Raw genomic sequence first — 57,671 nt, 5'->3', positions numbered from 1 at the left:
CGGGGGCTGATTTCACGACGACTTCGTCGTCGAACGCAGCCTCGCGCTGCTCGGCAGCTGCTACAGGCCGCATGAGTCGGTTCTACTTGGCCGCGCGTGTCGGTACAATCCGCCCCCTCTTTTGTCTCCCCCAAGGAACCTCCATGTCCGGGCTTGAACTGTTTGCCGCCACCCTCGGCGTGATTGCCGTCTGGTTGACGGTCAAACAGAACCCCTGGTGCTGGCCGATCGGCCTGGTCATGGTGCTGCTTTACAGCTGGATCTTTTTTGAAGTGAAGCTGTATTCGGACATGCTCCTGCAAGTGGTCTACGCCGGGCTGCAACTCTACGGCTGGTGGCAATGGACCCGTGCGGGCGAGGCGAATACCGGCCGACAGGTCAGCCGCCTCGATGGGAAATCGATTGCTTTGGGCCTTCTGGCCGGCGCCATTGGCAGTCTGTTGCTGGGTGCCGCCATGGCGCACTGGACGGATGCCGCCCAGCCATGGCTCGACGCTGCGCTGGCCGGGTTCAGCCTGGTGGCGCAATTATGGATGGCGCAAAAACGCGTGCAATGCTGGCCGCTGTGGATCGCCGTTGATGTGATTTTCGTCGGGCTGTTCATCTATAAGGACATGTACCTGACCGCTGCCCTCTATGCTCTGTTCCTGTTGCTGGCCGTGCAAGGCTGGCGCGAGTGGCGCGCCGACCCGGCATTGCGCGCATGAAGGTGCTGGTGCTCACAGGCCCGGAATCCAGTGGAAAAAGCTGGCTTTCGAGTGAGATTCACGCCAATTTTGGCGGCATATTGGTCGAAGAGTACGTTCGGTATTTTATCGACAGCGAAGCTCGAGAAACCCGCTACGATGACGTTACTTCCATAGCGAATGGCCAGCTGACTTGGGAAGATGAAGCACGCGCAAGACAACCATCCCTGTTGATTCTCGATACGCACCTCTTGAGCAACATCCTTTGGAGTCGCACCTTGTTTGGCGATTGCCCGACATGGATCGAGCAAGCATTGCTGGCACGGCAATACGACCTGCATTTGCTACTGAGCCCTGAAACCGTGGCCTGGCATGACGACGGGCAACGTTGCCAACCGAAACTGGCAGAACGCCAGGCGTTTTTCCAGGCCAACCGCCAATGGCTTGACCGGCACCACCAGCCTTGCCAGGTACTGCAAGGTGACTGGAAACTGCGCAAGGACGCGGCATTCGAGGCTGTGACTCGCTTGCTCAAGGCCTGACAGGGTTGCCCACCCTGCCAAAGATGTTCCATTTCTGAAACACCTTCACCTGTGCAGAGCCGCGAGCTAAAGCGGTCCGAGCGCTTCAGCACCAATTTGTAAAGCCACTGATACAACTTGCCTTCAACGCCCCTGACGAGCAATGCCGCCAGCATGGGCGGCGCTTTGGCGTGAGTCTGTCTCAGTGGCGTTACAAAATTTTTTTGACTACCTCGACAATTAAATCCAACCCACTGTTTATAAAAGAAAACCTGAAAGCGGCACACCTTCTGCTCTCTACCTCGCAACGCTGATAAGGGCCAGCGTTCCAACTACAGAAGGAATTGCCGCCGTGGGGAAATTTGATCAACGCATCTATAGCCTCCTGCTGATCGGATGCGCACTGGGCTCAAGTGTCTGCCTGCCTGTACAGGCTGAAAACGGCATCATTCTTATCAAACGTGATGTCCAACCGCGCAACGCAACGATTCCACCGTTGATTCCCGATCCTAACCCCACGACCGTCAATGCCAACCCGTCCAAACAAATCCTCCAGCAAACGAACGAGTTGAGCGACGGCGACTTTGCCAACGTCGCCAGTGGTGCAGGCATCAACAACCTGGTCACACAAAACACCAACAACCTGGGCGGCAATATCAGCAACCAGACCCAGCTTTCCAACCTCCCCGCTGGACGCTCGGGAAACTCGGGCAACGGTATTGCCAACATGGTCAATTCAAACGTCCAGCAGGGCCTGGGTGCTCTGAAAATCATAACGGGAGACCGTTAAGATGAATCGTACGCTGCTCTTTATCGCCATGTTTTGCAGTGCATCGATCTTTGCCCAACCTCCCGTCATCAATAACGCCGACATCGACGGTTCGGGCATGCAGTACCAGGGCAACCTCACGGTCAACCAGGCGGCGGGCGATTATCAGCAACAGGCCAATGCCCGGGCCATCGCCATTGGCACCAACGCCAGTGCAACCACACAGATTCGCCAACGGCTGCGTACGCAAGTCGACCCAAGGATCGATGCCCGATCCAGCATTCAAGGCGACTCATTCAGCCACGGCAATGGCGTACTGGGTGTCAACCAGAGCACGGGCGCGAGCAACCAGCAAGCCAATGCCCTGCGGATAAGCATCAGTACACAGCCGCAAAGTATCGACGACAGCGTCCTCATGCAACAGAACGTGGCGCTGCTCAACAACTCCGATCCGACTGACTCTGCACCAGGCTATCGCCAGGTCACTACCAGTGACCAGGCTTTCACCGGTAGCCGTGGGGTGATTCAGTTGAATCAGAGCGCCGGGGTGGGAAACCGAACGGCCAACACCCTGAGCGTACGGGTCGCGAATTGACCCAAAAAGGTAAGAAACAACACTTAACCTAAAATAAGTACGGAGAATCACCATGAAACCTTCGATGGCAATAAAGCCTCTGGTATTCGCAATTGCTGCGGTCATGGCTGTTGCTGTACAAGCTGGGGAGCGTGACAACCACCACAATGGGGGCCACCACAATGGGGGCCACCACAACGGTGGTCATCACACCCCTCCTCCAACAAAGATCCCTGTTTACGCGACTGCCAATGCCTGGGATAACCAGAGCAGCACCGGCAACCGCATCCGTAACGAAGGGACTGTCAACGAAGCCGAGATGACCAGCTCTGCCACAGGCACCAGTGGCAACGTTGGTGTCAACGTGGCTGCAGGCAATGGCAACCAACAAGACAACGCGGCCGCCATTGCAAACGCTGCTTCTGACTCCAGTCTCGACAACAGCTTCGTGTTCGGCACTGCCTCCGCTACCGCTAGCGTGCGGCAATACAGCAACAATAACCGGGTCGACAACTACGGCAGCACATCTTCTGCCGTTATGAGTGGATCGGGTAATAGCGGCAGCGGCAACATGGGTATCAACATTGCTGGCGGCGACCTGAACCAGCAGAAAAACACCATGGCCATTGCCAACACCAATGCCCCGCTCGGTAACGCAACAGCCACCGCCTCTGCCGATCAAAACGGTCCTGGCCTGGTTGTGAACAACAACGCCGATCGGACTTATCGCGTGGATACAATCACCGTTACCAATACGGCGAGCGGCAGTTTCTCTAAAGATAAGTCGTTTGAGGCGAGCGGCAGTCAAAGCGCTTCTTCGAGCTGGAATAAAGCCGGTTCCAAAAGCTATGACGCCAGCGGTTCAAAAAGCGTTGATATAAGCGGTTCCAGCAGCAGTAATGCAAGCGGTTCCAACAGCAGTAATGCCAGCGGTTCCAACAGCAGCAGTGCAAGCGGTTCTTCGAGCGCTTCTTTGAATGCTTCCTTGAGCGCTACGCTGGACGCTGCTGCGGCGGCTTCCCACTCCACTACCGTCAACAACGGCTGGGGCGACCGCACCCGCAGCAGTTCTTCCGACGCATCTTTGAACGCATCGCTCGATGCAACGCTTGATGTATCGATAGACAAATCGTATGACAGATCGCACGAGTCCTCGTACGACAAATCTCGCGACTCGTCGTATGACAAATCGCGCGATTCCTCGTTCGAAAAATCGTACGACAAGTCGTACACCAAGTCGCGTGACTCTTCGTACGAAAAATCGGGCAGCAAATCGTCCGAGTCTGAGTACGCAAAAGCGAAAGCCTACAGTGAAAGCAGCTCTTATGATTTGAGCAACACCTACTCTTATCAAGTGCTGACTCCAACTGGCTGGGCCAACCCTGTGACCAACACTGCAACCCTGAGTGGTTCGGTGAATGGCGGCAGCGGCAACCTGGGCGTCAACGTGGCTGCCGGTGTGGGCAACCAACAAAGCAACTCGCTGGCCATTTCCAACAACTCGTTCTAATGGCTGTCTTTGGAGGCCCCCTTACGGGGGCCTTTTTCAACACCTCCGGGGGCGTCCCATCATGCGCATTACTGCCTTGGCATTTTTGCTTTGCGTGGCCAGTGTGATCGAGGCTGCACAAATGCCGCTTTCCGTCCTGCCGGGTGGCGCGCTGGTGTACAAGCCGATCCAGAGCGTTCGTGAACGTAAATTTGAGGACCTGGTACAACAGAAAACCGACTTCAGTTGCGGCGCGGCTGCGCTGGCGACCCTCTTGCGCCAAGCCTATTGGCTGGACGTGGATGAAGAGCAGATCATCGAAGGCATGCTGGCTCACTCCGATCAAGATCTTGTCCGCGTACAGGGCTTCTCCATGCTCGACATGAAGCGATACGTGGAAAGTATCGGCATGCGGGCCCGTGGCTACCGGGTAGCGCCGGAAACGTTGAGCGACATCAGAATTCCGGTGGTGGTACTCATGGATATTCGTGGCTACAAACACTTTGTGGTCATGCAAAGAATCCATAACGGCTGGGTCTATATCGGAGATCCGGTACTCGGTCATAAACGTTACAAAATTGATGACTTCGTCAAAGGCTGGAACGGCATCATCTTTGCCGTCATCGGCCAGGGCTACGACAAAACCAATGCATTGCTCGACCCGCCCCTGCCACTGACCGCCAGGAACCGCATAAACGCCTTCAGCCCGGTGCAAGACGCAGAGTTGATGGATTTCGGATTCATCCAAAGCGACTTCTTCTAATAACAAAGGAGCACGACGCTCCGGGAGCATCCCATGAAGACTCCAATCTGGCTGGCCGTACTTTGCCTGGCCGCCAGCCTGCCGACCGAGGCACAGACATTCAAACCCATCGAACTGAAAGACCAGGAATTGGCAACCCTGCGTGGCCGCTATGTCATGCCGGGACGGATTGTCAGTTTCGGCATTGCGATGACCAGCACTTGGCGAAATGCCAACGGTGAAGTGATCGGCGCAACGTCCACGATGCAAATTCAACAATCGACCATCAAGCCACAGTTCTATGTGTCAATGATCGACGAAAAAGGTAATGGCTCAGCGCGCTCGCAAAACACGGGCACGGGCACCGTCACTGGCGGCAGCGGCCTCAACACCACCGAAGGCGTCACTCAAGTCGTGCGGGCTGCCGGCGATAATAATACGGCCTACAACAACGTTGATATCAACATTACAAAAGCTAACCAGGCGCCAACAACGCAACAGCAGGGCCAGGCACTGGCCGCAGGCACGACATTGGTCGGCGCCAATGGCGCGGGCTCGCTCAGCGTTTCCTCGACAGGTACGGGTGTGCAACTCAACATCATGGCCAACAACAATCAGGGCAGTACCGTACAACGCCTGGCCCAGGGTGGGCTGATGCAGAATACGACTTTGCTCGGCAGTAGCAATCAGGTCCGCAACCTCACTTCCTTCAATGTCGTGCTGCGTGACAACGTGCCGACAGCCGGATCGGTGAGCGGCAACCTGGACCAGCTCAAAGGTCTTCGCACTATCGGATTCTGATCTACGCTCAGTCTCATCAGATGTAGTCAGAAGGGACGGCTAACCCATGCACCGATCTTTAACGTTCAGAGCTTTCGTTTGTTTGAGTAGCCTGGCCCCGGCCACTTTGCTATACGCAGCACCGGACCCCCAGGTCGAAATCCTAAAACAAGAACTCATGGAGTTGAAACAGCGTTACGAAGCACAACAGAACGCGCTGATGGTCCTTGAGCAACGCGTTCGCCAAGTCGAAGAAACACCGGCGACACCCGCTCCCAAACGCCTGACCAAATCCCCCGCCGAACCGGCCAGGGGTGGTCAGGCGGTGGCCGCCGGTGCGCCGGGAACCACAGGCAGTTCCTATGGCCAATCGCTCAAGGATGATTCGGAGCCTGCGCAAAGCGTTTCCAACCTGTACGACGAAGCCAGCGGCTTCTTCGGTGGCGGCAAGTTCAGCGTCGAAACCGGCCTGACCTACACGCATTACGATACCCGTGCATTAACGCTCAACGGCTTTCTGGCACTGGACTCGATTTTTCTCGGCAACATCAACCTCGACCGCATCAAGGCCGACAACTGGACACTGGACCTGACCGCCCGCTACAACGTGGCGCAACGCTGGCAGTTCGACATTAACGTCCCCGTGGTTTATCGCGAATCGACGTATTCCTCCGGTGGCGCCGGAGGCGCAGGTCCGGTGACGTCAGACGCAACCGTTACGCGGGATCCGACCATCGGCGACGTGAACGTTGGCATTGCTTACAAGTTTCTGGACGAGTCGGCAAATCTGCCCGATGCGGTCGTTACACTGCGCGTCAAGGCACCAACCGGTGACGACCCTTACGGCATCAAGCTGATCGAAGACCCGAACAACGACAACCTCGCGGTACCCGAGGACTTGCCTACCGGCAATGGTATCTGGTCGATCACCCCGGGGATTTCGCTGGTCAAGACGTTCGACCCGGCCGTACTGTTCGGTAGCCTGTCCTACACCTACAACGTGCAGGACTCTTTCAGCGACATCAGCCCACAGGTCGGCTCCAAGGTGAAAGGGGACGTAAAACTGGGCGATTCCTGGCAGATCGGCGCCGGCATTGCATTCGCCTTGAACGAGAAGATGAGTATGTCGTTCTCGTTCACCGATCAGTTCGCCCGCAAGAGCAAGATCAGGCCGGACGGGGGCGACTGGCAATCGATCACCAACAGCGATTACAACTCTGCCAACTTCAACATCGGCATGACCCTGGCAGCCACCGATAACCTGACGATCGTGCCCAACCTGGCCATCGGCCTGACCGACGACTCGCCAGACTTTTCCTTCAGCCTGAAATTCCCGTACTACTTCTGATCCACAACGACAAAGCCCCGCTGCGACTTTAATCCCAGCGGGGCTTTTGTTTGTGTGTGGACCTAAAAAGCTCGCAGCCTCGTTTCACTCGACAGCTGCTACAGGATGAACGCATTCCAATGTAGCAGCTGTCGAGTGAAACGAGGCTGCGAGCTTTTGATCTTGCGTCTAACGGATCTGATGCTTGTGCAACAAACGGTAGAAAGTGGGCCTGGATATCCCCAGCACCTTGGCAGCGATGCTCAAATTATCGCTGTGGCGGTTAAGTACATCGCACAAGGCCTGGCGTTCAGCGCGGGTCTTGTAGTCTTCCAGCGTGCCCATCGGCGCGGCAATCGTATGCTGGCTGATCAGCCCCAGGTCTCGCGCTTCGATCTGCCGGCCTTCGGCCAATACCAATCCTCGACGGACCCGGTTGGCCAGCTCGCGAACATTGCCAGGCCAGTCATGCTTGCCCATGGCAATCAAGGCGTCGTCGCTGAAACTGCGAGGGCGGCGGCCGGTTTCATGGCTGTAGAAGTGGGAGAAATGGTTGGCCAGCATCGATAAGTCACCATGACGCTCACGCAGTGGCGCAGTGACGACTTGCAGCACGTTCAGGCGGTAGTACAAATCCTCACGAAAGCTTTTTTTCTCGACCGCCGCCTCAAGGTCGACGTGAGTCGCCGCCAGTACCCGCACATCCACCGGAATCGACTGGCTGCCGCCGACATGCTCGATGTGTTTTTCCTGCAGGAAGCGCAGTAGATTGGCTTGCAACTCCAGTGGCAGGTCACCGATCTCATCGAGAAACAGAGTGCCGCCATTCGCCGCCTCGATACGACCGACCTTGCGTTGGTGGGCGCCGGTAAAGGCGCCCTTCTCGTGGCCAAACAGTTCGGACTGGATCAAGTGTTCGGGAATGGCCCCGCAATTGATCGCTACGAAAGGTTTGCTGTGGCGCTGGGATTGTCGATGGAGCGTGCGGGCGACCAGTTCTTTACCGGTACCGCTTTCGCCCCGGATCAGGACCGGAGATTCGGTGGGCGCCAGTTTGCTGAGTAACTTACGCAGCTCACGAATCGGTTTGCTATCGCCCAACAGCTCGTGCTCTGGCTGATCAATGTGAACCGTGCCCTGACCACGCAGGCGCGCCATACCGAACGCTCGACCCAGCGTGACTTGTACCCGGGAAACGTCAAACGGCAAGGTATGGAAGTCAAAAAACCATTCGCATACAAAGTCCCCGACATTTTGCAGGCGCAGGACTTCCTGGTTGAGCACGGCGATCCACTCGGTGCCGCTGTGGCTGATCAATTCCTTGACGGCTTCCGGGCGTTCCAGATGAAAGGGTTGTAATCGCAACAGGCCAACGTCGCAGGTTCGGTCGGCGGCGTTTTCCAGGGAACAGCTGTCAACATCCCAGCCCACAGAGCGCAGACCCGGCAACAGGCGATGGCAGTCGTCGCAGGGGTCAACTACTAACAGACGTCGTAACGCAGGCGTTTCGATCATGACTGTTCCTTGACGCCAAACTTTAGGAAATATTATTAAAAACAGTCGTTTGGCGGATCTGGCTGTAACATTAGCAAGAATTTGACGCACCCTTGTACCGTTTGACTATAGGGACGTCGCGTTATTAGTTATAAGAACACGTTTGTTAGTTACCTAACGAGTTCCAGCCTTTCATTCAGCTTTCAAGCACCGCCCCTGCATTGAGTATATGAAAAAAAGTTGAAATTTCTTTTGATTGTGTGTGACCTGACCCCCGGTTGAGGGCATCAGTACAAGTAACCAGCCGAACGGTAAGCCCAACCGACGGCCTGTCACTTGATTGGGCATAATAGAGAGACGATCCCATGACCGCCCCGCTCCGTATCAACGAAGCTCTTTTGATTGCCAACCGCGCATTCCAACCTTTTCAATGCGTGGCCTGGGCCCCACAAGACGGCAATGGCGAACTCAGCCTGACCATTATCGACCGCACCAATACCCACATCGGCCGCACGCAAATCCCATGCAGTACGTATTCCGACCCGGCGCAACTTGCACACCTTCTGGAAGAAGCTCGCGCTGAACTGAGCGAAGAAGGTTATGCGTTGCAATCGTGGTCGATGCCGCATTAATAGATTCGCGTTTAAAGCGTAAAAAAGATCGCAGCCTCGTTTCACTCGTCAGCTCCTACATCGAATACGGATTTCTATGTAGGAGCTGACGAGTGAAACGAGGCTGCGATCTTTTTGCTTTATTACTTGGCAGGCTTGTCAGTGGTTCGAAAAGACACTGTTCTGGCACAATGCGACCCTCCACCTGTTAGTTGTGACAGTTGTGCAATCGATCATTCAGGGATTGAATGTTTTGCACACGCAGTTGCCCTCCCGGTACCCGGGTTTCGGTCAGCTCGCAAGGAGATGCGCGCATGCCAGACCAGACTGCTTTTGCCCGACCTGCAGCGCCGTACACGGCCGGTCATCTCGATAGAAGTTTTGCCTCCAACGGCAAAACCCAAGTGTATTTCGCCGGCAGTACGTCGAGCATCGCCAACAGCGTGGCGATCGACTCGAGTGGTCGCGTGCTGGTAGCAGCGAAAGTCGGCACTCGCGACGGTCATTGCTTTGGCTTGGCCCGCTTGCTTGAAGACGGCTCGGCGGACTTGGCATTCGGCACTCGCGGTAGCGTCATCGGGCAGTTTCAGCGCGGGTATGAGGCTATGGCGGGCAAAGTCCTTGTCTTGGCCGACGGCAACATTCTGGTTGCCGGCCTGCACTATGAAGACCCTCACCAGACGTTGCCGGCCCTGGCTCTGTTCGACTCGCAAGGTCACCCCGTCAGGGATTTTGGCGACAATGGGTGCTGCGTCATACGCCTGCCGGGGAATCTGTCACTGGGCATGCGCGACGCCTGGCTCCCTCCCGGTGTGCCGGGGGCCGAAGCCTGCGACGTCAAGGTTCAGGGTGACGGCCGAATCCTGCTGCTGGCCAATCACCATTTCGAACTGGCGGATCACGTTGGCCTGCTGATTCGCCTCACCCACGATGGCGAACTGGACACCACCTTCAATGGCCGCGGCTTTGTGATCGTCAGGCATTTGCTGATGAACTCCTGGCTCAGCTGCGTGATGGTGCAACGGGACGGTCGGATCATGGTCGGCGGTTCAATCAATTTCCCTGAAGAAGGCTTGCTGGCGCGCTACCTCCTCGACGGGAGCCTGGATGATAGCTTCGCCGTAGATGGTTTCATGACCTTCAGCGTTCAGGGACACAGCGCTCAGGTCAGTCAGATCGTCCAGCAGGACAATGGCGATTTGCAGTGTTTTGGCAGCAGCCGTGATCCGATGCATTGCATGGCGCTGAAGCTGCACAGCAACGGTCGCCCGGACACTCATTGCAACGGCGGCCAGCCACACCTGCTGAAAATCGGTCGCAGTGGCTGCCAGTGGACCGCCGCACAACTCCAGCCAGATGGCCGCGTGCTGACGGTTGGCGCCACGATTGGCGGAGTCGAAGCCGACTTCCTCCTGGCCCGGTATTTACCTGGCGGACAGCTGGATCCCGGCTTTGCCGAGGGCACCTGCTGGGTTCGTACCCGGCTGGGCCGCAGCCTGGACACCGCCACGTCAGTGGCCGTTCAGGCGGATGGAGGGATTGTCGTAGGTGGTTATTCGCTGGATGGCAACTATCGGGCGGTTGTGGTGCGCTATCTCGGTCAGGACAACAACTTTTCCCACACTTGATCTTCCCTTCGGCTTACGGCAAGTTGCGCGCTTCTTAATACAAGGAGTAGCCGATGCCCGGTTCAATGGCCCACGCCTTCGCGCACAACTTCCTCGGCAACTCACCCCGCTGGTACAAGGCGAGCATCGTCGGCTTCCTGATACTCAACGCCTTGGTGTTGTGGACGGTAGGCCCGGTGGCGGCCGGTTGGCTGCTGGTACTGGAATTCATTTTCACCCTGGCCATGGCCCTCAAGTGTTATCCGCTGATGCCCGGCGGGTTGCTGCTGATTGAAGCGCTGCTGCTGAAAATGACCACACCGCAGGCGCTCTATGACGAACTGGTGCACAACTTCCCGGTACTCCTGCTGTTGATGTTCATGGTGGCGGGCATCTACTTCATGAAGGACCTGCTGCTGTTTCTGTTCTCGCGTCTGTTACTGGGGGTTCGTTCCAAGGCCCTGCTCGCCTTGATGTTCTGCTTTCTCTCGGCGTTTCTGTCGGCGTTCCTCGATGCCTTGACGGTGACAGCGGTGATCATCAGTGCTGCCGTGGGGTTTTATTCGGTGTATCACCGCGTCGCCTCGGGCAATGATCCGCGCCAGGACAGTGAATTCAGCGATGACCAACACTTGCCCAAGTTGCATCATGACGACCTCGATCAATTTCGTGCGTTCCTGCGCAGCCTGCTGATGCACGGCGCCGTGGGCACAGCATTGGGCGGTGTTTGCACGCTGGTTGGCGAGCCGCAGAATCTGTTGATCGGCCATGAAATGGGTTGGCACTTTTCCGAGTTCTTTCTGAAAGTCGCGCCCGTTTCATTGCCGGTATTGGTCGCAGGTCTGGTGACCTGCTTCCTGCTGGAGAAACTGCGCTGGTTCGGATACGGCACGCTGCTGCCGGACAACGTGCGCACTGTACTGGCCAATTACGCGGCCGAAGACAACGTCGAACGCACCTCGCACCAACGCGCAGCCCTGATCGTTCAAGGGTTGGCGGCGCTGATTCTGATTGGCTGCCTGGCGTTTCACGTGGCTGAAGTGGGCCTGATCGGTTTGATGGTGATCGTGTTGATCACTGCCTTCACGGGCATCACCGATGAGCACCGTATCGGCAACGCGTTCAAGGACGCCATGCCGTTCACGGCATTGCTGGTGGTGTTCTTCGCGGTGGTCGCGGTGATCCACGATCAGCAGTTGTTCACGCCGCTGATCCAGTGGGTATTGGCGCTGCCACCGGATCAGCAGCCGGGCATGCTGTTCATTGCCAACGGTTTGCTGTCGGCCATCAGCGATAACGTGTTTGTAGCGACCATTTACATCACCGAAGTGAAACAGGCATTCATCTCCGGCCACATGAGCCGTGAGCACTTCGAAACGCTGGCGATTGCGATCAATACCGGCACTAACCTGCCGAGCGTGGCGACGCCTAATGGCCAGGCGGCGTTTCTGTTCTTGCTGACGTCGGCGATTGCGCCACTGATTCGTCTGTCGTATGGGAGGATGGTGTGGATGGCATTGCCGTATACGGTGGTGATGGGTGTGTTGGGTTGGTATGCCGTCAGTTACTGGCTGTAACGCAATCCTAAATGTGGGAGTGAGCCTGCTCGCGATAGCGGTGTGTCATTCAGCCTCAATGTCGACTGAAAGACCGCGATCGCGAGCAGGCTCACTCCTACAGGGTTTTGTGTTGTTATTGAGGGAGGATGTATTGCTCGATCGCCTGGGCCGCGCCGTCTTCGGTGTTGGCGCCTGTCACCACATCGGCCTGGCGCTTCACCGCTTCTTCCGCCTGCCCCATGGCAATCGACAAGCCGGCGCGATGAAACATCGCCGGGTCATTGCCGCCATCGCCCATCGCGGCGGTCTGCTCCAGCGGCACACCGAGAAACTCGGCCAGTGTCGCCAAAGCGGCACCCTTGTTCGCCTGCATCGCCGTCACGTCCAGATACACCGGCTGCGAACGCGAGACCTGTGCCTGGCCCTCCACTTTCGGCAACAGCTGCGCTTCCAGTTCGATCAACAGTTGTGTGTTGTTGCTGGTGGCAACGATCTTGTCGATGCGAGTCAGAAACGGCTCGAAACTCTCGACCACCACCGGTGGATAGCCGAGGCCGTGCTGCTCGCGCGGCACCATCGGCCCGCTCGGGTCTTTCAGCAACCAGTCACCGCCACTGAACACCCAGACTTCAACGTCCGGCTGATCGGCAAACAGTGCCAACGCCGTCAGCGCAGCCGTGGCCGGTAAATAATGCGCGACCAGCAAACTGCCGTCTGGATTGACGATCGTGCCGCCATTGAACGCCGCCGTTGGCAGGTCGACGCCGAGGGCTTCGATCTGCTGCAGCATGGCTTTCGGTGGGCGCCCGGTGGCCAGGCTGAACAGCACGCCAGCCTCGCGCAAGGATCGGACAGCCTCAATAGTGCGCTGGCTGAGCGTGTGATCGGGCAGCAGCAAGGTGCCGTCCATGTCGCTCAGCAGAAAACGGATGGGGTGTTGCGTGACGTCAATCATCCGAGGCTGTGCCAGACGCGACCGTCGCGAGCCAGCAGCTCATCAGCCGCCTTCGGGCCATTCTCGCCGGCCGGATAAGGTTGCACGCTCGCATCCTGCTGCCAGGCATCAAGGAATGGCTGCACGGCGCGCCAGCCGTTCTCGATGTTATCGGCTCGCTGGAACAGCGTCTGATCGCCGGTCAGGCAATCGTAGATCAGCGTTTCGTAGCCGGTAGACGGCTGCATTTCAAAGAAATCCTTGTAGGCAAAACCCAATTCGATATTGGCCATTTTCAGGGCCGGCCCGGGCCGCTTGGCCAACAGGTCGAACCACATGCCTTCGTTGGGTTGAATCTGGATCCGCAGGTAGGTCGGTTGCAACTCATCAACCTCGGTATCGCGGAACTGCGCGTATGGCGCAGGCTTGAAGCAAATGACGATCTCGGTGTCACGCACGCTCATGCGCTTGCCGGTGCGCAGGTAGAACGGCACGCCGACCCAACGCCAGTTGTCGATCATGACTTTCAGCGCGACGTAGGTTTCGGTATTGCTGTCCGGCGCTACGTTGCCTTCCTCGCGATAACCGGCCAAGGGTTTACTGTCGAGTTCGCCGGCTGCGTATTGGCCACGCACCGAGTTGGCCCGCGCCTCTTCCGTGGACCACGGACGTATCGCGCCGACCACTTTGGCTTTCTCGCCACGAACCGCATCGGCACCAAAGGCTGCCGGCGGTTCCATCGCCACCATCGCCAGCAACTGGAACAGGTGATTGGGCACCATGTCCCGCAAGGCGCCGGTGTGCTCATAAAAACTGCCACGGGTTTCCACGCCAACGGTTTCGGCGGCCGTGATCTGCACGTGGTCGATGTAATGGTTGTTCCAGAACGCTTCGAAGAGGCTGTTGGAGAACCGGCTGATCAGAATGTTCTGCACGGTTTCCTTGCCCAGGTAGTGATCGATCCGGTAGATCTGGTTTTCCGACATCACCTTGAGCAAACACGCGTTCAACGCTTCAGCGGTGTGCAGATCGGAGCCGAACGGTTTTTCGATCACCACCCTTCTGAAGGCTTCGGGTGTCTCTTGCAGCAAGCCGGCAGCACCGAGACGGCGCACCACTTCACTGAAGAAACGGGGCGCGGTGGCCAGGTAGAACACCGCGTTGCCCGTGCCGCTGGCGGCGATTTTTGCCGCCAGCGCTTGATAAGTGCTGTCGTCCAGGAAGTCGCCCTGGACGTAGCTGATGCCTTTGGCCAGCTTGGCCCACAGCGTCGGGTCAAGGGCTTCATCGCCCTTGCCGACCTTGGTGGCCGCTTCGGTCCGAATGAAATCTTCGAGCTTCTGCGCAAAGGCTTCGTCACTGATGGCGTTGTGGTCAACGCCGATGATCCGCAGTCCATCGCCAAGCAGACCGTCGCGACTCAGGTTGTACAGCGCCGGCATCAGCAAGCGCTTGACCAGGTCACCATGGGCACCGAACAGAAACAGCGTGGTCGGTGGTGCGGGTTCTGCCTTGGATTTATTGCGGATCAGACGGGTCATTTTTTCGCAGTCTCCACGTGGCCGCCGAAGCCGAAGCGCTGGGCCGAGAGAATCTTGTCACCAAAGGTGCCTTGGCCGCGCGAACGGTAGCGGGAGAACAGCGAGTTCGACAGCACCGGTACGGGCACTGATTGCTCCATGGCGGCTTCGATGGTCCAGCGACCTTCACCGCTGTCAGCCACCGAGCCGGAGTAACCGTCGAGTTTCGGATCGCTGGCCAGCGCGTCGGCGGTCAGGTCGAGCAACCAGGACGACACCACGCTGCCACGGCGCCAGACTTCGGCGATGTCGCCAACGTTCAGATCAAAACGCTGATCTTCCGGCAGGTTGGTGCTGGCCTTGGTCTTGAGGATGTCGAAGCCTTCGGCGAAGGCCTGCATCATTCCGTATTCGATGCCGTTATGGATCATCTTCACGAAATGGCCAGAGCCTGCGGGACCGGCGTGGATGTAACCGCGCTCGGCGCGATCGTCTTCCGACTTGCGGTCCTTGGTGCGAGGGATATCGCCCATGCCCGGTGCCAGGCTGTCGAACAGCGGATCAAGGCGTTTCACCACCTCGGCTTCGCCGCCGATCATCATGCAGTAACCGCGTTCCAGGCCCCAGACGCCGCCGGAGGTGCCGACGTCGATGTAGTGCAGGCCTTTCTCCGACAGGGTTTTCGCCCGGCGGATGTCGTCCTTATAGTAGGTGTTGCCGCCGTCGATGATGGTATCGCCGGCTTCGAGCAAGGTGCTCAGGGTGTCGATGGTGTCTTCGGTCGGCGCGCCGGCCGGCAGCATGACCCACACCGCACGTGGCTTGGCCAGGCCTGCGACCAGCGCCGGCAGGTCGATGACGCCCTTGGCGCCTTCTGCGGCCAGGGTGTCGACGAAGGCGGTATTACGGTCGTAAACAACGGTGGTATGCCCGTTGAGCATCAGGCGACGCGCAATATTTCCGCCCATGCGGCCCAGTCCAATAATCCCGAGTTGCATGTGCTGATGCTCCCTACTACAAATAAAGTGTGTCAAAGGTTATAGCCCAACGCGACTAATGTGGGTTAGTCCAGAGCGTTGGCGTGAAGTTTCCGGGCATTGTGCCCGATCCTGACTGATAACGTCAGAAATCGAACTGAAGACACAACGACCATGAAAAATAAAAAAGTTCCCTTCAGGGGCAAAAGAAATCAAAATCAGCGCCGATAGTAAATCAGCACCCGATTTCGGGGGCGGGCTTACAGTTGAGACAGCCATTTGCGAGGTGAGCAATGGGCACAGTACAAGCAGCACGGCCAGCACAAACCCTTTACGTCACGATCCGTCGTGATGAATTGCGCCAATTGAAAGAAGAGCGCGACCTGTTGAAGCAGGAGCTCGCGCAGCTGCGCTTACTCACACAAAGCTCTTCGGCTCAGCCCTTGCCCGTCACCCAGCGTGCTCCCCACGCCTGATCCCCTCGCTTGATTCGGAAACAGCCCTCTGCTGTTTCCGACACCGCTTCCCTGCCTTGCCGTTTGCGGCAACTCACAAAGTTTTCACACCGACCTGTTGATACTCCGGCTCATTATGGCCGCTCGGTATCCGCGCGGCCTCTGTTCGTCGGCAACATGGAAGGCTCCCGACGTGTCGACGTGATTTCCTGGCTGGAGCGCTGAATGACTGTGTTCAAACGCAGCACTACGACTGCGAAAGGTTTCGATTGGGCAGGATTTCTCTGGTTGTTCCTGTTCTTCTGGTATTTTTCCGGCATTACCCAACTGCTGATTCAACTGACGGGCACCTCGGGTTTCACCGGGTTCCGCCAGGCCTTTGTGATGAGCGCCATCTGGCTCGCGCCGATGCTGCTGTTCCCCAGGCAGACACGGGTGTTGGCCGCGCTGATCGGCGCGGTGCTGTGGGCCTGCTCGATGGCCAGCCTGGGTTATTTCTTCATCTATCAGCAGGAATTTTCCCAGAGCGTCATCTTCATCATGTTCGAATCGAACATCTCTGAAGCGGGCGAGTACATGACCCAGTATTTCGCCTGGTGGATGGTGGCGGCGTTCCTCGCCCACACGCTGTTCGCGTATTTCCTGTGGACTCGCTTGCGCCCGGTGTACATGCCCCGCGGTCGCGCGCTGGTGGCCGCGACCGCCATCCTGGTGGCTGTGGTCGGTTACCCGCTGATCAAACAAACCGCGCGCACCGGCAGCCTGGCCGGCGGCTTCGAGAAATTCGAAACCCGTATCGAGCCGGCGGTGCCTTGGCAGATGGCGGTGGCGTATCACCGTTACCTCGACACGCTGGCCGGCATGCAAGACATGCTCGACAGCGCAAGCAAGATTCCACCGCTCAAGAACCTCAAGGACACGATGGCCAACCAGCCAGCGACCCTGGTGCTGGTGATCGGCGAGTCCACCAACCGTCAGCGCATGAGCCTCTACGGCTACCCGCGTGAAACCACGCCGGAACTCGACAAGCTCAAGGATCAAATGGCGGTCTTCAACAACGTCATCACCCCGCGCCCCTACACCATCGAGGCGTTGCAGCAGGTACTGACCTTCGCCGACGAGGAAAACCCGGACCTATACCTGTCCACGCCGTCCCTGGTCAGCATGATGAAACAGGCGGGTTACAAGACCTTCTGGATCACCAATCAGCAGACCATGACCAAGCGCAACACCATGCTCACGACGTTCTCCGAACAGGCCGACGAGCAGGTGTACCTGAACAACAACCGCAATCAGAACGCCGCACAGTACGACGGCGACGTCATCGCGCCGTTCAACAAGGCACTGGCAGACGCCGCGCCGCGCAAGCTGATCGTTGTGCATTTGCTCGGTACGCACATGAGCTATCAGTACCGTTACCCGCCAACCTTCAACAAATTCACCGATCGCAAAGGTGTGCCGGACGGCGTGCGTGACGACCAGGTGCCAACGTACAACAGCTATGACAACGCGGTGCTGTACAACGACTTCGTGGTGTCGAGCCTGATCAAGGACTACGCCAAGTCGGATCCGAACGGGTTCCTGATGTACCTCTCGGACCACGGCGAAGACGTCTTCGATTCCCCGGGCCACAGCACGCTGGGGCGCAACGAGGCCAAGCCGACGGCGCCGATGTACACCATTCCGTTCATGGCCTGGGCTTCGCCGAAATGGCGTGAAACCCACGACTGGAGTTTTGCCGGTGACCTGGCGCGGCCGTACAGCAGCTCGCACCTGATCCACACCTGGGCGGATCTGGCGGGCCTGAGCTTTGACGAACTGGACCGCAGCAAGAGCGTGGTCAGTGACAGCTTCAAACCGCGTCCGTTGATGATTGGCAATCCGTATGAACGTCAATCGCGCCCGTTGATCGACTTCAGCCTGATGAAACCCAAGGCCAAGCCAGGCGATCCGGCAGTCGCGCATAATTAGGCCACAAGCGCACACCTTGTAATTGGATGGACTCGCCCAAGCCGAGGCGTCAATGCGCCACGATGGCAGTCTAAACAGCCAACGACAGCGAGGGCGAGTCCATGAAAAAGCATACTTCGATTGATCAATCCCTGTCTTCTTCCGATTTGTCGGCCTGCACAACCGTGGCGATCGATCTGGCCAAGCAGGTCTTTCAGGTCGCCGGTGAAGACGTCCTCGGCCAGGTGCACTACGAGCAACGGATCAAGTCGCGCGAGGCGTTTTATGAGTTTCTACGCCAGTTGCCGCCTCATGTCGTGGTTCTGATGGAGACCGGTCCGGGTGCTCAAGCCTGGGCCCGGCAGCTGCAAGACCAAGGCAATCTGGCGCGGATTCTTCCAGCCCGTTTGGTGGCCACACATCGTAGCGGGCCTAAAAATGATCGCAACGATGCGCTGGCGATTCTGCGGGCTGGTCGCGATGAAAAGATCTACGCAGTGCCGGTCAAAAGCGTTGCGGCGCTGGCAATGCAGGCGTTGCATCGCGCCCGCCAAGGCTATGTGCGTCGACGCACGGCGGTGAGCAATCAGATGCGCGGCCTGCTGCTCGAGCATGGCGTGGCCTTGGCGCAAGGTGACGTTGCGATCAGCCAGAAAATTCCGCGGGTCCTGGAAGATGCCACCCAGCCGGTGCCGGGCCTGCTGCGTGAACTGATCGACGAACTGTTGGCCGAGTGGCGCCATTTGGGCGAGCGCATCAGCGTGCTGACGGGGCGCCTGGAAGTGGCTGCCAACGCCGACATGACGGCGAAGCGACTGATGACTGTGCGCGGCATCGGCCCAGTTACTGCCACGGCACTGGTGGCCAAGGAAACCAAGCCTGAGCGATTTCCCAACGCCCGCAAGTTTGCCGCGTACTTTGGCATGGTGCCTGACCAGCACAGCAGCGGGCAGACGATCCGGCTGGGGGACATGACCAAGCGAGGTGATGTTTATTTACGCAGCCTGATGATCCAAGGAGCCCATGCAGTGCTGCAACAACTACGACCTGATTCCCAGCAACCCGATGACCGCCGCTTGTTGCGCTGGATGAGCCGGCTGGGCCGTAAGGAGGCTGCGATCAGGCTAGCCAACCGCAACCTGCGAATCGTCTGGGTGCTTCTACAGAATGACCAGACTTATCGTCGCCAGGCTGGTGATGGCCAGCAAGCGACGATGAGCCACTGAGCGACAGAGTTCTGCCACCGAGGTACTAACTGTCCGGCCCTTTGCTGAAAAAAAATTGACCCCAGGTAAGACCGGCGTGGATTGATGCCTTAGCTGCTACTGGCCTTCGAGGCCTGACTGTAATCGGCATACCACGAGCTCTTCCAATTTTGGCCAGAAGCCGAAGACGGCTTCCTCGAATAGGCCTAATACATAGATGCAACGGGGCGGCGGTTTTTCAAAAGCGGGTAGACAGTGGGGGCGAGTCCATACATAGCAGCTGGCGAAGCCTGCGTTCGGCTGCAAAGCAGTCGTAAAACCTGTGCATGCGGTGTTCCTGGAATACCGCATCGTCTGATTTCACGACTGCTTCGCAGCCGAACGCAGGCTTCGCCAGCTACAGGTCTCGTGTTTGCTGCTTTCTTCTGCATGAAAGCCACTTCCGAAACGTCTTAAAATAGTAATTATTCTCGTTTAGAACTAAATCCCCTCTCCCACCTTCGTCTTTGAACAAACGGAATTTTTCCCTCGAAGACAAGGAGTCGGCTGCGATGTTCGCGCCTATCACCCGTTCCATGACCTTTACCCTGGGCCTGTGCAGTGCTGCCCTGAGCCCCGACCTGTTGGCCGAAACCGTCCCCGATCAAGAACCGAGCCGCACCCTTGAACTGGGGGCCACCAACGTGACCGCCCAGGGTTTGGGCAGCACCACTGAAAACACCGAGTCGTACACCACGGGTGCCATGAGCACCGCCACGCGGCTGAACCTGTCGATCAAGGAAACGCCGCAATCGGTGTCCGTGGTCACGCGTCAGCAGATGGACGATTTCAAACTTGGCACGCTCTCCGAAGCCATGAGCCAGACCACCGGTGTGGTGGTCCAGCACAACGACTCGGATCGCATCAGCTATTCGTCCCGCGGTTACTCGATCAACAATTTCCAGATCGACGGGATGCTCAACACCTTCGGCTACATGAAGTCCGATTCCGACACCATCATCTACGACCGCATCGAAGTGGTTCGCGGCGCGACCGGCCTGACCACGGGCGCCGGCGATCCGTCTGCGACGATCAACATGGTGCGCAAACGGCCGACCGCACAATGGCAAGCCCAGACCGGTGTCAGCGGCGGCAGCTATGACGATTACTACAGCTATGTGGACGTTGGCGGACCGCTGGCTTTCGACGGGCGTCTGCGCGGTCGCAGTGTGCTGGCCTATCGCGACAGCGGTTCCTACCGTGACAAGTACGCGCTGCAACGGGAAGTCGGCTACGGGATTCTCGAAGCCGACCTGACCGACGACACCGTGCTCGCCGTGGGTTACGACTATCAGGACAAGCAGGTGCAAGGCACCTCCTGGGGCACCGTGCCGTACTGGAACGCTGACGGTAGCAAAGCCAACCTGGGACGATCCACCAACATGGCCACGCCGTGGAGTTCCTGGCCATTGAAGGACAAGACCGCGTTTGCCACGCTGGACCAGCAACTGGGCGCCGGTTGGCACCTCAAGGCTGCCTACACCCACCGCGAGAGTGACACCGACGGCAAGATTTACTACGGCGGTGGCGGCTTCCCCGAGGCGGATGGCAGCGGCATGTTCGCCAACGTCAGCCACATGGTCGGCACGGAAAAAATGAAGGCCTATGACTTCAACGTGTCCGGCCCTTATTCGCTGTTCGGGCGCGAGCACGAAATGATGATCGGCTATGGCGAATCCGAACGCAGCGAAGACAACCCTTACACCGTAGACGGCCCACGGTCGTCGGATTACGAGAAGGTACCCGACTGGAAGTACATGGGCGGCATTCCCAAATTCCCCGACACCGTCACCAGCCTTAAAGGCTCCGATGAAAACACCCGGCAAAAGGCCGGTTACCTGGCCACGCGCCTGGCCCTGACCGACGATCTGCACGCGGTACTCGGCAGTCGTTACGGCAGCTGGGAGATCTCGAAAAACACCTATAAATACGACAACAACCTGCAGCGGACCGGTGTCGAAGCCATCAGCCAGCAGCACAACGACATCTGGACCCCATACGCGGGGTTGCTCTACGACCTCACGCCTGAATACACGGTGTACGTCAGCTACACCGACATCTTCAAGCCGCAGGACGATCGCGACAGCAATCGCAAATACCTGGAACCGGTGGTCGGCAGCAACTATGAACTGGGCCTCAAGGGCAGCCTGCTGGAAGAGCGACTCAACCTCGCCACCGCGGTGTTCTGGAGCAAGCAGGACAACGTCGCCGAACGCGACGATTCGGTGCCGCCGGACCCGGTCACCGGTGAGGAATTCTTCAAATCAGGCGGCAAAGGCAACAAGGTCCAAGGCTTCGAAGCCGAAGTCTCCGGCGAGGTGATGGCGGGCTGGAACATGACGGCCGGCTACACCTACACCCACTCGGCCAATGGCGAGAAGCAGCGCAACAACACCGCTCAGCCATTGAACATGTTCCGCTTCTCCACGGCTTATCGCTTGCCCGGCGATTGGCAGGCACTGACCGTGGGTGGCGCGGTGAACTGGCAAAGCGACGTCTACCGTGCCGCCAGACGCCCGGTCGGCCGTGGCGCTGATGGCGAGATAATCACCGCCAGCACCAACATCCGCCAGGAGGCCTACGCCGTGGTCAAACTGATGTCGCGTTACGAAGTCGACAAGCACTTGTCGGCTTCGCTGAACGTCGACAACCTGTTCGACAAAAAGTATTACGACAACGTCGGGTTCTACAACGGCGTCTATTGGGGCGACCCGCGCACGGTCACCCTGAGCCTGGACTGGAAGCTCTGAGGCGGTTTAATTCCCAAATATCGGAATCGGCGGATAATGTCCCGGCAACATTGGTTCATGGATGAAAGGCACCCGATATCCGTAGTGGGAGGCAAACCATGAAACGTACCGCGTTGATCCTTGCCAGTCTGATGATGTTCGGCTCGACCGCTGCATTTGCCGAAGGCGGCGCCGAACGAATGAGGTATTACTTCGAAACCCTGCGACTCAAACAACAGCAGGCTAATGGCGTCGAAACCAGATCTATTGAACTAAGGGTTCCGAACGATCAAACCGCACAGGTGACCGAAACTTATCGGCCGAACTAAACGCTGACTAACGGGCGTCCTGATGGACGCCCTTTTTGATGCCCGTTCGACTGGTTTCAAGCGCCGAGCAGCACACCAAAAATCCCGCCCAGCAGCACCAGCAACCATGGCGGACATCGCCAGAACAGCAGCGCCATCAACCCCAACACCGCCAACAGCACATCCAGCGGGCCAAGGATCGAGGTGGTCCACAACGGCTGATACAACGCAGCCAGCAACAACCCGACCACCCCGGCATTCACCCCGGCCAGTGCCGCTTGCACCCGGGCATTGCCACGCAAGCGCTGCCAGAATGGCAGAACGCCAATCACCAACAGCAGTGACGGCAGGAAAATCGCCACTACGCACACAAGCGCACCACTCCAGCCGCTGATGGACGCGCCGAGAAACGCAGAAAACGTAAACAGCGGTCCCGGTACCGCTTGAGCGGCGGCGTAACCGGCGAGAAACACGTCATTGCTCAGCAATCCCGTGCCCACCACCTGACTTTGCAACAGCGGCAACACGACGTGGCCGCCGCCGAACACCAGCGCCCCCGTGCGAAAGAAACCGTCGAACAAGTTGATCAACGAGCCCGGCCAGCGGTGCGCAATCAGCGGCAACCCCAGAAGCAGAGCCACGAACAGACCGAGCGCCAGCCAGACGGCCACGCGACTGACCCGAATCGACAGGCCCTCCAGTTGCGCTCCATTTGCGTTATGTAGCAAGGCCAACCCGATCAACGCCGCCACCGCCATCACCGTCATCTGTCCAACAGACGTAGGCCAGAGCAACACCCCGACAGTCGCCACCAGCATGATGCCCACGCGCACCGGACCTCGGCATAACGTGCGGGCCATTCCCCATACGGCCTGGGCAACCACGGCGACGGCGACAATTTTAAGCCCGTGAATCAAACCGGCCGGTAAGGCCCAGCCACCGTGGGTGATGGCGAACGCCAACAGCGTCAGGATCAGCGCTGAAGGCAAGGTGAAACCTGCCCACGCCGCCAAAGCCCCCGAGTAGCCGCCACGGGACAAGCCCAGCGCCATGCCCACCTGACTGCTCGCCGGGCCCGGCAGAAACTGGCACAGGGCAATCAATTCGGCGTAGGCGGCTTCGCTTAGCCAGCGCCGACGCTGAACGAATTCACTGCGGAAATAGCTCAGATGCGCGACGGGGCCGCCAAACGAGGTCAGCCCCAGACGCAGGAAGATCAGGAAAATAATCCACGGCTTGTCTGCCACGGGTGCCCTCCCCTGTGCGCCATCGAGGCTGTTCATCTGCCGTTAAAGCTCCTTGGTCCAGAACAGCATGCGACCATGTGCCGGGTCGAACATGCCTGGCGCAAATCCGAACTTGCCATAAGACGCCTGTGCGACGGCATTGCCTTCGAGGACTTCCAGGGTGATCTTGCAGCAGCCGCGTTGCCGGGCGATGTCTTCAACTTTTTGAAGCATCTTCTGGCTCAACCCCAAGCCGCGAAACTTCGGCGCTACCGACACATCGTGGACATTGACCAGCGGCCTGCAGGCAAACGTCGAGAAACCTTCAAAACAATTGACCAACCCGGCCGGTTCGCCGCGGACAAACGCCAGTACGCTGAACGCATGAGGCCGCTTGGCCAATTCCCCCGGTAGTTGTTGCAGGAGGTCTTCGGGCAATGGCTGCCCGCCGCCCATCGGGTCTTTGGCGTAGGCATTGAGCACCACGCCGAAGGCTTCGGCATGCAGCGGATTGGTGTAGCTGGCCTGAAGTACCAGAATTTCTGCGGATTCCATTTCCATCGTCAACGTCCCGTCAAATTGTCCCGGCGCGTCTGTCGCACCGGGAGGTCGACGGACATTATCGCGAGGCGCCGTCGTCGACAACCCGAACCTGTCTCAAACGCCCCAGATCAGCGTTTCGGTCCAGCCCAATTCGGCAAAATCCTCGGCCCGCAGGCGTGATTCACCGGCACAGAAAAACTCGTCCAGTTGCGGCGGCTTGACCGAGGTGCCGCTGAGCATGGCGTGAACCTGACCGCGATGATGAAGCTGGTGCTCGAACAGGTGGGACAGCAGGCGCAAACGGCTGTCATGTTGCGGCGTGTCCCGGGCGATGGTCACGACTCGCCCCAGGTCGGTGTCGCGCAATTGTTCGCAGTAGGCAATCAGGCGGCGATCGACATGCGCTTGTTCGCGCTGCAGATCGGCGCCCGCCGTGAATGGTTCGTCCTCGGTAAAGAACACAAAGCAATCAGGGTGCGGATCGTCACCGCGCAACTCCCGCTCCAGCGCATCCACGTAAAACCAGTCGCAGGTGAGGATGTGGTTGAGGGTGGCAATGAGGCTTGGGAAGAAGCTGACGCGCGGTGCCGCCAGTTCGGCCGGGGTCAACTGGCTCCAGGCTTTGGCGAGTCTGTAATTGGCCCAGGCATTCTGATAAGCCATGGTCAGCAAATGATGAGAAAGTGGCTGATTCATCTTCGCGGCTCCCGGTCATTAGGCTTCGGCGAAACGTTGCAGCTGCATTTCCTGTAAACGGCTTAACGTGCGGCGGAACGGAAATTCCAGATAACCCTCGGTGTACAGCGCGGCCATCGGCACCTGCGCTTCAAGGTACAGCGGCACCTTGCGGTCGTAGCACTCGTCCACCAGGGCAATGAAACGCCGGACACCGTCGTCATGCACCGACAATTGCGGCAGCTCGCGATCACCGGCCACGACGCGCTCGGCACCGTCTTCGGTGCCTCGGGCGATGCGTCCTTCGCGTTTCTGCGCGCTGAGGTTGGGCACGTCACTCAACAGAATAGCGCTGAAGGTGTCGCACAGCGCCATGAAGTCCATGGCGGCAAACGGTTGTTCGCACAGATCGGCATAACGACACCAGAGCACGGTGGCACTGACCTGCACCACGTTGACTGAACGGTAACCGACCGTGATCGGCTCGTCGGACAGCGACTGCCCAACGGTCAGTGCCTTGAACACTTCACCGAGCGCGCTGGGCTGCCCGGGCGCCGTCGTCCAGTAACGTTGCAGAGCCGCGCCGGGATGCAGGCGATGGTCTTCGCCGCCGTCCACCGCGATCACCTGCATGTGCTTTTTAATGGCCTCGATGGCGGGTACGAAGCGGTCACGGTTGAAGCCGTCGGCGTACAGCTGGTCCGGCGGTTGGTTGGAGGTGCAGACCACCACCACGCCCTGCTCGAACATCACCTGAAACAAACGCCCGAGGATTATCGCGTCGCCAATGTCGTTGACGAACAGTTCATCGAAGCACAAAACCCGCACTTCTTCGCTCAACTCACGGGCCAGCGCCTTCAATGGGTCGGCGGTGCCGGTCAGCTGGAACGAGCGTTGATGCACCCAACCCATGAAGTGGTGAAAGTGCTGACGTCGGGCCGGGACTTTCAGGTTTTGGTAGAACTGATCCATCAACCAGGTCTTGCCCCGTCCGACGGGCCCCCAGAGGTAAACGCCAGTGATCGGCATGCGGCCTTCATGCAAGGCTTCGTGGCATTTTTGCAGCGCCCACACGGCATGTTCCTGGGCTTCGTCCTGGACGAAACCCTTCTGTTCGATGGCGTGTTGCCAGGCGCTTAACGGAGAGTTGACATTCATGCGCGGGAGTATACGTTCCTTGTGTAGCAGCTGCCGAAGGCTGCGTTCGATCGCGAAGCGGTCGCTTCGATATCCCTGTTCTCACCGATATACCGAGTCGCCAGGTTTTGCGCCTGCTGCGCAGGCGAACGCAGCCTTCGGCAGCTGCTACAAAGATCGCGCTCGGTTTAGAGGGAGATGTCTAGCCGGGCGATCTTGCCCTGTTCATTGAGGCGGAACATGTACCGCAGTTCCAGAGGACTGCCAGGAAACGTCCCGGAGATCAGGTTGTGCACCAGCACTTTGCCCGTGCGCAGCTGAACGTCGAGCACTTCGACCCGTGGTTCATAACGTTGCGCAGTGTCTTGCATCCACTGGGCGATGGCTTGCGTGCCGATCCGGTGCTGGCCCTCATCGAACACGTTGGCATCCTCAGCGAAAAAACTGCCGACCCGCGAGGTGTCGCGGGCATTGGCGGCGGCAATGTAGGCGGCGATGGCGGGTGCCAGTGAAGAGGCTGGATTGGACATGGTGCGGCTCCTTGTTTATTGATTCTGGAGCCATGCTAGATCAGGTCTGTGTCAGTTCTTGTCAGGAGTGAAACGCCCGGCTTCATCCAGTTGCATTTGCTTACGCCAGGTGCGCAACAGGTCGCTGCGCCGTCCCGGATAGCGCCCGCCCTGTTCATTGGCAGCCGAAATACGGTCGGTGCGAAACGTACGATAGGCACTGCGCAATTCACACCAGGCGACAATGATCCGCACTTCATTGAGAAAGCCCAGCGCCAGTGGCCAGATCAGTCGTTGACTGGGCACCTGATGGGCGTCTGCATAATCGATATTCAGTTTGGATTGATCGCGGATGGCCTGGCGAAACACGCTCAACGGCACGGCATTTTGCGGATAACCGTAACCGCGCGGGCCCGGCAGCACCGTCGGATTGCGCAATGCATCTTGAGCTTCCGGGGCCAACACGGCCGCAATCTTCGCCAGGGCGTCGGCCGCTGCCTTGCTTAACACCTCATCGCCACGCTGATCCACATAACGCAAACCCAGCACGATGGCTTCGGTTTCGTCGGCGTTGAGCATCAAGGGCGGCAGGAACAATCCGCTGCGCAACACATAACCGACTCCCGCTTCACCGAAGATCGGTGCGCCCAGGGCCGTCAGCTCGGCGATATCGCGGTACAGCGTGCGTTCGGAAATCTCCAATTCGCCGGCAAGTGTCGCGGCAGTGGCCGGACGACTTTTACCTCGCAGCACTTGCAGCAACGTGAGTAAACGAGTGGTACGCGACACGATCGGCAGGCTCTTTCCTGAAAAGTCGTCGGAGCTTAGCAGAGGCTGCTGTCAGAAACTGGCAGGAGCAAAGTCCCCGGGTGCCTACGTTGTGGCGAGGGGGCTTTTGTGGCGAGGGGATTTATCCCCGTTCGGCTGCGAAGCAGTCGTAATTCCGATAACTCGGTTTGTCTGGAAGGACGCCGGGGCCGCTTCGCAGCCCAACGGGGATAAATCCCCTCGCCACAAGTCTCTCGCTGACTGAAGGGTTTGGGTGAACAACATTACCCCGGTGGTCGGCCCTTTTGCCCTGAATGGAAAAGCGCCTTGACGGCCAATATTACTCGCATCATATTAAATACATGTTGCTAAACATTTAAATAAAGCCACAGCGCCATTTCTTCAGGAGTCACCTCATGCATTACAAAGTCTTCGGCCGCAAAACCGGCTTGCGGGTTTCGGAACTGGCGCTGGGCGCCGGTAACTTCGGCACCGGCTGGGGCCATGGCGCCGAGCGTGACGAAGCCAAGCGCATTTTCGATGGTTACCTGGAAGCCGGCGGCAACTTCATCGACACCGCCAACGGTTATCAGGCCGGCCAGTCGGAAGCCATGCTCAGCGAGTTCATCGCGCCGGAACGAGATCGCCTGGTCATCGCCACCAAATACACCATGGGTACGACGCCCGCCGCGGGCATTTCCCACACCGGTAACAGCCGCAAGAACATGGTTCGCGCCGTGGAAGAAAGCCTGAAACGGCTCAACATCGATCACATCGACCTGTTCTGGGCGCACATCAGCGACGGCGTGACGCCGATGGAAGAGATCCTGCGTGGCTTCGACGATCTGGTGCGTGCCGGCAAGATTCACTACGCCGGGCTGTCAAACTTCCCGGCCTGGCGCATCGCTCGCGCCGATGTGCTGGCAGAAGTGCGTGGCTTTGCGCCGATTGCAGCGATACAGGCCGAATACAGCCTGGCCGAACGCACCGCCGAACGTGAACTGCTGCCGATGGCCGAAGCCCTCGGGTTGGCCGCTACCATTTGGTCGCCACTGGGTGGCGGGTTCCTCACGGGCAAGTACCGCAGCAATGATGAGAACAACCGCGCCGCCAAACTCGGCATGCTGATTCACACCGAGAAAAGCGCCCACGAAACCGCCCTGCTCGACACGTTGCTCGCGGTGGCGGCTGAACTTGGAGCCACGCCGACCCACGTCGCCATTGCCTGGCTGCGGGAAAAGGCCAAGCGCTCGACGACGGCGTTGATCCCGATTCTGGGTTCGCGTACGCGTGAGCAACTGGATGCGACGTTGGGCGCGTTGAACGTGCAATTGAGTACTGAGCAATTGTCGCGGCTTGATGAGGTCAGCGGCGTGCCGAAGGGCGTACCGCATGAAACGATTGCCGGTTCGGCGGCGCGGTATACCGGGGCTGAGACCCTCGACCTGCCAATTATCCCGGTCGCCTGAAAAAGCTTCGCGGGCAAGCCTCGCTCCTACAAGAATCACATCGAATCTGTAGGAGCGAGGCTTGCCCGCGAAGGCGTCTTACCGGTCGACCTTGTGTTTGGCCGCATACAGGCACAGCATTTCCATCGCCAACGTCGCCGCCGCCAGTGAGGTAATGTCCGCGTGGTCGTAGGCCGGTGCCACTTCCACCACGTCCATTCCCACCAGATTGATCCCGCGCAACCCGCCGAGTATTTCCAGCGCCTGCACCGTGCTCAAACCGCCACACACCGGCGTTCCGGTGCCCGGTGCGAACGCCGGGTCGAGACAATCGATGTCGAACGTCAGGTACACCGGGTTATCCCCCACCCGCGCACGGATCGCCTCGACAATCGCCTCACACCCTTGCCGATGCACGTTCCGCGCATCCAGCACCTGAAAACCCTGGTGATCATCATTGGTGGTGCGCAAACCGATCTGCACCGAGCGCGACGGGTCCACCAGACCTTCCTTGGCCGCGTGCCAGAACATGGTGCCGTGATCGACGCGCTTGCCCTCTTCGTCCGGCCAGGTGTCGCTGTGGGCGTCGAAGTGAATCAACGACAGCGGGCCATGCTTGCGCGCATGGGCCTTGAGCAGCGGATAACTGATGAAGTGGTCACCGCCGAACGTCAACATCGCGCAACCGCCGTTGAGGATGTGCTCGGCGTGGGCCTCGATGCTTTCCGGCACCGAGTGCGGCGAGCCGTAATCGAAGTCGCAATCACCGTAGTCAATCACCGCCAGATGATCGAACGGATCAAAGGTCCACGGCCAGTGACGTTCCCAGGCGATGCCGGTAGAGGCTGCGCGAATACCACGCGGTCCGAAGCGCGCACCGGGCCGGTTGCTGGTGGCGGTGTCGAAGGGCACACCGCTGACCACCACGTCGACGCCGCGCAAATCACGGCTGTAGCGACGACGCATGAAACTGGTGATACCGGCGTAGGTACTTTCGGCGGCAGTACCAAAGAGGCTGTCGCGGGTCATGGCCTGATCGTTTTGCATCGGGACGTCCATGGTGATCTCCTTTTTATTTATTTATTGGCGGCTACGGAAAGTGGTCCACAGACGAGTGCGCGAGCGCATGTCCTTGAGGCTCATGCTGCGGTCGGCGTACAGCCGTTCGCGGGTGTCGGCCAGTGGGTAGATGTCCGGGTCGGTGCGCACGGCTTCGTCCACCAACGGGGTCGCCGCCTGGTTGGCCGTGGCAAAGAACAGCGTGTTGGTCAGCGCGGCGACGGACTCGGGACGCAGCATGAATTCGATGAACGCCCGGGCCGCTTCGGGGTGCGGTGCGTCCTTGGGAATCGCCAGGTTGTCTTGCCAGACCAGCGTGCCTTCCTTCGGAATCCGGTAGGCCACCTCGAACGGTTTGTTGGCCTTGCGCGCCTGGTCGGCGGCCATGCTGGCGTCACCGTTGTAGGTCAACGCCAGGCACACGCTGCCATTGGCCAGATCGCTGATCTGCCGCCCGGTGGCGACGTACAGCACATTGGGCTGCAACTGATGCAACAACGCCTCGGCGGCGGTCAGATCAGCCTTGTCGGTGCTGTAGGGATCTTTACCGAGATAGTGCAACGCCAGGCCGATCACCTCTTGCGGCGAATCGAGAATCGCAATGCCGCAGTCCTTCAGCTTGCTGGCGTATTGCGGCTTGAACAGCAAGTCGAGGCTGTTGAGTGGCACACCCGGCAAGCGTTGTTGCACCGCTTCGACATTCATCCCCAAACCCAGTGTGCCCCAGGTATAGGGCACGCCATAACGGTTGCCGGGGTCGACAGCGGCGAGTTTTTCCAGCAGGTCCGGGTCGAGATTGGCGTAACCCTTGAGCCCTTCGTGAGGAATTTCCTTTAGCGCACCCGCCGCCAAACCACGGGCCAGCACGCTGGATGACGGCACCACCACGTCATAGCCGCTGCCGCCAGTGAGCAGTTTGGTTTCCAGCACTTCCGAAGAGTCGAACGTGTCGTAACGCACGTGAATGCCGGTTTCCTTTTCGAAACGCTGCAAAGTTTCAGGCGCCACGTAATCGGCCCAACTGTAGAGGTTGAGGGTCTTTTCCTCAGCCTGGGCCGACGCGGCCATGGCGAGGAACAACGCGGGTAAACACAGCTTGAATGCGGGAACCATGACGAACACCTGACCAGAGGAAGTGGTTGCAGCGTGCGCGCTCGGATACATTGGCGAAATATCAAGTTTGTTAACCTGACTTTATTACGGATTAATGTTTGATGCTCGGTCAACTCCACGACCTCGACCTGCAACTGCTGCGCTTGTTTGTCCGCGTGGTGGAGTGCGGCGGTTTCAGCGCGGCGCAAGGTGAACTGGGTTTGAGCCAGTCGAGCATCAGCCAGCAAATGGCCAAACTCGAAACCCGGCTCGGCTACCGCTTGTGCAGTCGCGGCAAGGGTGGATTCAGGATCACGCCCAAGGGCGAACAGCTGCTGAGCGCGACACGCGGGTTGTTTGAATCCATCGAAGCATTCCGTCATCAATCCAACGGCGTGGCGGGTCGTTTGATCGGCGAAGTGCGTCTGGGCTTGTCCGAGGCGCTGGATCAATCGGTGCTGCAAAAGGTGGCCGATGCCATCCGACGGTTTCGTGAACGTGACGAATCAGTGCGCATCGAGTTGATGAGCGCCATGCCCGGCGAAATGGAACGCCTGCTGCTGCAACAGCGACTGGACCTGGCGATCGGCTATTTCTCCCAGGTGCAAAGCGCGTTTGACTACCGCGAACTGTTCAGCGAAACCCAACACCTGTATTGCGCCCCCGGGCATCCGTTGTTCACCGACGATGCGCCGGATGATCTGGCGTTGCAGGCGTGTGACCGGGTCGATCATCCCTATCGTTTTCTGCGTAGCGATGAGCCCTTTCAAGGCAAATTATGTTCGGCCAGGTCTGAGCAAGTCGAAGGCACCCTCGCCTTCGTACTGTCCGGTAAACATGTCGGTTATTTGCCCAATCACTTTGCCCGCAGCTGGGAAGACAAAGGCTTGCTGCGCGCCGTGCGCCGGGATGACATGAGCTTCGATGTGGCGTTTCACCTGGCGCGCCATCGCGCTCAAGTGCCGGGGGATGCGCAGAAGGCGTTTGAAGAAGACCTGCTCGCCGCATTCACCTGAAGATCAAAAGATCGCAGCCTCGTTTCACTCGACAGCTCCTACATTTTGGAACGCGATCCCCTGTAGCAGCTGTCGAGTGAAACGAGGCTGCGATCTTTTGCCGTTAGCGGGCGCTTTCTGGCATCCTGCGCCTCCATTTTTTGACCTGGCCTCTGGCGCTTTCCTCGTGACCTCTTCCGAACACGCAAAACCCCAGTCCCGTTCCGACCTGATTTACGGCCTCAACGATCGCCCGCATCTCACCGCCACGGTCTTCGCCGCCCTGCAACATGTGCTGGCGAGTTTCGTCGGCATCATCACGCCTACCCTGATCATGGGCGGCGCCCTCGGTCTGCAAAGCGAAGTGCCGTACCTGATCAGCATGGCGCTGTTTGTCTCGGGCCTGGGCACGTTTGTTCAGGCGCGGCGGTTCGGCCCGATCGGTTCCGGCCTGTTGTGCCTGCAAGGCACCAGCTTCTCGTTTATCAGCGTGATTCTCAGTGCCGGGTTCATGGTCAAGGCCCGGGGTGGCGGCACCGATGAAATCCTGTCGACGATCTTCGGTGTGTGCTTTTTCGCCGCGTTCATCGAAGTGGTGTTGAGCCAGTTCATTGGCAAGTTGCGGATGCTGATCACGCCTGTGGTGACCGGCACCATCATTACCCTCATGGGCCTGTCGCTGATCAAGGTCGCCATGACCGACATCGCTGGTGGCTTCGGCGCGGCGGACCTTGGCGCGGCCAGTCATCTGGCGTTGGCGGCGCTGGTGCTCGGCACGATTGTGGTGTTGAACCGGGTCGATGTGCCTTTCCTGCGCCTGGGGGCGATTGTCATTGGCCTGACCCTCGGCTATGTCGTGACCTGGCTGATGGGCGACGTCAACTTCGCCAGCCTCCCCGACGTACCGCTGATGAGCGTGCCGGTGCCGTTTAAATATGGCTTCAATTTCGATTGGGTGGCGTTTGTGCCGGTGGCGGTGATTTTCCTCGTGTCGCCATTGGAAGCCGCCGGTGACCTGACCGCCAACTCGATGATTTCCCGGCAGCCGGTCAAGGGCCCGATCTACATCCGCCGGATCAAGTCCGGTCTGCTGGCTGATGGCCTCAACTCGGCCATGGCGGCGGTGTTCAACAGCATGCCGATGGTGACCTTCGCGCAGAACAACGGCGTGATCCAGCTCACCGGCGTGGCCAGCCGCTACGTGGCGTTTTTCATCGCTGGTTTGTTGGTGCTGCTGGGGCTGTTCCCGATGATCGGCGCGGTGCTGCAGTTGATGCCCAAACCGGTGCTCGGCGGCGCTGAGCTGGTGATGTTCGGCACCGTGGCGGTGGCCGGAATCAAGATCCTCGCCGAAGCCGGTCTGCATCGACGCAACATGCTGATCGTGGCGATTTCCATCGGCATGGGCCTGGGTGTCGCCGCGGTGCCGGAAGTGTTGCGCGAGCTGCCAAAGGCGCTGCACAACATCTTCGAATCACCGATCACCGTCGGGGCGTTGTGCGCTATCGTGCTGAACATCTTCCTGCCCGAAGAATTCATCGAGCTGGAAGAGGACGATTTCGATCCGGAAGCCTCGATCCTCCAGGTCATGGAGAATCCGGATGTCCCGGCCAAGGGTGAACCCGCACGGCCTGCGGCGGTCGCACAGTTGAACCGCTAGAAAGCTCGAGGGCTGAGCCGCTGGCGGTTCAGCCCTTTTCTACACGAGAGCCTGTCCATGCGCAGCGTCAACGCGATCCTCCTTTCCCTGCTGTTGCTCTCCCTGAGCGCCTGCGCCCTCTTCCCCCATCGCGACCCGCTGAACATCAATGTGGTCGGCATCGAGCCGCTGCAAAGCCAGGACATGGAAGTGCGCTTTGCCGTAAAGATACGCGTGCAAAACCCCAACGAATCGCCGATCGACTACAACGGCGTGGCGCTGGATCTGGAGGTCAATGGCCAGCCGCTGGCTTCCGGGGTCAGCGATCAGTCGGGCTCGATTGCACGCTTTTCCGAAACCGTGCTGACGGTTCCGGTGAGCGTTTCGGCGTTCTCGGTGATTCGCCAGACCCTGGGCCTGAGCCAGACGCAAACCCTGAACGACCTGCCTTATGTGCTGCGCGGCAAACTGGCCGGCGGATTGTTTGGCACGATGCGCTTCGTGGACACTGGCAAACTCAGATTGCCAGAGGCGACCGCCGGCACCTGGTAAAACCGAAGGATCAGCAACGCTGAAGATCTCAATGTGGGAGTGAGCCTGCTCGCGATGACGATTTATCACTCAGCATTGAAGTTGCCTGACACACCGCTATCGCGAGCAGGCTCGCTCCCACAAGGGGAGGTTATGTGTTGAAGCGGACGCCAGGTTTGGCGCGTTCGTCGACGCTCAGCTCAAACACATCAGGACGCGCGTAGTGGCCGACCACATCGAAGTCGTAACGCGCGCGGATCAAGTCGTCGGTGTCGATTTCGGCGGTGAGCAACCCGGCCCCGTCACGCAACGGCCCCGCCAGAATGTCGCCCATGGGCCCGACGATCACACTGCCGCCCGCAATCAGCGGCCGATCCGCCGGCCAGTTGGCGATCTCAACGCCCAAGGCTTTCGGTGAGTCCTGTACCTGACACGCACTGACCACAAAACAACGTCCTTCATGGGCGATGTGGCGCATGCTGATCTGCCACATTTCCCGTTCATCCACCGTCGGCGCGCACCAGACCTCGATGCCTTTGACGTACATCGCGGTGCGCAGCAGCGGCATCATGTTCTCCCAGCACACCACCGCGCCGATTCGCCCGACCTGACTGTCGATCACTGGCAGCGTCGAGCCATCGCCCTTGCCCCAGATCAAGCGTTCGGTGCCAGTGGGCATCAGCTTGCGGTGTTTGGCCACCAGTCCGGCCTGCGGATCGAAATACAGCGCGGTGCAATGCAATGTGCTGCCGGCGCGCTCGATGACGCCGATCACCAGGTTGGCCCCGGTGCGGGCCGACAATCCGGCCAGCGCTTCAGTTTCGGCGCCAGGCACGTCGATGGCGTTGGCAAAATACCGGGCAAACGCCTCGCGACCTTCCGGCAGACGGTAGCCCAGTTGCGTGCCGAAGCTCTCGCCTTTTGGGTAACCACCGAGCAACGCTTCAGGCATGACCACCAGCGCGGCGCCGGATTCGATAATCGCGTTTTCCCAGGCAAGAATCTGTTCAAGGGTTTCGGCCTTGCCGCCGAGCAAGGCGCCGATTTGCAACGCTGCAACAATGGACTTGGGCATGGCGGTCACTCCGAAAGCAATGAGGTGTTGCCCATTCTCATGCGCCACGGGATCATGAATACAGCCCGATTCACTGCTGAATGATATGAGCCATATGAATATCGCCACCGTTGACCTCAACCTGCTCAAAGTCTTCGAAGCGCTGCATGAAGAGTCCAGCGCCAGCCGAGCGGCACTGCGCCTGGGCGTGACGCAATCGGCTGTCAGCGCAGCGTTGCGACGGCTGCGCGAGATGTATGGCGATCAGTTGTTCGTGCGCACCGGCCGCGGCCTGGCGCCGACGCTCAGGGCCAACCAGTTGAAACCGGTGGTGAGTGATGCGCTGAACAAATGCCGTCAGAGCCTGGCGATGGTCGATCCGGCGGCCAATCATTACGACGGACGCTCGGTCACCGTGGGGTTGTCGGATGATTTCGAGATCGCCTACGGGCGGCGATTGATCGAGGCGATTGCGCTCAGTGCGCCGAAGTTGCGCCTGATCTTTCGGCAAACTCACAGCCAGATCGTCGCTCAGGCATTGATGGAGCGCAGCATCGATCTGGCCATCACCGCAGGCGGGTTTACCGAGCGGTTACTCAGCCGTCAGGTGCTGGGTGAAGGCGGTTATCTGTGCCTGGTGGACCCGCTCAGCCTGGCGCAAGGGCAAACGGAAATCAGCCTTGAAGAGTTTGTGGCCCGCGAACACATTCTGGTGTCGTCGGGCGGTTTTATCGGGATCACCGATGAAGGATTGGCGGCGCTGGGTCTGAATCGACGGGTGTGCGCCTCGACGACACACTTTGCGGCGTTGCCGCACTTGCTCAAGGGCAGTCAGGCGGTGGCGACCATTCCGGCCCACGCCGCTGAAAGTATTGCGGCGCTCTGCGGACTGGCGCTGCTGCCCTGCCCTTTGGCCTTGCCGCGCTACCCGATCGAACTGGGCTGGCGCACCAGCACGCAGCTCGATCCGGTGGTGTTGAAAGTGCGCGAGGCCATTGTCGCGAGTTTTGCCTGAGGCGGGCCTTACTTGGCGGCCATCAAGCGATTCACTTCACTGCGTACCATGTTCGCGAATTCCGGCGGCGACATGCCGTCGAGTTCCGAGCGAACCCATTCAGCCCATTTGCCTTTGCGCTTGGCGCGCTCGCCAAACAAACGCGCGGCCTCGCCCTTGGATTTGCCAAGGTTGCTTTGCCAGAGGTCGAACAGACGGGATTTCTCATCTTCAAGCGCGGCGCGCTCAGCCAGGGGTTTGTCGGCCAGATTGAAGCTCATGGGAATTACCTGCTGCGTAAAATAGGCGACATCTTACACTGTAGGAGGAAATGTCCGACTCCGGATTTTTCCTCGGCGCACAGTCGATACGCAAACCCGCTGCAACTTTTTCAGTCGCGCAAGACTCCATTGTTCACTGCCCATTTACCTGCAAGGAGTACCCAATGGCCCGGAAAACTGCCACACAAATCGTCAATGACCAGATCAAGGATCAGGCCTTCAGCGAACTTCAGGTTCTGATCGAAGAATCGGAGAAGCTGCTCAAAAGCAGCGCCTCACTGGTCGGTGAGGAAGCAGAGACCCTTCGTGGGCAAATCGCCCAGAAACTCCAGCAGGCCCGGGACTCGGTCACTAGCGTTCGTGACCGCACAAAACCTGTGGTCGACGCGACCGAGACCTACATCGGTGGTCATCCATGGCAAACCGTGGCCATCTCCGCCGGTTTCGGCCTGGTGGTCGGGTTGCTGCTGGGCCGCCGTTAAACGGTCACGCTTCGCTGGCAACACAGCAAAAAGGCGAGCTCAATGCTCGCCTTTTTTATGCCCGCGTATTGTGCAGGTCTCAGAGCCCTGCCAATTCTCGCAGGTTTGCCAACGTCTGAGCATTCAACTGAATGCCTTGAGCGTTCGACTTGGTGCGCTGGTAGTGACGTCGATCGCCCGGCAGGCGCTTGAGCCCCACGCCGTGCATTTGACGGACCAGCTCCTGGCTGCGTTCGGCGAAATTCTGCCCGGCCGCCTTACTCGGGTCGATCACGATCAGCAGCTGGCCGGTCCAGGGCGTCTTGGCCCCCGGGTGGTTCGACCAATCGAACTCGAAGGAGAAATTGCCGCCGGTCAGTGCCGCCGCCAACAGTTCGACCATCATCGACAACGCGGAACCTTTGTGCCCCCCAAACGGCAGCAACGCGCCACCCTCCAGAATCGCTTTCGGGTCCTGAGTCGGCTGGCCAAGGCTGTCCACGCCCATGCCCACCGGCAAGCGTTCACCTTTTTGTGCGGCAATCTGCACATCGCCATGGGCAATGGCGCTGGTGGCCAGGTCGAAGACAATTGGCTCACCGTCAGCCCGAGGCGCAGCGAAAGCGATCGGGTTGGTGCCGAACAACGGCCGGTCGGCGCCGTGGGGCACCACGCAGGTCATGCTGTTAACCACGCTCAACGCCACCAGCCCTTCATAGGCGAAAGGCTCGACATCCGGCCATAGCGCCGCGAAATGGTGGGAGTTACGGATCGCCAGCACCGCAATCCCGGCACTGCGGGCTTTTTCCACCAACAGTGCCCGGGCCGCCGCGAGCGCAGGCTGGGCAAAACCATTGCCGGCATCGACCCGGACAAAACCCGAGGCAACGTCTTCGACCACTGGCACGGCCTGGCCATTGACCCAGCCGCTCTTGAGCGTCGAGACATAACCTGGAATACGAAACACGCCATGGCTGTGCGCGCCGTCGCGTTCAGCACCGGCGCAGTTCAATGCCAGGGTTTTGGCAACATCGGCGGAGGTGCCATGACGCAGGAAAATTTGCTCAAGCAATAGAACGAGCGCGTCGAAATCGAGCGATGGGGTGGTCGAACTGACGGCCACTTCGGGCGTTGCGGTCATCTGAAGCTCCAGTTTTATTATTGAGTACGGGCACCAGGGGAAACGAGGTTGCAGGGCAACCTGAAGCATACGTCGATTAAGCGCTGTTTTACCGGCGTCCTGTCAAGTCTCGACCGCCTGTTCGGCTCAAGCAATATGTACCGCACCCAAGCATTCAACTGACCTTACTGTTTTTCCTCAACCAACGCCCTGCGACAGGTCGCTGATCGCAGCACATGAGGAAAAACCATGACTGAACCTGTAGAGCCCTACTTTTTCGATGAGGCAGAGCGTGCCTCAAATGCCAAACAGCCCGGTGACCGAGAAAAAGCACTGAATTTCACACTCGCCGACCTGAAATGGTTGAAGCACGTTTACCTGGCCACCCACGCTGCCCGCATTGCGCAAAAAGACCCAATGCACGTCTGCAAACTGTTGCTGAAGGTGACAGGCACAGCGGATATCCAATTGGCCGGCGCCTTTGCCATGAGCCGGCCCAAAGATGGAGAGGTCACGCTCTATACGCCGTGGAAAGGCTTGATCAAGTTCGCGGACATGGCCGACCTCAAAAGCAAGCTCAAGGAATGGCTGGCGCAGGCTACAGCGAAGCGGGAGCTGTTGCGCTTTCTCTCCATCGAACAACGCAGCATTTTACCCGCAGCCACCTCCCCCGACGTTGCCACGAAAGACATCGAAGGCGCGGTATTCCAGGACCAGCGACTGACCCTCGATCGCAATCAGGAACAGAACATCAAGACCATGAAGGGCGAGTTACTCGAGACGCCAACACTGCAATCGATGCTGGACGACACCCTCAAGCACGCGCTGCACAAAGCCTTCCCCACCCTGGACCAGCGCCTGACCACACTGAAGAGCTTCGTGAAGACTGTTTCAGCCCTCGACGGCGGCGAAAACCAGCACACGATTTCCTCGTTACCACTGAGCGATGCGCTTCTGCATTTCTATCTGACCAACCACTGGCCCACCGGCGATTCAAGAGTCTTCGCCAATCCCGGGCATAGCGTGAGCAGCGACGCAGATAACCAGGCATGGGAACACGCGGTTAAAGAGATCGCGCAGCGCTTTACGCCGCACTTGCACAGCCTGCTCACCTTGTTCTGGAACACCTCCATGAGCATTGGTCTCTCCCGTCTGGAGTTTTTCACCGAGGGTGTACGCGACACCTTTCACATGAAGCTTCTAAACCAGCACCAGAATGGAATCTTGACGACGCAGCACTACCTGCGACTGATGAAGGTCAGCCTCGCGCCGGATGCGAACGATCCGCTTCGCATTGAAAAAGTGCTTGTGACCGCGCCCTTGAAGCATTTTACGGAGCTGGCCTCGACCTTGATGATCGGGGGCCCCACCACCTTGGGTTTTCTGTACACCCCCTCCAGAGGCATCGAAGCAACGAGCAATCTTCCAGCAGTCAAAAAAATCGTATTGGAGATGATTAAAACCGAAGGGCATGAAGACACGCTGCTCAATTTCATGTCCCTGGACGAACGATCCACCTTTCTTGCGTTGGCTCCGGCTGAGCGCCTGATTGAAGGCAAACCGGTCATTGGCCCGGTGTTTAAACATTTGATGACCGACATCCTTGGCAAGCAACGGGACAACCTGTCCCATGCGCTGAGCCGCTTGCGCGAAAGCGAAGGTACGGTCGACCCCCATGCCTTGCTCGACAATGCGCTGGATGTCCGCGGATTGATCGATGACCGACTGTTGACTCCCGAACCTTCAGGGCGCTGGAGTACGCGAGCAGACCGGGGCGGCAGCGCACGCCCGGCCACCGTGCGCGCCGAGTCAGCCAAAGTGGAGCTGTCGCTGCTCAATTCTGTCGAGCAGGCGCTTGATCAACTTCTTGAGAAACACCCGATCATCTCCACGGCAACCCGCTCGATCGCCGACGCGCAGCGCGTACTGGGTCCCTCCGTGGCGAGCTTGCAAACGAATTTCACTCACACACTGTCGACGGCATTGCGCAGTGAACTGAAGCTGCGTGCCGTTACGCGCACCTTGGGTGCGACGGAACAGGCCATCATCAAAACCGTGTTCGATAGCCCGATACACCTGCAGCGAGCGGCATTGAACGGTTTTTTGCCGGAAGTTTTTTCCCTCGCATTGAAGGCCGGCCACGCAGCGGATCCGTTGAAACTGGCCAGTTGCTTTGTGCTGACTGAACGGGGCGGCCTGGACCCGGTGCATTCGGGCAAGGCGATTTTGTGGACGCCTGCGTTGGGGTTTGAGGCCTTCAAGGCATTGACACCGTTGCTGACCGAACTGGGACGACGCCTCGCAGATGTCAACCTTCGCTCAACGCTCCTGGAGAACCTTGGCCGCAACGAGCGATTGCCTGGCAAAACTTACACGTTGGCGCCCCTGCAGCGTGTCTACGGGCATTTTCTTGACTATCTACAAAAACCCTATGTGCATCTGGACCCGTCGAGCCTGACCAACGCGCTGGCGACGAAGCTCACCGCCACGTCACTGACCAATCTCCTGAATCTGGTGGCGCTGCGTAAGCCCATGACAGGGCTCGACCGTGCGGTAGACATTGCGCGGTCACTGACGACTCAACAAAAACTGCCGGCATGGCTGGCCCAGGCGGACGTCAAGGACCTGATCCTGCATGCCGAGCTGCTTCAGCAATACCTCAACAACGTCAAGGACGACCAGGATTACCTGACCGGCATACGGTCACTGCAACGCACGGCACACCATGAGCTTGAAAAACAACTCAAGGCAGACGACTTCAACATCAATCCGGACAACGTCCAGGTCCAGATCAGCGCCCGCCCCACGTCTGCCGCCAGAACCCAAACCCTGACCGACTTTGCATTGACTCACCTCAAGGAGCTGGATCACCTCCATTTCAAACTGGTGTCGCTGGATACCACCGTGATTCCCGAAGGGATGGACGAACGCTACATCAAAGACCTGATACGAAATCTCAAACCGGGCGAACATCAACAGAAAATAGTCAGCGACGCCTTGGCTGACACCCCGGCGAACGCGGACCGCAGGAAGCGGTTTTACACACAATTACCCTGGCAGTTGATGCATTACGCCCATGCAGAACATCTGCAGGAACGCCTGAGCAAGACCGGATTTGATCTGATCCGGCAAGTCATGGACATGCCAGACGCTATTGCCCGCGCAACCGTCGACGGTGCCCACGCGATCATCCGTCCGCTTGAGTTTTTGGGGATCAAGAGTGACCAGGCAATCAAAGTGCCCGGTGTTTACCTGATCGGCTCATCGGCTGATCGCGCGGCACCCCAGGTGCTTATTGCGCCTCACAGCCCACGGCACGGGGTGAAAGAATATGAAAATGAAGCACAGCTGCTGACCGAACTGAAGACCCGTGGACCGCTGCTCGACTGGCTACTCCTGAATCTGCCGCAACCTGACCGGATACTGCTGGAAACCCGAATGGCGACTACCGCTCATCGCGTTGCCAGAGCCACGCCGGCAAGTACCACGCTGGCCTCCAATCCAATCAAGGGAAATCTGTTCAGACATCTGCTCAGTGACAACGCCGCGTTGCTGGGCCGATTGCTCGGTTGCCAGTCCGATGACAACAAACAGGGCGAATGGGCAACCATCAAACATGTGCTGGGCGAAGACCTGCACGCGGCCTATTCGTATTTCATGGGCAAACTCGCCTACCCGGAGACGGTGTGGCGCAGTTACCGCGACATCAAGCAATCCGCCGAAGACCTGCAAACCCATAAATGGGGCGCCGCCATAAAAGAGTTCATCAGCGGCATGGCCGAACTCTCCACATTGCGCCAATCCCTGGGGGATGAAACGCTGCTGTCTTCGACACCCGCCCCCGCCATACCGGCGCCGGAAAAGCCCGATACGCGGTTCAAATGGCAGGACATCGACGTCACCGGCCCCGAACGCACGAAACTGAAACGCCATGAAAGCCTCAATGTCGATCTGGATTCGCTGACATCAGACGCAAAGCTTGGGCTCTACACCCATCCAACGACAAAAAAACACTATGGACCGGTTGAAGGAAAGGTGTATCCGGTCATCAAGCGCGGCACCCACTGGCGCATCGGCGACACAACCACCCGTGGCCCGCTTCTGCGTCAGAACGGATCGAAACAATGGGTGCTTGATGGGCCGACATCGGCACCTCGCTTCAGCCTGTTCGGACGATTGGAGACCGCAAGCTCGGTTTTTCAGAGCATGAACGTTGAAGCCACAGGGATGCCCGCTATCCGTCGACAGTTTCCGCAAAGAGCCCGTCAGATTGACGAAGCGCTAGACCTGGCAACGACCTATGCCTGGAACAGCTATCGAAATCTGCAACTGCTGAAGACGTCCGACGACACGGTCACTCCCGTGCATCAACTCCTCATGGATTTCATGAGTGTGCAGCACGTGCTGCCCGCGCATGTCGAGCAGGTTGAAAAAGTCGTAAGCGACGTGTTCACAGCGCTGCTGGAGCCATCACTCAGAAAGCCTAAGTCCAGTCGTTTTGCGGTCGGCAGGCTTGTCGATGGCGCACAAAACACCTTTGCCTTCATCGTGGCTACAGACGCAAAACGCAGGATTCATCTCGCCGAAAGATTCTTCGATCCCAGATTCGACCTCTACCACCAACACCTTACTGACACGGCCTTCCCTATCAACACCCATGCCCGGGCGGTAACCTTGATTCATGAGCTTTCGCACATGGCCTGTAAAACCGAGGACATTTCTTATCTCGATCCCTGCAGACCGTTCACCGACCTGATTGGAACAGCCACCCCCCTGGCAACTGAACTCAAACGCGCCTTGACCGACGTTCAGACCACAGCACTCTCGATCAAGACTCCGTATACCCAACTGTTCATGACCCAGGATCCTGATACCGGTGTGTGGGAGGATCCTGGCAGTACGTCTTATGAAGATACGGATCGGGTGAAGGCGCATATTCTGGCGTTGACCGGTGCAGAAAACCTCAGCGGTGCCCGCCACACCTTCAAGAAAGATCCACTGGTCAGGCTGGCCGTGCAGTTGGGTAATGCCGACAGCGTTGCCTGGTTAGTCAGCCAATTGGGCCGCGAACTGCACGTCAGCACGCCCTGATGTCAAAAATACTTCTCATTTGATGTTTAATTGCCATGACGGCTGTTCTCGCAGACTTCCCCTCAAGGTTAGAATGCAGGAAATCAGGATGAGTCAATGACCGACAATTCTCTCTCGCAAGCCGAATATGACGCTATCACCGATGCCGCTGCGCACTGGTGCATGCGTCTGCACGCCTTCGACTGCACCGCCGAAGAGCGGATCGCCTTCGAACAATGGCGTGAAGCTCATCCGCTGCATGCATTCGAGTACGAGGCCATGCTGGAGATCTGGGAAGTCGCGGGGGATTTGCCGCGTCCCGAAACCGTCGCATCGGTGGCTCGCTTCGAACCTGCCACGCCCTGGCGCACGGTTGGCATCGCCGCCGCCGTTTGCGCCCTGGCGTTGCCGCTGGCGGCGTACACCGGCTGGAACATGGGCTGGCTACCGAACTCGTATCAGCACTTCGAAGCGAGTGACACGGTCCGTCAGGTCACTTTGAGCGATGGCAGCCAAGTGGAACTGAACCTGGGCAGCGAGCTGACCTTCAGCAACTACAAGGATCAGCGTCGGGTCACGCTGGAAAAAGGCGAAGCCTTCTTCAGCGTCAGCCACGACATGGCTCACCCGTTTATCGTCAGGGCAGCGGACGGCAGGATTCGGGTCACCGGGACCAAATTCAACGTCTGGATGTATGAGGATCAGGTCCGCGTGAACCTAATTGAAGGCTCGGTGCTGGTCAGCAGCAACGATGATCTTCCGGGCGATGGCTTGCGTCTCGGGCCGGCGATGCAGGCGCGCTATAAACACGGCGACTTCACGCCGCAGATCAACCAGACCTACCCCAACGACAATGCCCTGGCCTGGCGCAGCGGCAAACTGGTGCTCGATGATCTGGCGCTGAACGACGCACTGCCGTTGATCAACCGTTATCTGACCAAACCGATCATGGTCGCTGACCACAGCACTGGCACGATTCGTCTGGGTGGCATCTACAACATCAAAGAACTGAACAACCTGGTGGCTTCCCTGCCCAAAGTGCTGCCGGTCTACCTGACCCGTAACAAGGAAGGTAATCCGGTGCTCAATTCGATCCCGCAACAAACCCCCAAAAGCTGAAAAGGCCGCAACCCTTAACGGGATGCGGCCTTATTTATCGCTTGAACCACCCTCTTCTTACTGAGCGGCTACCTTCCCGGCTTTTTCATCCTGCTCGCGGATCGTCTGTGCCTGGTACTGCGGATCCTCGGTGATCTGCTGCTCGGTGAACGGCAACGGGCTCAGCTGCTTCTTTGAAAACGCCAGGGTCTGGTCCCGGGAATACTTCGACGTCGGGTCGCTGGACAACGAGAACGCCAGCAGACCTTGAGCGTGCGGCCCCTTGTCATCAAAGGTCACCACTTGCAAATAGCTGGTGCCGCTGACGACTTCGAGTTTGCCATCGGTTCTCGGCACACTCTGGATGGCGTTGTACACGCCCAGCGTGCCCGGCCCGCCGTGGATCGGCGTTTGTTGGCCGCCGCTGCTGACCACCTGAATGTCGCCCCAGCGGCTGTCATCTTTCAGCCCCAGTTTTTTGACCTGTTCCATCGAGGCCAGCATCGCCTCGCGAATCGCCTGGGTGACCTGAGGATTATCCAGCGCCAGGCCACGCGGCGTGTGTTGCGGATCTTTCGGGTCAAATGCCACTCGCCAAATGTCCGGGACTTGCTGCAACGGTTCCATGACGTTCTGGAAGTGTACAAACCCGAGCCCGCTGTCCAGATTCGCGCTGCGGTCCCACGCTTTGAGGCTCGCACACAACGGCGCGAGCGTTGCGGCATCGGCGGCCAGATCGCCGGCGCAGAACTGTAGCAGGTCCGGCATCACTTGCCCGGCCTGGTACACCTGATCGTCCATCACCATCCGTTGCAAATCCGCCGCAGAAACCGGGCCGGCCTTGCTTAGCGTGCTCAACCGGTCCAGGGCGAAACGCGAGCGCAGCCCCAGGGGCTGACCTTCTTGACTGATCAGGGGCGAGAAACCGGTGAGCGGTTGCGCCGGGTTGGTCATCCACGCCGAGTCATTGGAGTGTTGCACGTAGTCTTTGCGCAGCAGTTGCGGCAACTTGTCCGCCGCATAAATACCTTTTTGCGCCGCGTTCGGGTCGATGTCCCAGGCACAGGCGCTGCTGGAACCGTCGAGCACGATCATCTGCAACCCGGCGCGCGGGTCGCTGCACGTGGCCAGTTTGTCGGCGCTGACGTTCGGCACCACCGACAGGTTCATGTACAGCGTCTGCCCCTGATTATCCACCGCGAGGGTGTTGACCCACGGGATGCCCTGAAGCTTGTGCACCGAGGCCTGCAAATCCTTGAGGCTGGTGGCCTGATTCATGGCGTACCACTGCTGCAATACCCGGTCGTTTTCCAGGTTGGCATCGCGCAAGCTGTAAGCGTACTGCTTGTCCCAGTCGAGTTTGCCGGGCCATTGCACGATAGGGCCGAATTGCGAACTGTAGACCACACGGGACACCGCCCGGGTCTGGCCATCGGGCTGTTTGACGATCACCGTCACGGTCTGCTTGTTCATCGGCAGCGACTTTCCGTCGAGCAGATAGCGGGTCGGATCCTTGGGATCAAGTTGCAGGCGATACAGAGTGAAGTGCTTGGACGTGTCCACGGTGTGGGTCCACGCCAGGTGCTGGTTGAAGCCGATGTTGATCATCGGCAGGCCCGGCAGCGCCGCGCCCATCACATCCAGCTTGCCGGGAATGGTCAGGTGCATCTGATAGAAGCGCATCCCGCCAATCCACGGAAAATGCGGGTTGGCGAGCAACATCCCGCGGCCATTGAACGAACGCTCGCTGCCGACCGCCACCGCGTTGCTGCCGCGATCCAGGGCAAAGCGCTGCATGCGCGAGTCCGCCACCTGGAATGACGATACGTCGCCGGCCACTTGAGCAACGGCTTGTGGTGGAGTGGCGCCGGCCAGTGCTTCGGCGAACTGCCCTACTCCGCCTTCGACCAGCAGACGGCGGGTCAACTTGACCAGGTCCTGCGAGGTGATGTCCCGTACCCATTCGCCCTGACACTGCTGCGGTAAACCCTGCGCACGACGTTCGGTCAGCGAGCGGTTGTACCCCGCGACATAACCTTCGACCAGATCACGCACTTGCGGGGTTTGCGCCTTCCAGAATCCGGCAACGGCTTCAGGGGTATTGAGCCAGGTGAAGAACAGGTCGCTAACCTGGTTCTCGCGCTCCTCGACCGTCATCTGATCCGGGCCGAAATAGCGCGAACGTTCACCATTGACGGTGACAATCTCGTTGGCCAGCAGGCACAGGTTGTCCTGCGCGTAGGCGTAACCGATGCCATAACCGAGCCCACGCTCGTCTGCGGCACGAATATGCGGCACACCGAAACTGGTGCGGCGAATGTCGGCGCTCGCCTGCTCGGGCGTACTGCGTGCGTTTGCCGCAAGACTCAGCCCCACCAACATGCCGGCAAGGCTCAACCTGGTTAACTGCCTGGAAATAATCACGCTCGCTCCTGATCGAAAAGACATACACCCTGCGTCAAACACGCACCGCGCCATCCCCTAGGAACGAAACCCACGACAAAAATTTAGGCCCGCAAAGGCGCTTTATCCGGCCATCTCACAGGCCTGTGACGTGACGGTGACGAATTTTCTACATTCGAACCTTCATTATTTGCCGTGCTCATACGTCTTATTGAATGAGAGCACCCATCACATTTCCTGGCCGGCTCGGAAAAGGAGTTTTTGCATGTACAACTCGCAACTGCCAACGGACGGTAGTCACGCGCCAAAGGGCTCAGCGATGGGCTCCGGTGTTTTCAGCCAACGGGGCGAGCGCACTGGCAACGAGCGGATCAGATTGCTGCTCAAAAGCTTTGGCCTGCGAACCAGCCTGATTCGCCTCAAAGTCATCGACGCCTTGCTGACCGCCGCCGAAAGCGAGCGCAGCCTGGGCGTGCGCGGCGTGCACAGCCATTTGCTGGACCTGGATATTCCCCTGTCCTTTCTCAGTGTGCGAGAAGTGTTGAAACGCTTGTGCAGCGAAGGCGTGATCACGCTCAATGCGGACAAAAGCTACAGCCTGCATCCAGACGCTGTAGCCATGCTTCATCGCGACTGATCAGCTCCCAGGTGCGTCGTTCAAGGCTTGACCTTACGACGCATCACGCCATTAATCACCACTACGACCACCGCCACGCCGATGGCGATGTACTGAAACAGCTTCTCGCTGATGACGCCTGTGTTTTGCAGATACGAAAGGCCGAACATGATCCCCAACACCACCAGGGAGATCAAAATCGAGTATTTCAAACGTTGCGACTGAGTCATTACGAGTTCCTGAACCTGAAAAATGTATCCGGTTTGTATCTGAAAGCATGCCAACCCCCTACCTTTGTGCGGGAATGGGACGCTGCAAACGGGGTCTCATGTTACAGCCGATGAAGAGATTTGGCTTTATTGCGGCGATAACCATGAGGATTTTCAAATGTTCCGTCGAATCACACTGCTGATTCCCCTGCTCGCTCTGCTGACCTTGAGCGGCTGCATCGTTTTCCCCCACGGCGGCTGGCACGGCGACCATCATTACGATCGCGGTGGACCGGGTTATTATCAACATCGATAACGGTTGAACGTTTCATATAGCGTAATTAATTGAACATCCACTCGTAAGAAAAAGAAACTTAACCGATCACTGAAGAACAAATGCCCGCCCTGTCGCGGGCATTTTCGTACGTGCACTCACTCCTGTTTTTCTTCCCGCCCTGCATCGAAACCTGGCGAAAACTATTGAAGCTTTCAGTCTTAATAGTCTGCTTGAGGTATTCATACTCGTTTGATTATCGTGGCGCATCGTAATAAGACCCGTTATTTAACTTCAGGAAAAAGAACAGGGATGCCATGCACAAACCTCTAATAAACATCAGCGCCTGTCATGTGTTCGGCTTCTGCCTGGCAATTACGCTGTTTGAACTTCTGACTTATATGGCGAGCGACATGATCATGCCCGCCATGTTGACCGTCACCGATGAACTGAATGCCAGTGCGCGTCATGTTCCCTACGCCTTCAATCTCTATCTGGCGGGCGGCATTCTCCTGCAATGGCTGATGGGTCCGCTGTCGGATCACTTCGGTCGCCGGCCGATGTTGCTCATCGGTTGTGCGCTATTCGCCCTGGCCTGTGCCGCAGCGTTCAGCGTGACCAGCATCTATGCGTTCAATGGCTTGCGGCTGATTCAGGGCATGGGCTTGGGATTTGTCATCGCAGTCAGTTATCCGGCCTTGCAAGAAGTGTTCTGCGAAGCCGATGCGGTAAAGATCATGGCATTGCTGGGGAACGTTGCGCTGCTCTCTCCGCTGCTGGGGCCGTTGCTCGGTAGCCTGTTGCTGGAATGGCTCTCCTGGCGGGAGCTGTTTTTGCTGCTGGGCATCGGCGGCATGCTGGTCTGGCTCGGGCTTTACGTGTTCATGCCAGAAACCGTGGGCACCTTGCGCCATGACGGCCAGCGACTGACCGCGGTGCCGTTTGAATGGCGCGGCACCCTACGCCGTTATGCTGCGTTGCTCGGCAACCCGCGATTCCTCAGCGCCTCTGTTGCGCTGGGGGTCATGAGCCTGCCCCTGATTGCCTGGATCGGACTGGCGCCGCTCCTGCTGATCCACAATCAGGGACTTTCACCCCTGCACTATGGCCTGTGGCAAATCCCGGTGTTTGCGGCGGTCATTCTCGGCAATCTGATACTCAACAGATTGATTGCCAACACTGAGCTGCCACAACTGATTCGATACGCGCTGTGGCCGTTTTGCGGCGGGCTTATCGGCTTGCTTGTCATCGGTTTCTACGGCGCGCCGACACCCTTGCTGATCAGCGTCCTGGCGCTTTACGCCGTCGGCCTGGGCATGAGCAATGCCGCGCTGTATCGGCTCGCGCTGTTTTCAAGCGACGACAGCAAAGGTCTGGTGTCGGCCATGATCGGCATGATTTCAATCGCCGTCATGGGCGGCGGCGGCTCGCTGATCGCGGCGGCCGGCGCCGGTGACAGCCACGAATCCTTCGCCCTGATGGCGGGCATTGCAGGGCTCACGTGCCTGCTGCCCTTGCGCCTGTTTTTGCGGCGCTCCCACCTCTCGCTTGCTGCCTGACCCACCCGATAGGTCCTTTGATGATCCATTTACCCCACACCGATGCGCTTTGCGCGTTAACGCAACCCTATTGCCTGGATTCCGTGCCTGAAGGCCTGTTCGACCGGGCGATGGCGGAAATCAGCCTGTTCCACTGTCACCACACGCCTGGCTATGAGCGCTGGCTCAACGGCAACGGTCTTGAAGCACAGGACCTGGAAACACTGGATGACTGGTCAAGACTGCCGCCGATTTTCGCCAATTATTTCAAACGCCACTTGTTGTTCGGTCCCACGGGCGAAGGCGCGCTGGAGCTGACCTCGTCCGGCACCAGTGGCCAGAAAAGTCGCCTGCGGTACGACCAACGCAGCATGGCCGCGGCCCAAGGCATGGTGAGCCACATTTTTCGCCATTACGGCTGGGACACGCCGGACAGCCCCTGCAATTACTTGCTCCTGAGCTATGAACCCAAGGCTGCGATCACTTTGGGCACCGCCTACACCGACCAGTTTCTGTGCAGCTATGCGCCGGTCAACCGTATCGCCTACGGATTGCGCCTGACTGGCACCGGACATGAGTTCGATCTGTTTGGGGTGATCCATGCCCTGCAGGCGTTTGCGGAAGAAGGTCTGCCGGTGCGCATTCTCGGCTTCCCGGCCTTCCTTTCCCACGCGTTGCAGCACATGGAAGACACCGGCGTAGCGGATCTGAAGCTACCGGCCGAGTCACTGGTATTTCTCGGTGGCGGCTGGAAAACCCAGGCGGCGCAGGAGATTCCTTTGGCGCAATTGTATGAACGGATCAACCGCCAACTGGGCATCGACCTGTCCCGCTGCCGGGACGGCTACGGCGCTGTCGAGCATGCCGTGCCTTACATCCAGTGTGCTCACCAGCATTTTCATGTGCCGGTTTATTCGAAGGTCTTCGTGCGCAATCCATCCGATTTCAGCGTCCAGCCCTACGGCCGGCGCGGCTTGCTGGAGTTCGTGTCGCCCTACATTTCGTCCAGCCCTGCGCATGCCGTGGTCATGGGGGATCTGGCGACATTGCACCCCGGTGCAAACTGCGGGTGCGGCTTGAAGACCGACTGGTTTGAACTGCATGGACGTGCCGGCACCACGGCCAGCCGAAGCTGCGCAATGGCCGCGTCTGAACTGATTGGAGGGATCTGATATGTACCTGATCAATGGCGAACTGCGTGACGACATCACCCTCGAAGCAGCGCTCGAGGAGCTGCACCCACAACTGCCGCGACTGCTGAACACACCGATCGACAGCGACACCGTGATCGACGCAGCGGCCCGATTCATCCTGCAATTGCAGGCTGGCAGGCTCGATGTGCGCCTCGACAACGATCAACAATCGGGGCTTGTCGACTTCTGCCAGCGCAGCAACCTGCGTTCCAAACTTGAGCGAGAACTGGGTGTACAACCGCGATCGCTGCGGCGAATCGATTACCGGCAAGCGTGTTTTGAAAGCTGGCACCCATTGGGGCTGGTGGTGCATGTGACGCCGGGCAATGCGCCGATGCTGGCGTTCTGTGCGGTCCTGGAAAGCCTGCTGGCCGGCAACATCAACTGGCTGCGCCCCAGCTCCAGCGATGAAGGATTGACCGCACGCTTACTCGCGGCGCTGGTGCACTGCGACACCAGCGGCATGCTAGCTGATTTCATTGCGGTGCTGCCGGTCGGCACTGCTCAGATAGCGCAACTCTGCATGCACGCCGATGGCGTTGCCGCCTGGGGCGGTGAAAAGGCACTCATGGCGATTCGTCAGCAGATCCCGGCCGGGTGTCGCTGGATCGAATGGGGCCACAGGATCAGTTTCGCTTACCTGTCGCCCGACGCGGCGAGTCCTTCAGCGCTGGATGCGTTGGTGGATGAGGTGTGCAGCCTCGATCAGCAAGCGTGTTCCAGCCCGCAATGGCTGTTGGTGGACAGCAGCGATCCGGCAGTTTTGCTGGACGTGGGTGAACACCTGGCTGAATCCTTCACACGCCGCGCTTCACACTGGCCAGCGCTGATACCGACAGACCAGGAAGCGTCGGAGATCACCACCCGCACCGCCATGGCGAAGCTGGAACATTGCTTTGCGAACCAGACCGGCCAGGTCTGGGCCGGCCCCGGATGGCGAGTCATTTGGGACCACCACCAAACCCTCGCGCCCTCACCGCTGTTTCGTACGCTGCTGCTCAAACCCGTGCCACAACACTTGATCGCCGAGACGCTATTGCCTTGGCGCACGGTCCTGCAAAGCTGTGCGTTGATTTGCGCTCCGGCAGAGACGCCTGGGCTGGTGCGGACGCTGGTCAACGCCGGCGTCACGCGTATCGCGCCGTGCGGATTGATTCATGACGGCTACCCCGGCGAGCCTCACGACGGCGTCTACGCGCTGTCACGCTTCAGTCGCCGCCTCTCGGTGAGTCTGGCGCCGGAGGCAGTGCCTGGGCGGGCAACGCTTGATGCGCTCACCGCCGCGCCCGACACAGGTCATGAACCGATCATGGACAAAAACGCGTTTATGACCCAGCCGATCAACGCCATGGCACAGCTGTATTTCCGCTCCGGGGGAAGCAGCGGCACGCCTGCCCTCGCCGGGTTCAGCTATCTCGACTTTCAACGACAGATGCGCGCCGCGGCTGACGGGATGTTTGCCGCCGGCCTTGACCCGTCAACGGATCGGGTGATGAACCTGTTTTACGGCGGCAGCCTGTATGGAGGTTTCTCCAGCTTCACCAAGGTCCTGGAACAGATGGGCGTTACGCACTTCCCCATGGGCGCGCCACAGCATGATGACTTCAGCGAAATTGCCCAGATGATCGTTGATCACCGCGTCACCGTGTTGATCGGCATGCCAAGTACGTTGCATCGCCTGTTTTTCAACGAGCAAAGCCGAATTCGCGCGTACGCCGGCATCGGCAAAGTGTTCCTCGGCGGTGAGCACCCGGGCCAAGCCAGCCTGCGCCTGATGGAAAGCTGCGGGGTCTCGACGATCCGCTCGGCGATCTATGGCTCGGTCGACGCCGGCCCGCTCGGGCATGCCTGCACGGCAACGGCGGACGGCGTCTTTCATTTGATGTGCGATACCCAGCATCTGGAAATCGTCCATCTCGAACACGATGTGCCAGTGCAAGCCAATGAGATCGGCCGACTGCTGTTCACCTCCCGGGCCCGACAAGGTCAGGCCGTGCGCCGGTATGACGTTGGCGACACCGGGCGCTGGATATCCGGAGCCTGCCCTTGCGGACTCGACTCTCCGCGATTCGAATTGCTGCAGCGCCACGGCAAGCTGATACGCATGGGCACGGAATTCATCTCACCGTTAGCGCTGCAGGATTGCGTCGGAATGCCTGTTCAACTGGTCCTGGACCACGCCCCCGATGGCAGGGAACGGCTGAAGGTTTTAGCGAGCCTTGCGGGCGAAAAGGTTTATGAAACGTTATTGACCCATGAAGCACTGGCCAATGCCGTGAACGCTGCGCTTTTAACAGTGGAAGTTCATGAGTGTGCTGAATCCGGGTTCACCAGAAACAAACACAGCGGAAAAACACCTTTGGTGATCGACAACAGAAAATAAACAGCTCGTTTGTCTTTCAACTATCAACTTGCCTGATAAAAAAGAGAACACAGTGAAAACAACTTATTCGCTTGAACAACTCGTGCCTTACATAAGGCAACACTCAAACTTTTACCGCACACACCTGAGCCACTTACCGGCAGCGGGTATTACTTTAAAAGACCTGCCGCTGACCAACGTGGCCGACTATTGGGCTGACAGTAACGACCTGAATCATTGGCCTGTGCTGACCGGCAATGTCGATGACGCGCTGGTGTTTAAAACCGGCGGATCGACCAGCCACGGCAAACTGACGGTTTACTCGACCAGCGAGTGGCAGGCCCTTGTCAGTACCTTTGGAGACAGTGTCTCCTCTCAACTGGAGAACGGCGACAGGGTCGCCAACCTGTTCTTTTCCGGCGATCTTTACGCCAGTTTTCTGTTCATCCACGACTCGCTCGCGCACGTCAAACGGTCTATTTGTGAGTTTCCATTTACCGGCGAAGTCAGCATGGACGTCCTGGCCGATGCGATTGATCAGCACCGGATCAACGTACTGGTCGGCGTACCGGCTCAGCTATTACGCTTTGCGGCGTACCTGACTCAGCATCAACGGGTGTTGTGCGGGGTTGATACCTTGCTCTACGGCGGCGAAAGCCTGTTCGGTCCGCAACTGGCAATCCTCACCCAGGTTTTTCCCAACGTGCGAATAGCCTCGATCGGCTATGCCAGCGTCGATGCCGGCCTGATCGGGGCGACCAGCCGCGACTGCGCTCTGGGCGAGCATCGGGTGTTTGAACCCCAGACCCTGTTGGAAATCGTCGATGAGCTCAGCGGTGAAGTCATCAACGAATGCGACCGCACCGGATTGTTGGTGGTGACCAACCTGACACGCCGGCTCATGCCACTGCTGCGTTATCCGGTGGGTGACCGCGCCTGCTGGCGTGAACCTGAAACATCCCCGATGCGCAAATTCGCTCTGAAGGGACGTAGTGCCCATAGTCAACGGGTTCGAGTGGGGGCGATGTCGTTGTTGATCGACGAAATGCAGCAGATCGTCCAGCGCATTGCTGACACTGACCAATGGCAATTGCGCATCGAACATGACGGCTACAAGGACATCGTGAGCGTGAAATGGGTGCCTGACGCTAAAACCGTGGCCACCGCCCCGCTATGCCAAGCGCTGTATGAAGCGCTTGTGGCCCACTACCCCGCGCTCGAGCACCTGAATCGCGAAGGGCTGCTGGAGTTGCGAGTGCTGTCCTGCACCGTCACCGAACTGAAACTTCATCCTCGTTCGGGCAAGCAGATGCGGGTCCTGGACTTGCGCACCTATGACGCGCCATCGCCGGAGACTGCGTGATGTCTCATCTGATTTTTCGACGCTACCGCCCTTGCGACGCCCGCGCCGTGAGCCAGTTGTTTCGCGAGGTCTATGGCGATCATTACGTTCAACCGGATGTTTACCTGCCAAACATGATCAGCCAGCACATTGCCGACGGCCGCTGGAAATCCATGCTGGCGGTGGACGACGTGCGGGTTCTCGGGCATGCAGCGCTGTGCCATGAAGCGTCCCCGCAGACCGCCGAACTGGCCCTCAGCGTGGTGCATCCCGCTGCGCAGGGGCACAGTATCGCGACCCGGCTGGGCCGGGAGTTGCTGCTGCAGGCAGGGCCGCTGGGTTTCACAAGCGTCTTGATCAAACAAGTGACCCACCACCCCTACACACAACGCATGGCCGCAAACATTGGCTTCCACAGCACGGGAGTGCTTCCCGACTACGTTCCTTCGCCGTTCGCCGAACCGCACCCGGAAACCATCGTGATGGGCTGCCACCTGGTCGAAGGCCACGCGCGCCCGCTCCCCGACATTCCCTGGCCCGAGCGTTACCGGGGGTTTATGCAGCACCTGTGTTCGCTGTTCGGGACGCATCCGGAAACGACAACACCACCTGCGATGCCCTTACGGATCACGCAACACCATCACCGTTTTGACATAGTCATTCACCGCCTGACCAAACGCCTGCTCGAACAGATCCGGCAGTTACCCGGTCATTGGATGATCTCGACCCAACTGGCGCTGTCGCAGCACTTTGCCGAGGACCTGCACAGCTTGACGCGGCTTGGTTTCACCTTCACCGGGTTGATGCCCAAGCCCGGCAGTCATGGATGGTTCGCCCTGTTTCATCGAGGTGCGCAGCCAAGGCACCTCAACCTGCATTGCCCCTACATGCAACAGTTGCACGACGACTTGCAGCGCAACATCGAATCACTGGGCAGCGCACGCTCAGCCGCCTGAGTCTTTTCTGTGAAAGTCATTGCCCGGCTGCGCGCAAAGCTCCACGAGCCAGTCGACAAACACCCTCACCCGCCGGGACAACTGGCGGTGTGGGGGATAGAGCGCCGTCAATGGCATCCCGGGGGGTGGCGTCGTTTTCAATACTTCGCACAAACGCCCTTCATTCAGTTGGCGGGCAACGTGGTAGTAAGGTGTCTGAATCAGACCGTAGCCTGCCTCACAAGCGGCCAGATAACCGTCGGCACTGTTGACCGATACGTGCTTGGGCAGGTCGATCAGCTGGAGTTGGCCGTCGACCACGAACTCCAGCCCGTAACGCTTGCCGGTGGTGCTGGAGAAATACTCGACCATCAGATGGCCTTCAAGGTCGGCCAGATGTTGAGGTGAACCTTGGCGTTGCAAGTACTCAGGGCTGGCGCAGGTCACCTGGTCCAGCATGACCAGCGGCCGCGCTACCAGCGAATCATCCAGCGCCGAACCACCGCGCAACACACAATCGACACCCTCACGGATCAGGTCGACAGGTCGGTCATTCAAACCGATATCCAATTCGATCAATGGATAACGACGGGTGAATTGCGGCAAGGCCGGAATCACGATCAAGCGCCCGATCCCGGACGGCATGTCCACTCGCAGCAGGCCTTTGGGATTGTGATGGGCGGCGGAAAACACCGATTCGGTTTCCTCCAGATCGGCCAGCAATCGCACGCAACGGGGGTAATAGGCGGCACCATCGAGGGTCAGGCTGATCTGCCGCGTGGTCCGTTGCAGCAGTTGCACGCCAAGATGCGCCTCCAGTTGCTTGATCAGTATGCTCACCGACGCGCGGGGCAACTGCAGGCTGTCCGCCGCTTTGGCGAAGCCGCCCAGCTCGACGATTCGGGTGAATACGCGCATGGCGTTAAAACGGTCCATTGTCAGGTGATCCGGTTGATTATTTAGAAATTGCAAACAGTGATAGCAGTTTTAGCCGGTTTATCTTGTTTCTGTCGAGGTCAACACTAGGGGCTTACACCACAGGGAGTTGATTTCATGCAAACACGTCAATTGGGCAAAAACGGCCCGCAGGTTTCTGCCATCGGTCTGGGCTGCATGGGGATGACCGATTTCTACACGACCGGTGTCGATACCCGAGAAGCCACCGCCACCCTGCATCGGGCGCTGGAACTGGGGATCAACCTGCTCGACACCGCTGACATGTACGGCCCGCACACCAACGAAGAGCTGATCGGCAAGGCGATTGTCGGCAAGCGCGAGCAGGTATTCCTGGCCAGCAAGTTCGGCATCGTCCGCGATCCGTCCAACCCCGACGCACGGGGCGTCAACGGCCGACCGGACTACATTCGCGCGTCGATCGACGGCACGCTTAAACGCCTGGGCGTTGAAACCCTGGATTTGTATTACCAGCACCGGATCGATCCGCAGGTGGCCATCGAGGAAACCGTCGGCGCCATGGCCGAGTTGGTGAAGGCCGGCAAAGTGCGTTACCTGGGGTTGAGTGAGGCGTCAGTGGCTACCCTGGAGCGGGCGCACAAGGTTCATCCGATCAGCGCCCTGCAAAGTGAGTATTCGCTGTGGAGCCGCGATCAGGAAGAGAACGGTTGCCTTGCCGCGTGTCAGCGCCTGGGCATTGCCTTTGTCCCTTACAGCCCATTGGGTCGCGGCTTTCTGACGGGAGCACTGACAAGCCCGGATGACTTCGCCGCCGATGATTACCGTCGCTTCAGTCCGCGCTTTCAAGGGGGAAATTTCGCGAAAAACCTGTTGCTGGTGCAGCAAGTACAGGCTTTGGCAGCCGACAAAGGTGTGACGGCGGGCCAACTGGCGTTGGCCTGGGTGCTGGCGCAGGGTGACTACCTGATCCCGATTCCAGGGACCAAACAGCGTAAATACCTTGAGGAGAATGTCGCCGCACTGGAGGTGAAGCTCAGCCGCGACGAATTGCACGCGCTGGAAGCGATCTTCCCGGCCAATGCCACCGCAGGCTTGCGCTATCCAGAGGAAGTGATGAAGTTGCTTGACCAGTAACCGACGCCTGGCCCACCCGGTCTGAGTGGGCCAGCACTTCCGAGCGTCAGGCCTTGGAGCTGACGCCACCATCGGTAGGAGGCACCGTCGTCCCATTGCCCTTGCCGTAAGTCTGCAAGTTCTGCAATACATAGATCGCCGTCTTGTATTCCGGGATCAGGTCAGTGGCGTACTTGTCGCCCCTGATACTGTTGTTCTGGATGGTGTCCAGTTGCGTGGCGAAATACTCCAGCGCATTGAATTTTGCATCCGGGTCATTCTGAACCCCGAACCGGTCAAACTTGTCACCGGCATTCATTAACGTCATCCACGTAGTATCGGAAATCAGGCCTTTACCTCTAAGGAAGGCACTGAGGTTGCCCAGTTGTTTGGCGGAGACATTTTCCGGGTCGAAACCTTTTACGTTTCGGTGGATTTTCATTGCATCCATTTTCGCCGTGCTCAGCGCGTTTGGATTGGTCCCCACCAATGCCAGCATCTGCTTGATCCTGGCGCTTTGCTTTATGGGCTTGCCGCTGCCCGTATCCTGAACCAGTAAACCTGCCTTGGACGTCCAAGCCCCGGCATAGCCGATAGTCATGACTGCACTCCCGACTGTGTGACCATAAAAAACTCCTTGTTTAATTAAAATTCAGAGCGCGCAAGTATCGGCGTGGCAACTAGCCATACCTACAACTATTTCCAGTTTTTACAATTTTCGTACATTTGAGATACAAAGCACCAAGTGCCTTTATTCATTGGTCTATACCAACTTTTCACTATGGGTCTAGCCAA

General features: G+C 58.7%; 51 protein-coding genes. 32 read left to right on the top strand and 19 right to left on the bottom strand.

Going from position 1 to position 57,671, the window contains the following annotated elements:
- Window positions 1-143: 143 nt before the first annotated feature.
- The 8 genes from pnuC to ACYZTY_RS12740 all read left to right on the top strand — a co-directional run bounded on the left by pnuC (window position 144) and on the right by ACYZTY_RS12740 (window position 6,909).
- Window positions 144-707, top strand: coding sequence for a nicotinamide riboside transporter PnuC (gene pnuC, locus ACYZTY_RS12775; protein ID WP_131058628.1), 564 nt, complete (start codon window positions 144-146; stop codon window positions 705-707).
- On the top strand, window positions 704-1,228 hold the full coding sequence (locus ACYZTY_RS12770) for an AAA family ATPase (RefSeq protein WP_461959308.1): 525 nt from the start codon (window positions 704-706) through the stop codon (window positions 1,226-1,228). Before pnuC ends, ACYZTY_RS12770 begins: the two co-directional genes overlap by 4 nt.
- A gap of 331 nt (window positions 1,229-1,559) precedes the next feature.
- Window positions 1,560-1,997, top strand: coding sequence for a hypothetical protein (locus ACYZTY_RS12765; protein ID WP_461958782.1), 438 nt, complete (start codon window positions 1,560-1,562; stop codon window positions 1,995-1,997).
- Between the two features lies 1 nt (window position 1,998).
- Window positions 1,999-2,571, top strand: coding sequence for an adhesin (locus ACYZTY_RS12760; RefSeq protein ID WP_131058631.1), 573 nt, complete (start codon window positions 1,999-2,001; stop codon window positions 2,569-2,571).
- 52 nt (window positions 2,572-2,623) lie between these two features.
- On the top strand, window positions 2,624-4,060 hold the full coding sequence (locus ACYZTY_RS12755) for a heme utilization protein (protein ID WP_461958781.1): 1,437 nt from the start codon (window positions 2,624-2,626) through the stop codon (window positions 4,058-4,060).
- Window positions 4,061-4,121: 61 nt separating this feature from the next.
- Window positions 4,122-4,802 carry a C39 family peptidase gene (locus ACYZTY_RS12750; RefSeq protein WP_461958780.1) on the top strand — a complete coding sequence of 227 codons (681 nt, stop codon included), beginning with the start codon at window positions 4,122-4,124 and terminating at the stop codon, window positions 4,800-4,802.
- 33 nt (window positions 4,803-4,835) lie between these two features.
- On the top strand, window positions 4,836-5,582 hold the full coding sequence (locus ACYZTY_RS12745; protein ID WP_461958779.1) for a hypothetical protein: 747 nt from the start codon (window positions 4,836-4,838) through the stop codon (window positions 5,580-5,582).
- Window positions 5,583-5,628: 46 nt separating this feature from the next.
- On the top strand, window positions 5,629-6,909 hold the full coding sequence (locus ACYZTY_RS12740) for a coiled-coil domain-containing protein (RefSeq protein WP_461958778.1): 1,281 nt from the start codon (window positions 5,629-5,631) through the stop codon (window positions 6,907-6,909).
- 168 nt (window positions 6,910-7,077) lie between these two features.
- Here the strand turns inward: ACYZTY_RS12740 and ACYZTY_RS12735 are convergent, their stop codons facing one another.
- The gene (locus ACYZTY_RS12735) at window positions 7,078-8,403 is read right to left on the bottom strand and encodes a sigma-54 dependent transcriptional regulator (protein ID WP_461958777.1); all 1,326 of its coding nucleotides are present in this window, start codon (window positions 8,401-8,403) and stop codon (window positions 7,078-7,080) included.
- A 344-nt stretch (window positions 8,404-8,747) separates the two neighbouring features.
- Between ACYZTY_RS12735 and ACYZTY_RS12730 the strand changes: the two genes are divergently transcribed.
- The 3 genes from ACYZTY_RS12730 to nhaB all read left to right on the top strand — a co-directional run bounded on the left by ACYZTY_RS12730 (window position 8,748) and on the right by nhaB (window position 12,177).
- A complete protein-coding gene (locus ACYZTY_RS12730) occupies window positions 8,748-9,014 on the top strand; it encodes a hypothetical protein (protein ID WP_461958776.1) in 267 nt (88 codons plus the stop codon).
- A 293-nt stretch (window positions 9,015-9,307) separates the two neighbouring features.
- The gene (locus ACYZTY_RS12725; RefSeq protein ID WP_461958775.1) at window positions 9,308-10,621 is read left to right on the top strand and encodes an NHL repeat-containing protein; all 1,314 of its coding nucleotides are present in this window, start codon (window positions 9,308-9,310) and stop codon (window positions 10,619-10,621) included.
- A 53-nt stretch (window positions 10,622-10,674) separates the two neighbouring features.
- Window positions 10,675-12,177 carry a sodium/proton antiporter NhaB gene (nhaB, locus tag ACYZTY_RS12720; RefSeq protein ID WP_461958774.1) on the top strand — a complete coding sequence of 501 codons (1,503 nt, stop codon included), beginning with the start codon at window positions 10,675-10,677 and terminating at the stop codon, window positions 12,175-12,177.
- 115 nt (window positions 12,178-12,292) lie between these two features.
- Here nhaB and ACYZTY_RS12715 read toward each other — a convergent pair whose 3' ends face one another.
- The 3 genes from ACYZTY_RS12715 to gnd are packed head-to-tail and all read right to left on the bottom strand — an operon-like array spanning window position 12,293 to window position 15,611.
- Complete coding sequence (locus ACYZTY_RS12715; RefSeq protein WP_461958773.1) at window positions 12,293-13,114, bottom strand: HAD family hydrolase; 822 nt, start codon at window positions 13,112-13,114, stop codon at window positions 12,293-12,295.
- Entirely contained in the window at window positions 13,111-14,634 is a 1,524-nt protein-coding gene (gene zwf, locus ACYZTY_RS12710) for a glucose-6-phosphate dehydrogenase (RefSeq protein WP_461958772.1), read from the bottom strand. The genes ACYZTY_RS12715 and zwf overlap by 4 nt, the downstream gene beginning before the upstream one ends.
- Entirely contained in the window at window positions 14,631-15,611 is a 981-nt protein-coding gene (gene gnd / locus ACYZTY_RS12705) for a phosphogluconate dehydrogenase (NAD(+)-dependent, decarboxylating) (protein WP_461958771.1), read from the bottom strand. The genes zwf and gnd overlap by 4 nt, the downstream gene beginning before the upstream one ends.
- 272 nt (window positions 15,612-15,883) lie before the next feature.
- On the opposite strand from gnd, the gene ACYZTY_RS12700 reads away from it, so the two are divergent.
- The 5 genes from ACYZTY_RS12700 to ACYZTY_RS12680 all read left to right on the top strand — a co-directional run bounded on the left by ACYZTY_RS12700 (window position 15,884) and on the right by ACYZTY_RS12680 (window position 22,297).
- Entirely contained in the window at window positions 15,884-16,066 is a 183-nt protein-coding gene (locus ACYZTY_RS12700) for a DUF6026 family protein (protein WP_109630878.1), read from the top strand.
- Window positions 16,067-16,270: 204 nt separating this feature from the next.
- Complete coding sequence (locus tag ACYZTY_RS12695) at window positions 16,271-18,016, top strand: phosphoethanolamine transferase CptA (RefSeq protein WP_461958770.1); 1,746 nt, start codon at window positions 16,271-16,273, stop codon at window positions 18,014-18,016.
- A gap of 146 nt (window positions 18,017-18,162) precedes the next feature.
- Window positions 18,163-19,221: an IS110 family RNA-guided transposase gene (locus ACYZTY_RS12690; RefSeq protein WP_461959292.1), complete on the top strand. Its 1,059-nt coding sequence runs from the start codon at window positions 18,163-18,165 to the stop codon at window positions 19,219-19,221.
- Between the two features lie 530 nt (window positions 19,222-19,751).
- A complete protein-coding gene (locus ACYZTY_RS12685) occupies window positions 19,752-21,989 on the top strand; it encodes a TonB-dependent siderophore receptor (protein WP_461958769.1) in 2,238 nt (745 codons plus the stop codon).
- Window positions 21,990-22,087: 98 nt separating this feature from the next.
- The gene (locus tag ACYZTY_RS12680; protein ID WP_131058645.1) at window positions 22,088-22,297 is read left to right on the top strand and encodes a hypothetical protein; all 210 of its coding nucleotides are present in this window, start codon (window positions 22,088-22,090) and stop codon (window positions 22,295-22,297) included.
- 56 nt (window positions 22,298-22,353) lie between these two features.
- Here ACYZTY_RS12680 and chrA read toward each other — a convergent pair whose 3' ends face one another.
- From chrA to ACYZTY_RS12650, 6 genes are all read right to left on the bottom strand, one after another.
- A complete protein-coding gene (gene chrA / locus ACYZTY_RS12675) occupies window positions 22,354-23,559 on the bottom strand; it encodes a chromate efflux transporter (RefSeq protein ID WP_461958768.1) in 1,206 nt (401 codons plus the stop codon).
- Between the two features lie 6 nt (window positions 23,560-23,565).
- Window positions 23,566-24,057: a GNAT family N-acetyltransferase gene (locus ACYZTY_RS12670; RefSeq protein ID WP_461959307.1), complete on the bottom strand. Its 492-nt coding sequence runs from the start codon at window positions 24,055-24,057 to the stop codon at window positions 23,566-23,568.
- Between the two features lie 102 nt (window positions 24,058-24,159).
- Window positions 24,160-24,741 carry a DinB family protein gene (locus tag ACYZTY_RS12665; protein WP_461958767.1) on the bottom strand — a complete coding sequence of 194 codons (582 nt, stop codon included), beginning with the start codon at window positions 24,739-24,741 and terminating at the stop codon, window positions 24,160-24,162.
- 18 nt (window positions 24,742-24,759) lie between these two features.
- Window positions 24,760-25,878, bottom strand: coding sequence for a cell division protein ZapE (gene zapE, locus ACYZTY_RS12660; RefSeq protein WP_461958766.1), 1,119 nt, complete (start codon window positions 25,876-25,878; stop codon window positions 24,760-24,762).
- Window positions 25,879-26,045: 167 nt separating this feature from the next.
- Window positions 26,046-26,387 (bottom strand): nuclear transport factor 2 family protein, encoded by a 342-nt coding sequence (locus ACYZTY_RS12655; RefSeq protein ID WP_131058650.1) that lies wholly within the window; start codon window positions 26,385-26,387, stop codon window positions 26,046-26,048.
- A 51-nt stretch (window positions 26,388-26,438) separates the two neighbouring features.
- Complete coding sequence (locus ACYZTY_RS12650) at window positions 26,439-27,155, bottom strand: helix-turn-helix transcriptional regulator (RefSeq protein ID WP_461958765.1); 717 nt, start codon at window positions 27,153-27,155, stop codon at window positions 26,439-26,441.
- 395 nt (window positions 27,156-27,550) lie between these two features.
- On the opposite strand from ACYZTY_RS12650, the gene ACYZTY_RS12645 reads away from it, so the two are divergent.
- A complete protein-coding gene (locus ACYZTY_RS12645) occupies window positions 27,551-28,603 on the top strand; it encodes an aldo/keto reductase (protein WP_461958764.1) in 1,053 nt (350 codons plus the stop codon).
- A gap of 78 nt (window positions 28,604-28,681) precedes the next feature.
- On the opposite strand, the gene speB is transcribed toward ACYZTY_RS12645, so the two are convergent.
- A complete protein-coding gene (gene speB / locus ACYZTY_RS12640) occupies window positions 28,682-29,641 on the bottom strand; it encodes an agmatinase (protein WP_461958763.1) in 960 nt (319 codons plus the stop codon).
- 21 nt (window positions 29,642-29,662) lie between these two features.
- Entirely contained in the window at window positions 29,663-30,754 is a 1,092-nt protein-coding gene (locus ACYZTY_RS12635) for a polyamine ABC transporter substrate-binding protein (protein ID WP_461958762.1), read from the bottom strand.
- 101 nt (window positions 30,755-30,855) lie between these two features.
- Here ACYZTY_RS12635 and ACYZTY_RS12630 point away from each other — a divergent pair, with 101 nt between their 5' ends.
- From ACYZTY_RS12630 to ACYZTY_RS12620, 3 genes are all read left to right on the top strand, one after another.
- Complete coding sequence (locus ACYZTY_RS12630; protein WP_461958761.1) at window positions 30,856-31,749, top strand: LysR family transcriptional regulator; 894 nt, start codon at window positions 30,856-30,858, stop codon at window positions 31,747-31,749.
- A gap of 166 nt (window positions 31,750-31,915) precedes the next feature.
- Window positions 31,916-33,388: a nucleobase:cation symporter-2 family protein gene (locus tag ACYZTY_RS12625; protein ID WP_461958760.1), complete on the top strand. Its 1,473-nt coding sequence runs from the start codon at window positions 31,916-31,918 to the stop codon at window positions 33,386-33,388.
- 57 nt (window positions 33,389-33,445) lie between these two features.
- On the top strand, window positions 33,446-33,919 hold the full coding sequence (locus ACYZTY_RS12620; RefSeq protein ID WP_461958759.1) for an LEA/WHy family protein: 474 nt from the start codon (window positions 33,446-33,448) through the stop codon (window positions 33,917-33,919).
- A 130-nt stretch (window positions 33,920-34,049) separates the two neighbouring features.
- On the opposite strand, the gene ACYZTY_RS12615 is transcribed toward ACYZTY_RS12620, so the two are convergent.
- The gene (locus ACYZTY_RS12615) at window positions 34,050-34,973 is read right to left on the bottom strand and encodes a carbon-nitrogen hydrolase family protein (RefSeq protein ID WP_461958758.1); all 924 of its coding nucleotides are present in this window, start codon (window positions 34,971-34,973) and stop codon (window positions 34,050-34,052) included.
- A gap of 85 nt (window positions 34,974-35,058) precedes the next feature.
- Here ACYZTY_RS12615 and ACYZTY_RS12610 point away from each other — a divergent pair, with 85 nt between their 5' ends.
- Entirely contained in the window at window positions 35,059-35,967 is a 909-nt protein-coding gene (locus ACYZTY_RS12610; RefSeq protein ID WP_461958757.1) for a LysR family transcriptional regulator, read from the top strand.
- Window positions 35,968-35,975: 8 nt separating this feature from the next.
- On the opposite strand, the gene ACYZTY_RS12605 is transcribed toward ACYZTY_RS12610, so the two are convergent.
- Window positions 35,976-36,227, bottom strand: a complete 252-nt coding sequence (locus tag ACYZTY_RS12605) for a hypothetical protein (RefSeq protein ID WP_131058660.1) — start codon at window positions 36,225-36,227, stop codon at window positions 35,976-35,978.
- Window positions 36,228-36,391: 164 nt separating this feature from the next.
- On the opposite strand from ACYZTY_RS12605, the gene ACYZTY_RS12600 reads away from it, so the two are divergent.
- Window positions 36,392-36,709 carry an ElaB/YgaM/YqjD family protein gene (locus ACYZTY_RS12600; protein ID WP_461958756.1) on the top strand — a complete coding sequence of 106 codons (318 nt, stop codon included), beginning with the start codon at window positions 36,392-36,394 and terminating at the stop codon, window positions 36,707-36,709.
- 79 nt (window positions 36,710-36,788) lie between these two features.
- Here the strand turns inward: ACYZTY_RS12600 and ACYZTY_RS12595 are convergent, their stop codons facing one another.
- Window positions 36,789-37,829 (bottom strand): Ldh family oxidoreductase, encoded by a 1,041-nt coding sequence (locus ACYZTY_RS12595; protein WP_461958755.1) that lies wholly within the window; start codon window positions 37,827-37,829, stop codon window positions 36,789-36,791.
- A 228-nt stretch (window positions 37,830-38,057) separates the two neighbouring features.
- On the opposite strand from ACYZTY_RS12595, the gene ACYZTY_RS12590 reads away from it, so the two are divergent.
- Window positions 38,058-42,899 (top strand): dermonecrotic toxin domain-containing protein, encoded by a 4,842-nt coding sequence (locus ACYZTY_RS12590; RefSeq protein WP_461958754.1) that lies wholly within the window; start codon window positions 38,058-38,060, stop codon window positions 42,897-42,899.
- Window positions 42,900-42,995: 96 nt separating this feature from the next.
- Window positions 42,996-43,997, top strand: a complete 1,002-nt coding sequence (locus ACYZTY_RS12585; RefSeq protein ID WP_461958753.1) for a FecR family protein — start codon at window positions 42,996-42,998, stop codon at window positions 43,995-43,997.
- Window positions 43,998-44,054: 57 nt separating this feature from the next.
- On the opposite strand, the gene pvdQ is transcribed toward ACYZTY_RS12585, so the two are convergent.
- Window positions 44,055-46,400, bottom strand: coding sequence for a bifunctional acylase PvdQ (gene pvdQ, locus ACYZTY_RS12580; protein ID WP_461958752.1), 2,346 nt, complete (start codon window positions 46,398-46,400; stop codon window positions 44,055-44,057).
- Between the two features lie 244 nt (window positions 46,401-46,644).
- Here pvdQ and ACYZTY_RS12575 point away from each other — a divergent pair, with 244 nt between their 5' ends.
- Window positions 46,645-47,016, top strand: coding sequence for a fe2+ zn2+ uptake regulation protein (locus ACYZTY_RS12575; protein WP_461958751.1), 372 nt, complete (start codon window positions 46,645-46,647; stop codon window positions 47,014-47,016).
- 20 nt (window positions 47,017-47,036) lie between these two features.
- Here the strand turns inward: ACYZTY_RS12575 and ACYZTY_RS12570 are convergent, their stop codons facing one another.
- On the bottom strand, window positions 47,037-47,225 hold the full coding sequence (locus tag ACYZTY_RS12570) for a hypothetical protein (RefSeq protein ID WP_130907255.1): 189 nt from the start codon (window positions 47,223-47,225) through the stop codon (window positions 47,037-47,039).
- Between the two features lie 157 nt (window positions 47,226-47,382).
- Here ACYZTY_RS12570 and ACYZTY_RS12565 point away from each other — a divergent pair, with 157 nt between their 5' ends.
- From ACYZTY_RS12565 to ACYZTY_RS12540, 6 genes are all read left to right on the top strand, one after another.
- Window positions 47,383-47,520, top strand: a complete 138-nt coding sequence (locus ACYZTY_RS12565; RefSeq protein WP_165557409.1) for a hypothetical protein — start codon at window positions 47,383-47,385, stop codon at window positions 47,518-47,520.
- Between the two features lie 275 nt (window positions 47,521-47,795).
- Window positions 47,796-49,037 (top strand): MFS transporter, encoded by a 1,242-nt coding sequence (locus tag ACYZTY_RS12560; protein ID WP_461958750.1) that lies wholly within the window; start codon window positions 47,796-47,798, stop codon window positions 49,035-49,037.
- 20 nt (window positions 49,038-49,057) lie between these two features.
- Entirely contained in the window at window positions 49,058-50,188 is a 1,131-nt protein-coding gene (locus tag ACYZTY_RS12555) for a LuxE/PaaK family acyltransferase (protein WP_461958749.1), read from the top strand.
- A 1-nt stretch (window position 50,189) separates the two neighbouring features.
- Entirely contained in the window at window positions 50,190-52,592 is a 2,403-nt protein-coding gene (locus tag ACYZTY_RS12550) for an aldehyde dehydrogenase family protein (RefSeq protein ID WP_461958748.1), read from the top strand.
- Between the two features lie 52 nt (window positions 52,593-52,644).
- The gene (locus tag ACYZTY_RS12545) at window positions 52,645-53,934 is read left to right on the top strand and encodes a phenylacetate--CoA ligase family protein (protein WP_461958747.1); all 1,290 of its coding nucleotides are present in this window, start codon (window positions 52,645-52,647) and stop codon (window positions 53,932-53,934) included.
- Entirely contained in the window at window positions 53,934-54,869 is a 936-nt protein-coding gene (locus tag ACYZTY_RS12540) for a GNAT family N-acetyltransferase (protein ID WP_461958746.1), read from the top strand. Before ACYZTY_RS12545 ends, ACYZTY_RS12540 begins: the two co-directional genes overlap by 1 nt.
- Here the strand turns inward: ACYZTY_RS12540 and ACYZTY_RS12535 are convergent.
- Entirely contained in the window at window positions 54,858-55,784 is a 927-nt protein-coding gene (locus ACYZTY_RS12535; RefSeq protein WP_461958745.1) for a LysR family transcriptional regulator, read from the bottom strand. The genes ACYZTY_RS12540 and ACYZTY_RS12535 overlap by 12 nt on opposite strands.
- A gap of 117 nt (window positions 55,785-55,901) precedes the next feature.
- Between ACYZTY_RS12535 and ACYZTY_RS12530 the strand changes: the two genes are divergently transcribed.
- Window positions 55,902-56,897, top strand: coding sequence for an aldo/keto reductase (locus ACYZTY_RS12530; RefSeq protein ID WP_461958744.1), 996 nt, complete (start codon window positions 55,902-55,904; stop codon window positions 56,895-56,897).
- 46 nt (window positions 56,898-56,943) lie between these two features.
- Here ACYZTY_RS12530 and ACYZTY_RS12525 read toward each other — a convergent pair whose 3' ends face one another.
- Window positions 56,944-57,477: a hypothetical protein gene (locus ACYZTY_RS12525; RefSeq protein ID WP_461958743.1), complete on the bottom strand. Its 534-nt coding sequence runs from the start codon at window positions 57,475-57,477 to the stop codon at window positions 56,944-56,946.
- Window positions 57,478-57,671: the final 194 nt, after the last annotated feature.

The organism is Pseudomonas sp. LB1P83 (genome assembly GCF_054897885.1).
The sequence above is the reverse complement of the archived record's forward strand: the minus strand, read 5'-3'. Positions and strand labels throughout refer to the sequence as shown.

Excerpts from the sequence above, each read along its gene's own strand:
- pnuC (WP_131058628.1), top strand. The coding sequence starts at position 144 with ATGTCCGGGCTTGAACTGTTTGCCGCCACCCTCGGCGTGATTGCCGTC.
- ACYZTY_RS12770 (WP_461959308.1), top strand. The coding sequence starts at position 704 with ATGAAGGTGCTGGTGCTCACAGGCCCGGAATCCAGTGGAAAAAGCTGG.
- ACYZTY_RS12760 (WP_131058631.1), top strand. The coding sequence starts at position 1,999 with ATGAATCGTACGCTGCTCTTTATCGCCATGTTTTGCAGTGCATCGATC.
- ACYZTY_RS12755 (WP_461958781.1), top strand. The coding sequence starts at position 2,624 with ATGAAACCTTCGATGGCAATAAAGCCTCTGGTATTCGCAATTGCTGCG.
- ACYZTY_RS12750 (WP_461958780.1), top strand. The coding sequence starts at position 4,122 with ATGCGCATTACTGCCTTGGCATTTTTGCTTTGCGTGGCCAGTGTGATC.
- ACYZTY_RS12745 (WP_461958779.1), top strand. The coding sequence starts at position 4,836 with ATGAAGACTCCAATCTGGCTGGCCGTACTTTGCCTGGCCGCCAGCCTG.
- ACYZTY_RS12740 (WP_461958778.1), top strand. The coding sequence starts at position 5,629 with ATGCACCGATCTTTAACGTTCAGAGCTTTCGTTTGTTTGAGTAGCCTG.
- ACYZTY_RS12735 (WP_461958777.1), bottom strand. The coding sequence starts at position 8,403 with ATGATCGAAACGCCTGCGTTACGACGTCTGTTAGTAGTTGACCCCTGC.
- ACYZTY_RS12730 (WP_461958776.1), top strand. The coding sequence starts at position 8,748 with ATGACCGCCCCGCTCCGTATCAACGAAGCTCTTTTGATTGCCAACCGC.
- ACYZTY_RS12725 (WP_461958775.1), top strand. The coding sequence starts at position 9,308 with ATGCCAGACCAGACTGCTTTTGCCCGACCTGCAGCGCCGTACACGGCC.
- nhaB (WP_461958774.1), top strand. The coding sequence starts at position 10,675 with ATGCCCGGTTCAATGGCCCACGCCTTCGCGCACAACTTCCTCGGCAAC.
- ACYZTY_RS12715 (WP_461958773.1), bottom strand. The coding sequence starts at position 13,114 with ATGATTGACGTCACGCAACACCCCATCCGTTTTCTGCTGAGCGACATG.
- zwf (WP_461958772.1), bottom strand. The coding sequence starts at position 14,634 with ATGACCCGTCTGATCCGCAATAAATCCAAGGCAGAACCCGCACCACCG.
- gnd (WP_461958771.1), bottom strand. The coding sequence starts at position 15,611 with ATGCAACTCGGGATTATTGGACTGGGCCGCATGGGCGGAAATATTGCG.
- ACYZTY_RS12700 (WP_109630878.1), top strand. The coding sequence starts at position 15,884 with ATGGGCACAGTACAAGCAGCACGGCCAGCACAAACCCTTTACGTCACG.
- ACYZTY_RS12695 (WP_461958770.1), top strand. The coding sequence starts at position 16,271 with ATGACTGTGTTCAAACGCAGCACTACGACTGCGAAAGGTTTCGATTGG.
- ACYZTY_RS12685 (WP_461958769.1), top strand. The coding sequence starts at position 19,752 with ATGTTCGCGCCTATCACCCGTTCCATGACCTTTACCCTGGGCCTGTGC.
- ACYZTY_RS12680 (WP_131058645.1), top strand. The coding sequence starts at position 22,088 with ATGAAACGTACCGCGTTGATCCTTGCCAGTCTGATGATGTTCGGCTCG.
- chrA (WP_461958768.1), bottom strand. The coding sequence starts at position 23,559 with ATGAACAGCCTCGATGGCGCACAGGGGAGGGCACCCGTGGCAGACAAG.
- ACYZTY_RS12670 (WP_461959307.1), bottom strand. The coding sequence starts at position 24,057 with ATGGAATCCGCAGAAATTCTGGTACTTCAGGCCAGCTACACCAATCCG.
- ACYZTY_RS12665 (WP_461958767.1), bottom strand. The coding sequence starts at position 24,741 with ATGAATCAGCCACTTTCTCATCATTTGCTGACCATGGCTTATCAGAAT.
- zapE (WP_461958766.1), bottom strand. The coding sequence starts at position 25,878 with ATGAATGTCAACTCTCCGTTAAGCGCCTGGCAACACGCCATCGAACAG.
- ACYZTY_RS12655 (WP_131058650.1), bottom strand. The coding sequence starts at position 26,387 with ATGTCCAATCCAGCCTCTTCACTGGCACCCGCCATCGCCGCCTACATT.
- ACYZTY_RS12645 (WP_461958764.1), top strand. The coding sequence starts at position 27,551 with ATGCATTACAAAGTCTTCGGCCGCAAAACCGGCTTGCGGGTTTCGGAA.
- speB (WP_461958763.1), bottom strand. The coding sequence starts at position 29,641 with ATGGACGTCCCGATGCAAAACGATCAGGCCATGACCCGCGACAGCCTC.
- ACYZTY_RS12635 (WP_461958762.1), bottom strand. The coding sequence starts at position 30,754 with ATGGTTCCCGCATTCAAGCTGTGTTTACCCGCGTTGTTCCTCGCCATG.
- ACYZTY_RS12630 (WP_461958761.1), top strand. The coding sequence starts at position 30,856 with ATGCTCGGTCAACTCCACGACCTCGACCTGCAACTGCTGCGCTTGTTT.
- ACYZTY_RS12620 (WP_461958759.1), top strand. The coding sequence starts at position 33,446 with ATGCGCAGCGTCAACGCGATCCTCCTTTCCCTGCTGTTGCTCTCCCTG.
- ACYZTY_RS12615 (WP_461958758.1), bottom strand. The coding sequence starts at position 34,973 with ATGCCCAAGTCCATTGTTGCAGCGTTGCAAATCGGCGCCTTGCTCGGC.
- ACYZTY_RS12610 (WP_461958757.1), top strand. The coding sequence starts at position 35,059 with ATGAGCCATATGAATATCGCCACCGTTGACCTCAACCTGCTCAAAGTC.
- ACYZTY_RS12605 (WP_131058660.1), bottom strand. The coding sequence starts at position 36,227 with ATGAGCTTCAATCTGGCCGACAAACCCCTGGCTGAGCGCGCCGCGCTT.
- ACYZTY_RS12600 (WP_461958756.1), top strand. The coding sequence starts at position 36,392 with ATGGCCCGGAAAACTGCCACACAAATCGTCAATGACCAGATCAAGGAT.
- ACYZTY_RS12595 (WP_461958755.1), bottom strand. The coding sequence starts at position 37,829 with ATGACCGCAACGCCCGAAGTGGCCGTCAGTTCGACCACCCCATCGCTC.
- ACYZTY_RS12590 (WP_461958754.1), top strand. The coding sequence starts at position 38,058 with ATGACTGAACCTGTAGAGCCCTACTTTTTCGATGAGGCAGAGCGTGCC.
- ACYZTY_RS12585 (WP_461958753.1), top strand. The coding sequence starts at position 42,996 with ATGACCGACAATTCTCTCTCGCAAGCCGAATATGACGCTATCACCGAT.
- ACYZTY_RS12575 (WP_461958751.1), top strand. The coding sequence starts at position 46,645 with ATGTACAACTCGCAACTGCCAACGGACGGTAGTCACGCGCCAAAGGGC.
- ACYZTY_RS12570 (WP_130907255.1), bottom strand. The coding sequence starts at position 47,225 with ATGACTCAGTCGCAACGTTTGAAATACTCGATTTTGATCTCCCTGGTG.
- ACYZTY_RS12565 (WP_165557409.1), top strand. The coding sequence starts at position 47,383 with ATGTTCCGTCGAATCACACTGCTGATTCCCCTGCTCGCTCTGCTGACC.
- ACYZTY_RS12560 (WP_461958750.1), top strand. The coding sequence starts at position 47,796 with ATGCACAAACCTCTAATAAACATCAGCGCCTGTCATGTGTTCGGCTTC.
- ACYZTY_RS12555 (WP_461958749.1), top strand. The coding sequence starts at position 49,058 with ATGATCCATTTACCCCACACCGATGCGCTTTGCGCGTTAACGCAACCC.
- ACYZTY_RS12550 (WP_461958748.1), top strand. The coding sequence starts at position 50,190 with ATGTACCTGATCAATGGCGAACTGCGTGACGACATCACCCTCGAAGCA.
- ACYZTY_RS12540 (WP_461958746.1), top strand. The coding sequence starts at position 53,934 with ATGTCTCATCTGATTTTTCGACGCTACCGCCCTTGCGACGCCCGCGCC.
- ACYZTY_RS12535 (WP_461958745.1), bottom strand. The coding sequence starts at position 55,784 with ATGGACCGTTTTAACGCCATGCGCGTATTCACCCGAATCGTCGAGCTG.
- ACYZTY_RS12530 (WP_461958744.1), top strand. The coding sequence starts at position 55,902 with ATGCAAACACGTCAATTGGGCAAAAACGGCCCGCAGGTTTCTGCCATC.
- ACYZTY_RS12525 (WP_461958743.1), bottom strand. The coding sequence starts at position 57,477 with ATGACTATCGGCTATGCCGGGGCTTGGACGTCCAAGGCAGGTTTACTG.